The following is a 57,671-nucleotide window of genomic DNA, read 5'->3' as shown; positions in this document are numbered from 1 at the left end:
AAACAGTACGGTCCAATTTCCCGAACATTTTGAAAAAGATAAAAGGGAAGTTTACCTGCTCGGTGACGCATTTTTTGAAGTAGTGAAAAATCCTGATCAGCCATTTTTTGTCTATGCAAATGAGCTTGTTGCGAAAGTGCACGGGACCAGTTTCAGCATTCAGGCGGAGGAAAAAGGTGAACAGGTAGTCGTGGCAGTCAAGACAGGGAAGGTTTCTGTTTTTGCAAAAGACGATTCGAAAGCAAAAGATTACGAAACCGACAAAACATTAAGTGCCATGTTACTGACTTGCAATGAGCAGGTAACATTTGAAAGAAGCGGATCAAAGCTTGTACGATCGACGGCAAAAAGTCCGGTTCTGCTGCATATCCCGATTGAAAAACAGGTTTTTACCTATTCCGAAACGCCTGTCAGCGAGGTATTTGCGTCTCTTGCGAAAGCTTATGGCGTTGACATTCATTACGATAAAGCGGCGATGGCACATTGCAGCATTACGGCAACATTGGGCGATGAGCCGCTTGAAAATAAACTGAAATGGATTTGTGCGATCCTAGAAGCGGAGTATGATACCGACCAGGAAAAAATCAGCATTAAAGGAAATCCCTGCCAATAATTTTACTCACCTAAAACAGACATTATTTGGTTAAAAACAAAAAAGGTGAACGATGCGTCAACATCATTCACCCTATCTAAAATCCCCCTTTCTATGCTGGCGCTAAGAGCATCCCCGACAGGAAGTCGAACAGGGATGACGGGAATTATTTTGCCGATTTTTTATCACCTACAAAACAAACAAAAGTATGAAAAAAACCTTTTACCGGCAGAGATTACTGCTCAAAATCATGAGAATAAGCCTCTTACAAATGGTGCTGGTTGCGGGGTTATCGCAGCTCGCTTTTGCCTTCGAGGGATTCGGGCAGGAGGTGCTGAGCCGCAAGCTGACCATCAACATTAAGGAACAAAAAATCGGCGCAGCCCTGAATCAGATCGGCAAACTTTCGGGCGTAAATTTCATGTACAGCCCGGAGCTGATCCGCTCGGAACGCAAGGTGACTTTCAGTGCCAAAGAAGAAAAACTGGAAGCGATCCTCGACAATTTTCTCACGCCTTTGCAGGTAACCTACGAAGTTTCGGGCAAGCAAATCTTGCTGAAACGCGCCGCGTCGAAATCCGGACAAACATTGCAGGAAGGCGCAGGTACCTCCATCAAAACCATCCAAACAATTGATTTTTCCATCAAAGGAAAGGTAGTAGATGCTTCTGGCGCGACCATTCCTGGCGCCACAGTGGTTTTGAAAGGCAGCTCCTCCGTCGGTACCACGACTGACGCGGACGGTGCATTTTCGCTGACGGTACCTGACGGCAGCACGACATTGGTAGTATCGTCTATCGGCTTTCTGACGCTGGAAGTGGACATTGCGAACAAATCGCAGGTGGATATAACCTTGCAATCGGACGTAAAATCGCTGAGCGAGGTGGTAGTGACAGGTTATTCTTCTCAATCCAAAAGAGACATTACCGGCGCGGTTTCGACCGTGGACGCTACCGAACTGACCAAAGTGGCTGCACCCAATGTTGCGCAGCAGTTGCAGGGACGCGTGGCGGGGGTGACGGTTACTTCCAACAACAGTCCGGGCGGCGAGGCGACGGTACGTATCCGCGGTTTTGGTACGATCAACAACAATGATCCTTTGTATGTGATCGACGGCGTGCCGACCAAGGGTGGTTTGAACAGCATTAACCCGAACAACATTGAGTCGATGCAGGTTTTGAAAGATGCTTCTTCGGCTTCGATTTATGGTTCGAGAGCTGCAAACGGGGTGATTATTATCACTACGAAAAAAGGAAAAGCAGGTGCCGCAAGGTTTACATTCAACTCCCGCGCAGGTTTGCAAACTGGTAAAGTGGACCTGGACCTGATCAAAGATCCGCAGCAATTCGGCGACCTGCTTTGGACGCAGCGCAAGAATGCGGGCGTTTTAACCAATGGTAACCCCTCGCATCAGCAGTACGGAAACGGCCCGACGGCAGTGGTACCGGACTACATTCTGGCAGGTTCGAGCTACGGACTTTTTGAGGGCGACCCTAAGACTGATCCGGCGCTCTACAACTACAACCGCGCAGGTTTTTATCAAATCGTAAAAGCCAATAAGGAAGGAACCGACTGGCACAAGGAAATCCTGCGACCGGCTGCCATCCAGGAATACAATGTGGGTGCTACCGGCGGGACCGAAACAGGCCGCTACGCGATTGCACTCAACTATTTCAAGCAGGATGGGGTACTGATCCACACTTCGTTTAACCGATATTCTTTGCGCTCGAATACCGAGTTTTCTTTCAAAAAACGCATTCGTCTGGGCGAAAACCTGGAAGTGAGCTATACAGAAAACAAAGGGTACTATAACAACAATGGTACCGCCAGCTCGGCCAATAACCAGGATGGAAACCCAATCGGAAATGGTTACCGGATCCCCTCCATCATTCCGGTTTACGACATTATGGGCAACTTTGCGGCTACCCGCGCGGCTGGCCTCGGCCCCGCTACCAACCCGGTCGCGCAGCTTTGGCGGACACGCAAAAACCAGACGAATAACTTCCGCGCATTCGGTAATGCTTATCTGGAAGTGGATATTCTCAAAGATCTGACGGCGAAATCCAGCATTGGTATCGATTTAACTGCTGCCAATCGTGTGGGTTACACCTTGCTGGATTTGGAAGAGGCTGAAATTGAAGCGGCGAATGCCTTGACTAATGCGAATGCCTACGACATTAACTGGACGTGGTCGAATACATTGAATTACAACAAAACCTTCGGCAACATTCACAAACTGGGCGTGCTGCTGGGAACTGAAGCGATTAAAGGAACCGGCCGTGATTTCTCGGCGACACGGACCACATTCTTTTCGGAAGATCCTCAGTATATGTTCCTTAGCTCGGGAACTGCGGGTATTGCCAATGCTGGCGGTGGCTACGAGTGGGCGCTTTTCTCCCTCTTTGGAAAGGTTAACTATGCTTTGAAAGACCGCTACCTGCTCGAAGCAACCGTACGCCGCGATGGTTCTTCTCGTTTTGGTCAAAACAACCGCTACGGAACATTCCCGGCATTCAGTGCAGGTTGGAGGCTTTCGGAAGAAGCATTTCTGAAACCGGTAAACTGGATCGACGACTTGAAAATCCGTGCTGGCTGGGGACAAACTGGTAACCAGGAAATTGGTAACTACAACGGTTTCAGTACTTACCGCTCAAATCTGGGACTTTCTTCCTATGCGATCGGCGGTGGGAACAATGCAGTTGAGCCAGGTTTTGACACCGAAGCATTTGGTAACCCGGATGCGAAGTGGGAAACAACCACCCAAACCAACCTTGGTTTGGACGCGACTTTCCTGAAAGGGATGTTCGGGCTGAATCTGGATTTGTACAATCGTACTACCTCCGACATGTTGTACCAGGTAGCATTGCCTGCAACCCAGGGAGTTGCCACGATTCCTTTCGTGAATGTGGGTGAAATGAACAACAAGGGAATTGACCTCGCGATCGACTTCAATAATAAAGCTTTGAACGGCGACCTGACTTACTCGGTAGGGGTTAATTTTTCGACCTATAAAAATGAAGTGAAGAAGCTGAACAACAGTGCGACTGCTGTGCTCCTCGGCCCTGCAATCCGCAGCTATACCTGGACGCGCTCGGTGGCCGGAATGCCTTTGTATTCATTTTATGGTTTGCAGATCGATGGTATTTATCAAAACCAGGGCGAAGTGGACAATGGTCCGAAATATCCCGGTTACGCGGCAGTTGGAAAATACAAATACCATGATACCGACGGCAACGGCACCATTACCGACAATGATCGCGTCTTCCTCGGCAACCCGCACCCGGATTTTACTTATGGTATCAACCTGAATGTGGGCTACAAAAACTTCGACCTCTCGGCATTTTTCCAGGGTGTGAAAGGCAACCAGATCATCAACATGGTGAAACGCTGGGTGGATTTCAACAACCAGGCAGGTAACCGCAGCCTCCGGATGCTGAACGATTCGTGGACGCCCGAAAATCCGGATGCGGTACTCCCTATCCTGGACGCAAACGACAGCCGCAGCCAGCAGCCTTCCAGCTATTTCATCGAAGACGGCTCGTATTTCCGCATGAAAAACCTGACGCTGGGCTACACATTACCGACCGGTGTTTTGTCAAAAATCGGTTTTGAAAGTGCTCGCGTGTATTTGCAGGCACAAAATCTTTTCACGATCACCAAATACAGTGGGATTGATCCTGAGGTGACATCGGTGGGTTCTGCGCCGGGAAGCACGGTGCTGGGTGTGGATCAGGGGAACTATCCTAACTCCAAAATGTACCAGATCGGTATCAACTTCGGATTTTAAACCAGGCTATCTTATCATCTGACAATCATTCATTTATATATGAAAAAGACATTATTAACAGCAATAATCTGCGCGGCGATGATGGCTTCGTGCAGCGAAAGCTTTCTGGAAACGACACCGCTCGGGGTAGGAAACGAGCAGTCGCTTTCCAACAAAACAGGGGTGAATGCCGTCCTGATCGGCGCGTACAGCCTGCTCGACGGCGTAGGTTCCGGACCGGTGAATACCTCTTCCGTAAGTAACTGGATCTACGGCTCCATCGCTTCCGACGACGCCTACAAAGGCAGCGACGTAGGTGACCAGGCGCAGATCACGACCATCGAACGCTACATTCCACAGGCAGATATCGGGGCTTATAATGATAAATGGGTGGCGGTGTATGACGGTGTTTCACGCTCCAATAATGCGATCAAACTTACCGGTTTGGCCACGGACATGACTGCTGCCGAAAAAGCACAATCGCTGGGAGAAGCGCGGTTTCTGCGCGCCTGGTACCATTTCGAAGCCAAAAAGCTTTGGAACATGGTGCCTTACGTGGACGAAAATGTAACCGACTACATTAACCTGCCGAATGATCAGGATATCTGGCCGCTGATCGAGGCGGATTTCCAGTTCGCGATCGACAATGTATCTGCTACCAAGGCGCAGGTAGGTCGCGTGAGCAAGTGGACTGCGAAGGCGGCGCTGGCGAAAGTGCACATGTACCAGCGGGATTACACGGCTGCCAAGCCGCTGCTGGAAGACATTGTCACAAATGGACCATTTTCCCTGGTTGCCAATTTTCACGAAAATTTCCGGATCGCGACGGAGAACAATGCTGAGTCGATTTTTGAGGTACAAATGTCTGTGGGTGACGGCGGTGCCGGCCAAAACGGAAGCTGGGGCGATAACTACAACTTCCCCTACGGCTCTGCACCTGGCGGCTGCTGCGGGTTTTATCAACCGTCTCAAAATCTGGTCAATGCATTCAAAACGGATGCGGCAGGACTTCCTATGCTGGATACATTCAATGATGTGGATGTGACCAACGACGAAGGACTTTCTTCGACCGATCCCTTCACGCCATACGCCGGCACATTGGACCCGCGCCTCGACTGGACGGTCGGCAGAAGAGGGTTACCTTTCCTGAACTGGGGCACGCACCCAGGCAAAAACTGGATTCGCGACCAGAGCTTTGGCGGGCCTTATACTTTCAAAAAATTCTTCGCTTACAATGGTGAAAATGCAGGTGCGGAGTCGCCGCGTGCCAATGCGAATAACTATCGCGCGATCCGTTTTGCGGACATTTTGCTGATGCGCGCCGAAGTAGCGGTAGAAGAAAATGATCTGGCAACTGCCTTGAAAATCGTGAATCAGGTTCGTACCCGCGCCGCTAATGTGGTGGTGACGGATGCTGCCGGAAGGCCTGCCGCTAATTATTTGGTGAAGCCCTACCCTGCTTTTGCTTCGCAGGATTATGCCAGAAAAGCAGTGCGCTTCGAGCGCCGCCTGGAACTGGCGATGGAAGGTCACAGGCATTTTGACCTGGTGCGCTGGGGAAATGCGGATGTTGTTTTGAACGCCTATCTCGCGAAAGAAAGCAAGAAGCGGACTTATCTGTCGGGTGCAACATTCGTGAAAGGCAAGAGCGAATACTTCCCAATCCCTCAGGCTCAGATAGATATTATGGGTTCCAGTGTTTTGAAACAAAATCCCTGATCAGATTTGGACAAAGCAGGTTGTTTTTACTAAACTTGCTTTGTCCAAATTTTTCAAATTATATTGCAAAAAACTATTGCTAAAAAACTGCTCAATGCAACTACTCACTTCGGAAAACAACCTTGAAAACAACTCCCGCAGAAACTGGTTGAAAACGTCCGCGCTGGCGGGTGCGGCCATGTTGGCGGGTAAGTCGGCCGAGGCGGAGCCGGTGAGAAAAGCCCCGGCAAGGAGGATCCCGCTGGCGGTTTCAACCTACTCTTACTGGCATTTTGGCAAAGAGAAATTTCCTATTGAAAAGGTGATCGAGGATGCGGCGCGGATGGGTTTTGACGGCGTAGAAATTCTGCACCGCCAGATGGAAAACGAAACGATACCTTACATGAACAAGCTTAAAAGGCTGGCGTTCGATAATGGTTTATCACTCCCGCTGCTTTCCATCCATCAGAGCTTTGTGCAGCCGAAGGAAGAAGATCGTAAAAAAGACATTGAACATACCATCAAATGCATTAACCTGGCAACGCAAATGGGCATTCCCGCAATCCGGATGAATACCGGCAGCTGGCGCACCGTGAAGCGCGACGCCAATTATTACAAAGACGGAAAAGAGCCGCCGATTGAAGGCTATACCGACAAAGATGCAATCAAATGGTGTATTGATTCGATGGGCGAATGTCTGGTTGCGGCAGAAAAAGCGGGTATCGTGCTGGCGATTGAAAACCACTGGGGACTGTCGTCTAACATTGATTATTTGCTTGAAATTTATAAGCCGCTGGCTTCTTCGCCGGCGATGGGAATGAATGTGGATACGGGCAATTTTGTGGGAGATCCCTATCCGCAATTTGAACGCCTGGCGCCATACGCAACCATCGTGCAAGCCAAGACGTACTACGGCGGAGGCCACTATTACGACCTCAATCTGGATTACAAACGCATTGCAGAAATCCTGCGCAAGGCCAATTTTAAGGGTTATATATCGCTCGAAATGGAAGGAAAAGAGGACGCCGCCACGGCCGTTCCTAAAAGTTTAAAGTTATTCAGGGAGGTTTTCAGCTGATACCCCCGGCAAGGCAATCATAATTATATTCTGTTAGTTAATAAAGTGCGTTTCCGCTGGATTCGCACTTTTTTCTTTTGATGCAACGAATGCACCGCAGCGGCGGCCGCGAATTAACCACAAATATTATTCGTGTATTCGTGGCATTAAACCCTATCAAAATGATATTTACACTTGATAATAGTAATGAGATCCTTCTCAACTTTGTAGATAAGTCGATGTTCATCCGAAATCCTGCGTGACCAGTAACCAGATAAATTTGCCCGGAGCATTTCGGGTTTTCCTTTTCCTTCAAAAGGTGTCCTCAAACATTCCTTGATAAGTTCGTTTATCTTTTTTACAACATTTTTATCTTCTACCTGCCACTCTAAATATTGATTCCAGGCCAGGGTTTGCCAAGCTAGTGTCAAACTTCAATCAGGTCATGGTAAACAATATTTCTTCCTTCTTCAATATCGCGAATTGCTTCCATTAATTTTTTCCCGTTGATACCTCGCATTAAATACTCTGTGGTATCCTCTGGAATATCAAGCTTTCTCTGAGACTTGATGGTTCTCAACAGGTGTAGGATCGCTCGTTTTTCTCTTCCTGACGGCACTGCTTGTCGTAACATAAGATGATAGGTTTAATAATAAGTATGTGTCATGAATTGAGGAACCAGAACAAATATAACCAAATTTCAAAAAACTTTTTTTCGCGCCGAGGAGCCCCGGACGATCAGTTCTGTTTTCAAAATTTTCTTCTCCGGCAGTTCGGCATCGTCTGAATCGATCAGCTGCAAAATCCAGTCGGCGGTGGTGCGGCCCATTTCTAAGGTGGGCTGGCGCACGGTGGTGAGGCCTGGACCGATGTAGACCGATTCGGGGTTGTCGCTGAAACCTACTACGCCCAATTCGTCGGGAATACTGATCCCTTTTTCCTTTGCCATCAGCATGATTTCAATCGCCGAGGAATCATTAACTGCAAAAATGGCATCGGGGCGGTCGGCCAGATCGAGCAGGTATTGACCATAAATCCGTGCTTTTTGCTGGGTTAACATACCCTGGATAATCATATGGCTTTCAATAGTCTTGCCGTACTTTTCCATCGCAGCCTTGTATCCCCGCAACCTTTCCTGGCTAACCAGCAAATTCAGTGGGCCGCCGAGGTGCGCAATACGCTCATAACCATTGAGGATCAAATGTTCCACTGCCTGAAATGATGCCTCAAAATCATTCACAACCACTTTCGGCACATCTACCTGTTTGCAAACGCGGTTGAAAAGAATCAGCGGAATTCCCCGCTTCGCAAACACATTCAAATGCTCGAAATTGTTGGTTTCCTGCGTCAGCGAAATGATCAGGCCGTCGATGCGGTTAGCTAACATGGCTTTTGCATTTGATACTTCTACCTGATAGGATTCATTGCTCTGCATGATCGTCAGGTTGTACCCAGCCTGGGTCAGGATTTCATGTGCGCCGATGATCACATTCGGGAAAAACGGGTTTTGAAATTCCGGGGCGATGAGGCCGATGGTATTTGTGCGGCTTTTTACAAGGTTGTAAGCCAGCTGGTTAGGCTGGTAATCCAGCTGCGTTACCTTTTCCAAAACCGCCTGCCGGGTTTCCGGACTGATATCCGCATGGTCGTGCAAGGCGCGGGAGACTGTTGAATTGGAGACACCCAGTGAGCGGGCAATGTCAATGATCGTCGTTTGGTGACGCTTTCTCTTTTGGAGGGACAGGATCGAAGGGTCCTTTTCAGAATGTGTAAAATAGTAATTGCAGGATTTGCAAAGGTACCGCTGCCTGCCGCGCACATAGCCCGCTTTCATAATGCTGTCTACCTGCTCACACTTCACACATTTGATCATAGCTATTGTACTATTCTAATTCATTCAAAATTCAGACCGCTTCGATAAAGTTAAGTCCCTACCTGCCAACTCACTGGCAGTCCTCATCTCAATCATCCTCACAAATTTAAGAAAATACCATATTAAAAATATATAAAACCATATATCGGCAACGTATCCGCAAACGTTCCCGATAGTTTTTGATCTAATTCCTGATTTTTTTGTGGTATTAGCGCAGTACCAGCGATCTTACCTACCTATATATTTACTCAAAACAGCCACCAACGATTTGCAATTTTGAGTCGAGTATTCGGTGCTTCGGTTACAAAAGACAGCTGCTTGAAGTAATCTATTTTGCACTATTCCTATTTTATCATTTTCCGGATCAACCCTAAATTTTAGCTCAATGAAGAAAAAAATACCTTATCTGTTTATGCTCCTGATCTTTTGTCTGGGCATAACGCCATCATTGCTGGCACAGTCAGGCAAAGTCACCGGCAAAGTAGCCGACGAAAAAGGCGAGGCCATTCCCGGCGCGAGCGTCACCGTAAAAGGCACGCAGCAAGGAACACTGACCACGGCGGAAGGTACCTACGCCCTGGAAGCCGCGGGTAATGCTACTTTGGTGATCTCATTTGTCGGTTATCTCAAAGAAGAAGTTGAAATCAACAACCGTACGAACATCAACATTACCCTGAAACCTGATACCAAAGCTTTGGAGGAAGTGGTGGTAGTGGGTTACGGAACGCAGCGGAAGGTGGAAACCACAGGTTCCATCGCCTCTGTGAAAGCTGCTGACCTCGTGCAAACGCCGGTCGCGAACATTGCCCAGGGCTTGCAGGCGCGGGTTTCGGGTGTGCAGATCAACCAGAATTCGGGTGCGCCGGGCGGTAATATCAGCGTCCGGATCAGGGGTACCAACTCGATCAATGGTTCATCCGAGCCGCTTTACGTGATCGATGGGATACAGGTTTCAAATGGTGGCGGCATCACGGATGTAAGCCCGCTTTCGACCATCAACCCGAATGACATTGAGTCGGTAGAAGTTTTGAAAGATGCTTCTGCCTCAGCGATTTACGGGGCGCGTGCCGCAAACGGTGTAATTTTGATTACCACAAAAAGAGGTAAAAATGGCGCGACACGAGTCACTTTCGACAGTTATTATGGCACGCAGAAAGTAAACAAAACCCTCGACGTACTCAATGCGGCCCAATTTGCGCAGCTTGAAAATGAGGTATTTAAAAATAACTACTACCCCGATCCTGCCTCACTGGGCGAGGGTATCAACTGGCAGAGCTACATTTTCCGCAAGGCGCCAATCCAGAACCACCAGCTTTCGATTAATGGCGGTACCGAAAAAACGCAGCTGGCACTGTCGCTCAATTATTTTGACCAGGAAGGAACATTCATCGGCTCCGGTTTCAAGCGTTATTCTTACCGCCTGAACCTCGACCACCGGATCAGCAAAAAGATTAAAATCGGGACGAGTATCCTGGGAAGTTATTCGGTGAACGATGGTATTCAGACCGGTGGCGAGAACATTGGCGACGGCGGCGCGGTGCTATCCTCGGTACTCGGCGCGGCAATCGGCGCACCTCCGACATTGAAACCCTACCGGGAAGACGGATCGATATTTCCTTTCGGTGAGCAGGCTGGCGGTCAGTACCGCGAGGTGGTGAACCCGTTGAATTTTGCTGCGGCTTTGAACAAAAGGGATATTAAAAGAACATTGGCCAATTTGTACGGCGAAGTGAATCTGTTCGAGGGACTTACCTATCGTGCTTCCTTCAACATTGACCAGCGCGGCGAATTGTACGACGGCTACTCACCCCGCTCGATCGTCAACAAAAGCGATTTGAATGATAATTCAGGTTCCGGCTCCAAGGCCAATGCCAATTACCTGGCGCTGCTGCACGAAAGTATACTGACTTACAGCACCAATCTTGGCAAAAACCATACATTCAAAGCGACTGCCGTATTTGGTACCCAGCTGGAAAATTCGAATTCCAACACCATGAACGCCAGCGGTTTCCCTAATGACGCCACGAAGAACGAAGCGATGCAGCTGGCCCTGACGCGTACCGTGAGCAGCGGCCGCAGCAGTCAGCGTCTGGATTCATATCTGGCGCGCGTCAATTATGGTTTTAAGGACAAATTTTTCCTTGACCTAACGGCCCGCGTGGATGGTTCGAGCAAGTTTGGGGCCAATCATAAATACGGTCTTTTTCCCGCAGTATCAGCGGCTTATCGTCTGATCGAAGAGCCATTTTTGAAAAGTGTGACCTGGCTTTCGGACTTCAAACTGCGTGGCAGCTTCGGTATCACCGGAAATGCGGGCGGTATCAGCCCCTACCAGTCACTTTCTACGGCGGCGGCTACGGGCAGCGATTATATGATCAACCATACCTATACCACCGGTATCAACCCGACCGGCATCGCCAACCCGGATTTGCGCTGGGAGCGTTCGGTGCAGACCAACTTCGGGGTGGATATCAGCGTGTTGAACAACCGTGTGAGTTTTATCGCCGATGTTTATCAGAAGAAAACGAATGATTTGCTGTATGTAAAAACGTTGCCGCTCAGCTCAGGTTACGGCACATTGACTGGCAACTTTGCCGCGTTGCAGAACAAAGGTCTGGAACTGGCCGTGAATGCCAGGATCTTAAATGGTGCATTCAAATGGGATGTTTCGGCAAACACGACCATCAACCGGAACAAGGTCATTGACCTCGACGGCGGTGTAACCAACGAACGTTTTATAACCACTTACACCGTGCTGAAAGTGGGCCAGCCGCTGGGCATGTTTAAAACCTATGTTTTTGACGGCATTAACCAGACTGGCGAAACCATTTTGCCCGGCTACGACGGACGTGTTGGCGGACATAAAGTGAAAGACGTAACTGGCGACGGACAGATCACCGCAGCCGATCAGGTCATTGTGGGTAACCCTAATCCGAAATTCATTTACGGGTTTTCTACTAATATGGCTTACAAAGGATTCGACCTGGGCCTGTTCATCTCGGGCTCGCAAGGCAATGACATTTACAATGCAAGCCGCCTCTCGTTTGAGAACCCGCTGGGTCAGCGCAACTTGCTGGCGGGTGTCGTAAACCGCTGGTCGCCAACGAATCCGAATAACCAGTATGTAAGTCCGGCACAAGGCGGCAGGCTTCCGATTTCCAATTATGTGGTGGAAGACGGTTCTTATCTGCGATGCAAAAACCTGACGTTGGGATATACTTTCCCCAAGTTTAAAGGTGTGCAGGCAATCCGAATTTATGCCAGTGCAAACAATCTTTTCACCATCACGAATTACAGTGGATTTGACCCGGAAGTAAATACTTATGCTGGCTCAAACACCGTCATCGGGGTTGACAACTTTGTTTACCCACAATCCCGCTCATTCCTGGGAGGTCTTCAGATCACATTCTAAACCCGACATTATAATCTGAATATGAAACATTTAGCAAAAATATCCGCCAGTTTGGGTATCCTGGGAGTTTCCCTGCTGCTGCCCTCCTGCAACCTGGACGAGACGATTTACTCGTCGATTTATACCGAAGAATTTTACAAAACCGCTGCTGACGCCGAAAAAGGACTGGTAGCTGTTTACGGCGCATTTGGCGGACTCGGCGGCGCGCCCGCATTGACATTGATCGCGGATTTCAGCGACGACCAGACTTATCCCCGCGGGGTGGTGGGGCGTAACACATTGACCATGTTCACTTACGACGTCAATTATACCACCCAGAAAAGTAACAGCCGCGTGAATGAGTCGCCGCAGCAGATCTGGCAGTCGTGTTATGGCGGGATTGAAAAGGCAAACTGGGTAATCGCCAAAGTGCCCGATGCCACGATGGACGAAGTACGTAAGAAGCAGATTTTGGGCGAGGCGTATTTTCTGCGTGCTTTTTATTATTGGTTTTTAACTAAAAATTTCGGCGATGTTCCGGTAAAAATCACTCCGAGCTACACCGAGGAAGAAGCTTCTACCGCGAAAAATCCGAAAGCGGATGTTTACAAGCAGATTTACGCCGACCTCGATCAGGCGACTACGGCAGGACTGCCTTCCTTCCCGACGGTGATGAAAGGCCGGGTTTCCAATGAGGCGGCGCTGGCGCTTTATGCCAAAGCCGCTTTATATAATGAGGATTGGGCGAAGGCGCTGGAAAAAGCCAAAGCCGTGATCGCGAGCGGCAAACATGCTTTGCTGCCAAATGTCTGGGACTTGTACCGCTATGACAATGAAGACAATGCGCGTCTGGAAAACATTTTTGCGTACGAGGCTGATCCGGTGTCCCCTGGTCTCGGTCACCAGCTGGTCGGTCTTTGTGGTCCCGCGGGAAGCGCCGGTCCGGCTTATGCAAAAACTTCCTACGGGTCGATGTTTGCATATCAGTCATTCTTTAATTCTTTCGATCCAAAAGATGCACGCCGGGGCCTGCTCGACACCAATTACATTGATAAAACAGGCAAAGTAGTGCCGCAACGCAGCATTACACCAATCACGACGGAAGGTGTTTTGATCAAAAAATACCAGGACCCGATTTCGACAATCGGTTTGATCCCTAACATTCCGATCCTGCGCATGGCAGATGTATACCTCATCGCTGCCGAAGCGGAGGGACGCCTGAACGGGCCCACCGCGGATGCTTATGCTTTTGTAAATGCAATCAGAAAACGCGCAGGGCTGGCCGATCTCAAAACCGGATTGACCAAAGATGCTTTTATCGAGGCTGTTTTGCAGGAACGCGCCTGGGAATTCTTCGCAGAAGGCGACCGCTGGTATGACCTCACCCGCACGAACAAATTCCTGACGGTTATACCGAAAGCAGTGAACAGCGTATACCCGGTAAGGAATGTGAGCGCCAAAAACCGCTACTTCCCAATTCCGCAAGACGAAATCAACGCGAATCTCAAACTGGAACAAAACCCGGATTGGAAGTAATGCGAATGTTCCTTACCACGGTTTTCATGCTCCTCATCGGCTCTCCCTCGCGGGGGGCCGATAAGGTGCGTGAATTCCAGATCGTGGAAAATGACACATTGACCTACACATTAAAACTCGCGCTGGATGACTCGGGCAAGCCGCAATACTTTTTCCGGAACATTTTCACACCAGTCTGCTACACAGGCGAATGCAAGCCGGTGCATGTCAATTTTTACTGGGATTTGCTGGGAAATTATGTGCGGTATGATCTGCCAAAAGGAAAGATTTTAACCAAAATAGACCACGACGAATTCAAGCCGGAGGACTACGAAAAGTTGCAGGACATTCTGGCGCAGCCCAACTCGATTTTCGCTGACCTGCAAATGGAAGACTTGATTGTAAAAGGCACCGAAAATCTTTCCGATTCGGTGGATGCGAAATCAGGCGCCACATTGAAAACCATTAAAAACCAGGTGATCGACGGGGCGGTTTACACGTGTTTCACGTTGTGGAAAATCGCTTACGGGAAGGCCGTACCTGAGATGAAAAAGATCATTGAAAGCTACAACAGTCCAGCGCTGTTGCACAGCTTCCTTAGTAGTGGAAATTACAATTATCAATACTGGGCGATGGAAAAAGTGATGGATACCAAAGGGAATGTGCAGCGGGACTATGAAGCCGACATTGAAAAAGTAATTGGCGGAAAGAACATTTTCATCGCCAAAAACACCTTGCAGAGGCTTAGCAGCGACTTTTTATCAACATCAAAAAGACAGGCCTGGATGTGGGAAGTTTACCAAAAATCATCCTACGCACTACAAATTGCGATTTTAAAAAAGGCGCAAAGCATTCAAGTCACGGACTCATTGAAAGGCAACCTGAAGGCCAGTCTTGAAAAATCAAACGAAGAACAGGCATCACTTATCAAACAAATATTGACCAAGAACTAATGAAAAATATTTCTGAAAATTACCCAAAATTTCTTTCCCAAGCCTCCGGGCTAAAGCCCGAGTCAAAGGAGTTGAAAGTTCGGTTCTATTACCGTTGGCTTAAGCCAACGGTAAACGACGAGGTCGCCGGAGTAAACGGTCCAGCGGCAGTCGGCAGCCGCGCCAAGCCAATTTTAATTGCTATACTTTCGCTCCTTGCGCTTTGCGCCGGGGCCCAGAACCACGTCTTCGTCGAAACAGAATCCTTCACAGAAAAAGGTGGCTGGGTGATTGACCAGCAATCGTTTGTTGTGATGGGCTCGTCGTACATCATGGCACATGGCATGGGGCGGCCGGTGAAGGATGCGGCTACGACTGTGAAATTTCCCAAAACCGGCAAATACAAAATGTGGGTGCGGACGAAAGATTGGGCGCCGTTTCCGAAAGGTCCGGGAAAATTTGAGATCAGCATTGATGGACAGAAGGTTAACCAGGTTTTTGGGTCGAGCGGATCGGATGTGTGGAAGTGGTATGATGGCGGCGAGGTGAACATTAGAGGTACGCAGGCCAAACTTTCGATGAAGGATTTAACCGGTTTCAATGGTCGGTGTGATGCGATTTTGTTTACGGATGATTTGAAATTTACCCCGCCGAATGAGCTGGAAGCATTGGGTGCATTTCGTAGAAAATTGCTGAACCTGACCGAAAAACCAGTCGATGCCGGAAGATTTGATATGGTCGTAGTCGGTGGCGGCGTGGCAGGTACCTGCGCGGCGATTTCGGCTGCCAGACAAGGATTAAAAGTAGCGTTGATCCAGGACAGACCGGTTTTGGGTGGCAATAATAGCTCCGAAATCCGGGTGCATCTGATGGGCGATACTGACAAAAATTACTATCCAAAACTCGGCCGCATCGTGCGCGAAATGGATAATGGCGACCCCGGAAACGGAAATGCCGATGCCAAAGAATATGGCGACGCACGCAAAATCGCGGTCGTGAAAGCTGAACCGAACATTTCACTATTCCTGAACACCTTCGTTAATAAAGTTGAAAAAGAGAGTGATATCATCACTGCAGTAGTTGGTCGCGACATTGCGACCAACCAGGAAACCCGCTTTTCGGGCTCCTTCTTTTCGGATTGCACTGGCGACGGGACGCTTGGTTACCTCGCTGGCGCGGAGTTCAGAATGGGCCGCGAAAGCAAGGCTGAAACCGGCGAGTCGCTGGCGGCAGAAAAAGCCGATGATTTCACCTTGGGTACCTCTAATTTATGGGCTTCGCTTGACCGCGACACGGTTTCATCTTTCCCCGAAACGCCCTGGGCGATGCAATTTTCGGATGAATACCACATTGACGAAGCGAAGGCTGACTGGCAGTGGGAAACCGGTTTTGGTAATTTCAACACCATCACCGAAGCCGAGAAAATCCGCGACCATAACCTGCGGGCGATCTACGGAAATTGGTCGTACCTGAAAAAGAACAAACCGGCCAAATACGCCAAGAAAGAGCTGGCCTGGGTGGCCTACATCGGCGGAAAGCGTGAATCGCGCCGCATCATCGGCGACCACATTCTCAACCAGATGGATATTCAGGAAGGCAAGCTTTATCCCGACGGCTCGGTAACTGCCACGTGGACGATCGACCTGCATTTTCCCGATCCTAAAAACAGCAAATACTTTGAAGGCCAGGAGTTTTTCGCCGGCACGAAGCACATTAAAGTCGCGCCTTATACCATTCCCTACCGCTGTCTTTATTCCAAAAACATTCAAAATCTGTTTATGGCAGGTCGTAATATCAGTACGACGCACGTGGCTTTCGGGAGTACACGGGTAATGCGTACCTGCGGCATGATGGGCGAAGTCGTAGGATTTGCAGCGGCGCTGGCTAACAAATACAAAACCTCGCCGAGAGGGGTTTATACGGATCATCTACCTGAATTGACTGCTATTTTGAAAGGGGAAACGCTCGCTCCGCAACCGGAATGAAATATCTCGCTTTGATTTCTTTTTTTGTTTTACTGGTTGCTGGCTCACCAATCTCGGGTCAGTCCAATCTTGGTAAGCCCGATCAGAGTGGTCCCTTTCCGTCAACTAAAGTAGACGGGAAATTACCGAGTGCGGCGTGGCGAGGATACGAGCCCGGTCGTTTCCCGTCTGCTTTAGCGGACGGAAAGGCGACCACTTCACTTCAATCACCGCTCACTTTCATTACCGGATCCGCGCAGGGAACTACTTACAACGCCAAATATTATGATGAAAAAGGCAGGAATTTTAAAACAGAAATCGATTCAATTTTGGCTGATTTTGACAAGAGCTTATCACTTTACCGTAATGATTCGGAGTTGGTAAAATTCAACAGAAATAGCTCCCTGACATTCCAATCGCCCTATTTTTATCCGGTTTTAAAAAAATCACAGGAAGTATATCAGGCTACAAACGGGGCTTTTGATCCTACGATTATGCCGCTGGCGGAGGCTTATGGTTTTGGTGCGAAACGGATTTCTGACCCGCAGAATGTGAATGTTGATTCGCTACTAAACCTGGTTGGTTTTCAGCACATTCAGTTTGATTCTTTGTCGGTTCAAAAATTGAAAAACAATGTCAGACTGGATTTCAATGGGATTGCGCAAGGGTATTCGGTGGATGTGATCGGGGCGTTTTTGCAGAAACAACACATAGACCGCTTTATGGTCGAAATCGGCGGCGAAGTTTTGAGTCGGGGCATGAAAGAAGAAGGCAAATCCTGGATCGCCAGCATTGAAGATCCGCTGCATCGCGGGGCCATGTTTGCCACGGCGCGGCTCGAAAACCGGGCGATGACGACTGCCGGAAATTACCACAATCATTTCATCAGAAACGGTCAGGTTTTCAATCATTTAATCAATCCCAAGACCGGCTCGATGGAGCAAACTTCGCTACTGAGCGTGACGGTTTTTGCCAAAGATGCCATCACTGCCGACGGCTATGATACGGCATTTTTTGTGATGGGCTTGGAGGCAACAAAGGCTTTTATTAAAAAAAGAAACGACCTCGACGTGTATTTGATTTACACCAATGAAAAAGGCGGCACCGAGACTTTTGCCAGCGACGGAATCAGGGATTTTATCAGAGAAACGAACAGACAATGAAAGTATATTTTGCAGTTTTATTGGGTTTTTTCGCAGCATTTAATGTTTTTGGTCAGAAAAAATACGCCGCTAGCCTGGCTAATGAACACATTGCAGTTCATTTTAGTGAGGACAAAGGCAATTTCAGCATTGCAAAGATTTTGGTTAAAAAAGATAGGAAATGGGTCGAGGGACTGACTCCCTCAGGCGAGTATACTTTGCTTTTTTCCGAAACAAAACCCTCTACCGAACCCAAAGAAACGTTTGAAAAAATCACCGGAGGAAAGTTTCCCGAGGACAACTATCATTATCAGGAACAACAGTGGAAGGAGAGCACAACCGACGTTTCGCTGAACAAGGCTGGGACTGCTTTTCATTTTTTACCAAATGATTTAAAAATCAATAATAAGCAACTGACATTCAGCAAAGAGACAGAAGTTGCGACGTTCAAAGCGGAATGGAAACTCGACCCGAAATTCCCGGACGACATTCAGGTAACCCTGCACATTATCCCCAAAAAGAAAGGTTACTTTTCGCTGGCTACCCCTACCCTGGCGTCGGTTCCTGTCAATCAAATGTCCTGGACTTCGGTGCCGGGCTATTTTCAGGGGAATTATATGCAGCAAAATTTTGCGCTGGCTTATGCTTACGGTCACGGGATTCCCGACCGGCCTGTGGTGTACCGCGAGCGCTGCGCGACAACATTAAGTCCGCTTATTTCTACGAAAAGCGGCGTTACACTTTCCGTAATCCCCGAGCCCGGACTCGCCCGCGACCCCTGGGCGAAAGACAAAAACACGCAAATTGACTGGCACCTGGGCCTCTCTCACATGAACCGCAAGGCGCAGCTTTCGCCGACCTTATACTACCCGGTTTTGGGCGAATATCAATCCGAAATGAATGTGGGCACCGAGCTCAGTTACTCATTTCGATACAGCCTCATCGCAGGCGACTGGTTCCAGGCGATTAAACATGCGGCCAATGATATTTACACATTTCACGAAACATTAAGTCTGCGACAGAGCAAACAATCGCTGACCGACCGCATTGAAAAAATGCATCATTACCTCACCGATCCGAAAACTTCGCTTTGGAACATTGAGGAATATGAGGGCAAGCAAATCGGTGCGCAATCGTATCTCGGCGGGGTGGTTGGCTCGAATAAGGATGCGATGAAAAATGCCGATTATGGCGCGATGTGGATGCTGGCGAATGCTACGAATGATCCGGAACTGAAAGAAAAAGTGCTGCCGCCCGCATTAAATTTCAAGCTGGTGCAGCAGGAAACGAATCAAGGATTTTTTGAGGGGGCGATTGAGGGGCAGTATTACCTGGCGAAGAGCAAAAAGTTTGTCGAAGAATGGGGCGAGGTTGTGGAGCCTATCGCACTGACTTACTATATCACGCTGGATATCGGCAATATGCTGCTTTTCGAGCCGGAGAATACGGAATTGAAAGAGAGATTGAGACTTGGCGCTGATAAATTGCTGAAATGGCAGAATGCGGACGGTAGCTGGGCGGTGGCTTACGACCGCAAAACGGAGCAGGAATTATTTAAGGATATCAAAGATTTGCGGCCCACATTTTATGGGATGATCGTCGCTTACCGAATTTTAAAGGATGAAAAATACCTGAAAGCCGCGAAAAAAGGGGCGGAATGGTTTATCAAAAATGCCGTCGAAACAGGCGCCTTTTTAGGGGTTTGCGGTGACGCGAGATATGCGCCGGATTTTGCTACCGGGCAGTCAGCGCAAGCTTTGCTGGATTTATTTGATTTGACCAAAAACAAAAAATACCAGGACGCGGCGGTGATCTGCGCCAAAATTTACACTGCCTCTGTGTACACGCATCCCATCGCCAGCCACAAACCTAAAAATGTAAACGGCACAGCCCACGAAGATTGGGAGATCAGTCAAAGTGGCCTCAGCTTCGAGCATGGTGGCATTTTCGGCTCGGCCACACGTCAGGGACCGATCCAGCTTGCGAGTCATGCAGGATTATTTATCCGAATGTATCAACTGACCGGAGAGCAAATTTTTGCCGATATGGCGCGCTCGGCGGCGATCGGCCGGGATGCTTTTGTGGACAGCAAAACGAGCGTGGCTTCCTACTACTGGAACGCGATGAACCGCGGCGCCGGCCCCTACCCGCACCACGCCTGGTGGCAGATTGGCTGGATTACGGATTATCTGTTGTCGGAGGCAGCATTACGCTCGGGTGGGAAAATTGGGTTTCCGAGAGGCTTCGTCACGCCCAAAGTCGGGCCGCATCAGACTTACGGTTTCGCACCGGGCAATGTTTATGGGGATCAGGCGAAGTTGGTGATCCTGGAAGGGTTTGCGGTGCCGGATAAGGCGGCGGTAGATGTGGTTACTGCCAAGTCGGTTTCTAAGAATAGTGTTTATGTGGTGCTGATGAATAGTGGCGCGGCGGCTGTTGATTTTAGTTTGAAACTAGATGAGAGTAAGATGGGGGATGCGAAGAAGATAGTGGCTTTGAAGTGGCTGGAAAATATGCAGAATGCTAACATTGAGCGGATTAGCATTCCTGCATTTGGCATTAGGGCATTGGAAGTTAGTTTTTGATTTGGTCATGCTGAGCGGAGTCGAAGCACGCTACTGGCTCGGCACATCGCCCTTTTCATTGTGCCAAGGAGCAGCGTGCTTCGACTCCGCTCAGCATGACGACATTAAAAGGGAATGCGATAGACGACGGAACAAAAACCTAGAATGACTACATCAAAAAAGCATTAAAAAACAACAAATGAATAATACGATTGATACCATAGTAATCCTCGTCTTTTCCGCCTTCGTCCTCGGCATCGGCCTTCTTTTTGCTCGGACGGGAAGGAATTTAAAATCTTTTTTTGCCGGAGGAGAGGCGGTCCCCTGGTTTATCGGGGGGCTGTCGCTTTTTATGAGTTTTTTCTCCGCGGGGACTTTTGTGGCCTGGGGATCAATCGCTTATAAACATGGCTGGGTGGCAATCACCATTCAGTGGACGATGTGCATTGGCGCGCTGGTGACGGCACTTTATCTGGCGCCGCGCTGGAAAAGAACGGGTGCGCTCACGGCGGCGGAATTCATTCGCGAGCGGCTCGGGCTGAATGTTCAGAAGACTTACATTTTCATTTTTACATTGGTTTCGGTTTTTATCAAAGGCTCGGTGCTCTACCCGGTCGCGAAGCTGGTCAGTGCTTCGCTGGATTTGCCTCTGGTGCCTTGTACGATTGGTTTGGGGCTTTTTATGATTGCTTACACGGCGGTCGGCGGGTTGTGGGCAGTGATGGTGACGGACATTCTGCAATTTGTGGTTTTGTCGGCGGCGGTGTTCATTTTGCTGCCGCTATCATTTGATAAAGTCGGTGGTTTTGAAGGGTTTAGCAAAGCGGTGCCGGATGATTTTTTCAATCTTTTAAATGGCGAATATACCATCGGTTTTGTCGCTGCTTTCGTCATTTATCATATATGTTACATTGGCGGAAACTGGACGATGGTGCAGCGATACACCAGTGTTGACAGTGAAAAATCTGCCAAGAAAGTGGCATTTCTCTTCGCCGGACTATACCTGATCAGCCCGGTGATCTGGATGTTCCCGCCGATGATTTACAAGGCGATTAACCCTGCATTAACTGGTCTGGATACCGAAAACGCCTACCTCATGATCTGCAAACTGGTGCTGCCACCGGGCTTGCTCGGCTTAATGCTGACGGGAATGTACTTCTCCACTTCGGCGAGCGCGAATACGGCTTTGAATGTTGTTTCGGCAGTTTTTACCAATGATATCTATAAAGGGATGGTTAACCCCAAAGCCTCAGACAAGCAGTTGATCCGCGTGGCGCGGGGTTCTTCCTGGTTTTTTGGATTGGGAATGATCGGGATTGCATTGCTCGTACCGGCTGCGGGAGGGATTGTTGAGGTCGTTTTAAGTATTTCAGCCATTTCCGGCGGGCCGCTGCTGGCACCTCCGCTCTGGGCTTTGTTTTCTAAAAGATTAAATAGTAAAGTGACATTGTGGGTGACGGGTATCGGGCTGACTGTTAATCTGTTTTTCAAAATACTGGCTCCCCTCCTGCTGGATTTCAAACTGTCCCGCGGCATGGAAACCATCGTCGGCGTCGGGCTTCCGCTGCTGCTTTTACTTGCCTATGAGCTTTGGGCTAGATCCAAAGATATTGTCGCTGCTGAGTACCTGACTTATCTCGATACAAAAGAGCAAAAGCGGATCGACGCGCTGGAAATTAATGAAGAAGAGGCTGTTGAGATTAAACGGCAAAACCGCTTTGGCTTACAGGTCATAGCTGGTGCGCTGCTTTTCACGGCGGTGATGCTATATATATTGAGTGCAATGACTACGTCTGGCGCTGGAATTACGGCGGGAGTCGCTACGGTCGTGCTGCTGGCTTCGCTAATTCCGTTTTCAGCTGCGCGGAAAGTCCAGATCAACCCTACCATTTTAGAAAACCATCAGATTTAAAACCCTGTCATGCAAACCCACTTGAAACATTTGCTTCTGTTAGCCTTCATTTTTTTTGTTTTTAAAACCCACGCCCAATACCACATCAAAGACCCGGGTGCGATTTCACTTAACGGCGACTGGTGGTTTGTGCTTGATCCGGCCGAGCAGGGGATTGCGAATCAATGGTATATTCAGGATGCGGCGAAGACTTCGCGGCAGGATAAGGTGACGGTGCCGCATTGTTTTTCGGCGGACAAGCGATACGAATTTTTTACGGGTACTGCCTGGTACCGCAAGCCTTTTTCCTGGAAGCCTACGACCGGGAAGCGCGTGATCCTGCATTTTGATGCGGCTTATTATAAGACTTATGTATGGTTGAACGGGCAGAAAGTTGGGGAGCATGAAGGGGGGTATACGCCTTTCAGCTTTGATGTGACGGCGCAGTTGAAAGACGGGGCGAATGAGCTGGTGGTGGCGGTCAACAATGATACCTGGAAAACGACGACGATCCCGGCTGTGAAAGATAATGGCGATCCGGATAACTCGTTTGTGGGCTGGGTGAACTATGGCGGGCTGATTAGGCCAGTTTATCTGACGGTCGAGCCGGAGGTTTATGCTGAGAATGTTAAGATTGAGAGCGTGCCGGATCTGGCAAAAGGCAATGCGAATGTTACTGCCAAAATCAGGGTAAAAAACACTTCTGCAAATGCTGTCACGCCGAAAGTTGCGTTTTCAATTTCGCAGGATAAAAAGCCTTTAACATTAAAATGGAAAGTAAAATCGGGCAACATTCCTGCCGGGCAAATTGCCTTGCTGGAAGCCGAAGCAACATTGACCTCAGCGCAGGTAAAGTTGTGGGACCTTGACCAGCCGAATTTATATGAGTTGAAAGCGACTGTCGGCTCAGATACTGTTTCGGCGCGTTTCGGAATAAGAAAAATAGAAATCCGGGATGCGCAGATTTTGTTGAATGGAAAACCTTTGAAAGTGGGTGGCGGCAACCGGGTGCTGGATTATCCGGGGCTAGGTTCGCTGGAACCGGATTGGCTGGTTGAGAAGGATTTTCGCCTCATGAAAGAGGCCGGGATGGAATTTCAGCGGCTGACACATTACACACCAGGCGAATATTTTTACGATCTGGCCGACCAATATGGCATGCTCATCATTACCGAGGCTGGTAACTGGCAGCTTACGCAAAAGCAGATGGACAATGATTCCATGCGCACCAAATTCAAATCGCAGTTCCGGGAAATGGCCGAGCGTGATTGGAACCACCCGAGTGTGATCGCGTATTCTGTTGGGAATGAGTACCCTTCCGAGCAGCCAGCAGGGCAGCGCTGGACCAAGGATATGATCGCATTTGCGCGGGAAGTTGACCCTACCCGCCTTTATACATTTGCCAGTATGCGGCTTAATGCGCTGCCTGCCAAAGCCGAGGATGAAGCGAGCCAATATGTTGACTTTGTGTCAACTAACACTTACGGCGGCCATGCTAAATCGCTGGACCACATTCACAAATTATATCCCGACAAACCGGTTTTTATCAGCGAGTGGGGCACGCGTTCCGACGGTTCGCGCGGGGAAGCTTACCAGGCGCAGCATATCCGGGAAGTGATGGCCGAGGTCCGCAAAAGGCCTTTTGTGGCGGGTACTTCTTGGTGGACTTACAATGATTACCGCAGCAAATTGTTTGGTACCAATATCAATGGTTTCCGCCCCTGGGGCATCGTCGGGCCGGACAGGTCGCCGCGGGTCGCTTACAAGGTGCACCAGGAAGAATTATCTCCGCTGACCATTGAAAAAGTGAAGTACGAACCGGGCGCGCAAGGCATGAATACATTGATTATCAAAGTCACAGCCCGGCCTGATTTTCCCACACGAAAACTTAGCAACTATTACATCAAAGCGGCCGGAACCCAGGTTACGATCCCCGAGCTCAACCCCGGCGAGAGTAGAGAGGCAAGCATTCCGATCCGCGGGTTCGCTGGAAAAACACAGATATCTATTTATAAACCAACAGGCTTTTTGACGATGGAAGCCGAATTTGCACTGGAATAATAAGCACACTAGCCTGAAAACCAGGAAGATAAAAAACCTGACAATATGATACGAGAAGAAGCATCAGCAAAAAGAACACCAAAAACCATCGCGTCAGCAGCCGACCTTGTGATTGTGGGGGGAGGATTGACGGGCGCCTGCGCGGCGATTACGGCAGCGAGGGCGGGTATGCAAGTGACATTGATCCAGGACAGGCCGGTGCTGGGCGGAAATTGTTCGAGCGAGGTGCGGCTCTGGATTTTGGGCGCGACCTCCCACATGGGCAACAACAACCGCTGGGCACGCGAAGGTGGCGTGATCGACGAGATTATGCTCGAAAATATTTACCGGAACCCTGATGGTAACCCGCTGATTTTTGATACGGTTTTGCTGGAAAAAGTGGTCGAGGAAAAGAACATTACGCTGCTTTTGAACACGGCGGTGTATGATCTGGATAAAAATACGGAGACGGAATCCATCACGGCGGTACATGCATTTTGCAGTCAGAATAGTACCAAATACTCCGTTTCTGCGCCACTATTTTGTGATGCTTCCGGGGATGGCATTGTCGGTTTTCTGGCGGGTGCGGCTTTCAGGATGGGTGCGGAATCGGCGGATGAGTTTGGTGAAAAATTTGCGCCGGACAAGGCTTATGGTGAGCTGCTGGGACATTCTATGTATTTCTATTCCAAGGATATAGGTCGGCCTGTGAAATTTGTTCCGCCTTCTTATGCTTTGCAGGACATTAAGGAAATCCCGCGCTATAAAACATTTAACCCGAAGGACTTTGGCTGCCGGCTTTGGTGGCTGGAATATGGCGGGCGGCTGGATACGGTGCATGATACCGAGAAAATCAAGTGGGAATTATGGAAGGTCGTTTATGGCGCTTGGAATTACATTAAAAATTCAGGTGAATTTCCGGATTCTGAGAATTTAACATTGGAATGGGTAGGTACGATACCTGGCAAGCGGGAAAGCCGGCGTTTTGAGGGAGATTACCTTTTGAAGCAACAAGATATCGTCGAGCAAAAACCATTTGAAGACACCGTGGGTTTCGGTGGGTGGAGCCTGGATCTGCATCCCGCCGATGGCGTTTACAGCGATCAATCAGGTTGTAATCAGTGGCATAGCAAGGGGGTTTACAGCATTCCCTACCGCTGTTATTACAGCCGGAACATCAACAATCTTTTTATTGCCGGAAGAATTATTAGTGCTACCCACGTGGCATTTGCTTCAACAAGAGTGATGGCCACGAGCGCGGTGGGCGGCCAGGCGGTGGCGATGGCAGCTGCGATTGCGAAAAAATATAACTGCTCGCCACGGGGAGTTGGGCAGCAACACTTGAAAGAATTACAATTGGAACTCTGGCGTGCAGGGCAATATTTGCCGCAGACCCACATTTCTGATTCTAAAAATTTAGTTGAGAAAGCAGTTTCAATTGATGCCACTTCCAAATTGAAATTGAGAGAACTATCTGGCTCGGAACATTGGTCGGTAATCTCACATTCCGTGGCGCAAATGCTGCCGGTCAAAGGCAAAGTGCCTGCGATGACAGTTTTGGTGGAGGTTTTGGAAGATACCGAGCTGCACGTTGAGCTGCGGAAAAGCAGCAGACATTTCAACCATACGCCGGACGTAACATTTGAAAGCAAATCTTATCAACTGGCAAAAGGCAGGCACGAAATTCAGTTAGACTGGTCCGAAAGTTTCGCGGAAGAAGCTTATGCTTTTGTTTGTTTTATGAAAAATGAAAATATCAAAATTCAATATAGCGACACGCGCGTAACTGGTTTATTGACAGTATTTAATGCGACAAACCCGGCTGTTTCCAATTACGGAAAACAGGAACCGACGGAAGACCTAGGCGTAGATACCTTCGAATTCTGGTGCCCGCAGCGCAGGCCAGAGGGACGGAACATTGCATTTAAACTGAGCGAGCCAATCTCTCTTTTTGAACCTGAAAACATTCGAAATGGCTTTCACAGACCGGTTTCCTCGCCCAATGCCTGGGTCGCTGATCCGCAGGATAAAAACCCGCAGCTGAACATTAAGTGGAACGAGCCGGTGACGATCTCGAAGCTGGAACTGGTTTTTGATACCGATTCTGACCACCCGATGGAAAATGTCATTTATGTACATCCGGAAACCGTGATGCCCTTTTGCGCAAGTGAAATCGGGGTTTATAACTGTAATGATGAACTCGTAGGAAGCATTTCGGATAACCATCAGACTAGGCGGACGATCGTTTTCGATAAACCAGTTACCACACAACATTTGAAGATCAGGGTCAAAAACACGCATGCAAATGTTCCGGCGGCCCTTTTTGAAGTGCGGTGTTATTGAGGTTAACTTCCTTTTTTATTCTTTGAAAACTAACAATTTGATCTTAAATTTGCTGCCCTGAATTACTCTATAATTTTAGTATACTACATAGACTTTGAAGGAAGCGGCGGACTTTTTACCCTCATCTGAAACCAATTCTGCTAACTGGGAATCGCTGGACGTGGCGTACATTGCAAGCGGTGATCCTGAGGAAGATCGTCGTTTGGCAGCATTGGCGCGGGAAAAAGGTAAAGTAGTATATCTCAGGGACCTGCCCGAGGAATCGGATGTGGTTTTTAAGAATATTGCGCCAGCATCTGAACGTAGTGCTGCTGAACATTCGGTTTCCAGAAATAATACAAAAACGCCTCTTACCTGGGAAACGGTCCAGCAAAAGCTCTGGGCAGCCACCACCCGCAAAAGAACCCGCACCGAAGTAGCCGTGAATATTTTCTCCGCGATCGCCTTGATGGTTGTCGGGCACCTGATTTTCGCATTCTTCACTTACGATCGCCTGACGCTGCTCTGGAAAGATCTCGAACTGAACGAAAACTTCTTTTATTATGTGCTCGGCGGGTTTGTCGCGCAAATGATCGACGGGGCGCTGGGGATGGCTTACGGGGTTACGGCATCAACATTTCTACTGACATTGGGCGTTCCTCCTTCTGCGGTGAGTGCCAGTGTGCATACTTCGGAGATTTTTACGAGCGGGGTTTCAGGGTATATGCACCTGAAATTCGGGAATGTAAACAGCAAGCTTTTTAAGAAGATTTTGTTCCCCGGCGTGCTCGGCGCGATTGCCGGCGCTTACCTGCTCTCGTCCTTCGAGCAATATATTTACATCATTAAGCCCATGGTGGCGGTTTACACGCTGATCCTGGGAATTCTTATCATTCAGAAAGCGTTGAAGAAACGAGTCGAAAAACGGCCGATCAGGCAGATTGGCTGGCTTGCATTGGCCGGCGGAACGCTGGATTCGATTGGCGGCGGCGGCTGGGGACCGATTGTAACGTCTACATTGATCGCCCGCGGACGTCACCCGAAATACACGATCGGTTCGGTTAACCTGGCCGAATTTTTCGTCTCACTGGCAAGCTCGGTTACCTTCATCAGCATCATTGGATTTTCACACTGGCAGGTCGTATTAGGATTGATTTTGGGAGGCATGGTCTCCGCTCCTATCGCCGCCAATTTGTCAAGAAGGCTACCGATCAAAACCATGATGATCATGGTCGGCACCATCGTTATCATTGTGAGCTTGCGGATTATTTATATGATGCTGAGCAGTTTATAGCGATTCACTTTTCGCTTCATGGAACGGGAAGAGCAATATTCGATTTTGAGTTTAATAAAAAATAAAAGGCTTACAGCCAGCAGCTAAGAGCCAAGCTAGAAATGAAAAAACAAACCAGGGCGATTCGTACGCAGACACCGAAAACCAAGTATCGCGAGCATTCAACGCCGCTTTTTCTGACCAGCAGCTTCACTTTTGAAAGTGCCGAGCAGGGAAAAGCGCTTTTTGAAGAAACCGAGGAGGGCAACATTTACAGCCGTTTTTCCAACCCTTCCGTACAGGAATTTGTGGATAAGGTTTGTTACCTCGAAGATTGTGAGGACGGGGTTGCGACGGCGACTGGAATGGCGGCGGTGTTTGCAAGTATGGCTGCCTTGTTGAAATCCGGCGACCACATTATCGCGAGCCGCGCTTTGTTCGGCTCTGCGCATCAGGTGATTACGCAGATTTTGAGCAAGTGGGGTATCACTTATACATATCTCGACGCGGACGCCAGTGAAGCGGATTGGGAAGCGGCAGTACAGCCTAATTCTAAAATGGTTTATCTCGAAACACCTTCTAATCCAGGTTTGGACCTGGTGGATCTGGCGATGGTAGGCCGGCTTTGCAAGAAGCATAACCTGATTTTTAATGTCGATAACTGCTTTGCCTCTCCGGCTTTGCAAAATCCGGCTGAGTTCGGGGCTGACCTGGTTTTACATTCGGCTACCAAATTCATGGACGGACAAGGTCGCGTGCTCGGTGGTATTGTTGTTGGTAAAAAAGAGTATATCAAAGAGTTACGCTTTTTCTGCCGTCAGACTGGCCCGTCTATGTCGCCTTTTAATGCCTGGGTTTTGAGCAAGAGTCTTGAAACATTGGGATTAAGAATGGAGAAACATTGCGCGAATGCCTTGAAACTGGCCGAAACGCTGGAAAAACATCCGGACGTGAAGCAGGTAAAATATCCCTTCCTTACGTCACACCCGCAGCACGAGTTGGCCAAACAGCAAATGACAGCCGGTGGTGCAATTGTGACGATTGAGCTGGAAGGCGGTTTTGAAAGAGTGGCTGCATTTATGGATGCGCTGGAAATTGCTTCTTTATCCTCCAATTTAGGAGATACTAGAACAATCGTAACAAATCCAAATACAACAACCCACGCCAAACTAAAACCGGAAGAAAAGAAAGCATTGGGCATTACGCCCGGTTTGATCCGCATTTCAGTTGGTCTGGAAGACATTGACGATTTGATCGAAGACTTCACCCACGCGGTGGAGGTGTCGGTGAAAAGTGATATATTAGAGTAAGCATTGCGCAGGCAAAATCACCATGAACGAATCCATTATTTCCTCTTTAAATGCCGCTATCGAAGGCAAAAGCGAAGCTGAGTCGCTGGCTGTGCTGGCGGACCTGTTTCCGGGAGAAGTCGTTTTTTCAACCAGTCTTGGCTATGAAGACCAGGTGATCAGCGATCTGATCCTGAAAAACAATCTGAACATTTCGATTTTTACACTGGATACTGGGCGGCTTTTTGCGGAGACTTATATGACGCTGCAAAAGACCAATAACCGGTATGATACGAAGATCAAAGTTTATTACCCGCAAACCGCTGCCGCAGAGCAGCTGGTGAGCACCAAAGGTCCGCTGAGCTTTTACGAATCGGTGGAAAACCGTAAGGAATGCTGCTTTATCCGTAAAGTGGAGCCATTGAATCGCGCTTTGAAAGGTGCGAAGATATGGGTGACCGGTATCCGCGCCGAGCAGTCGGGCAACCGTCACGATATGCCGCAGCTGGAATGGGACGAGGCGCACCAGTTGGTGAAGTTTCATCCGATTTTGAAATGGAGATTTGAAGAAGTAAAACAATATGTGAAGTCGCAGGGAATTCCTTATAACCCCCTGCATGACAGGGGCTTTGTGAGCATTGGCTGCGCACCTTGTACCCGCGCGATCCAGGAAGGCGAGGATTTCCGCGCCGGTCGCTGGTGGTGGGAAGATGAATCTAAAAAAGAATGTGGCTTACACGCCAAGTAAGCACCCCAATATTTGCAAGAAAAACAATCCAATATGTCAATTTCAGTGAAAGAGGCCTCAGGCATAACCACCGATCGCAGCACGCCGGATTATCTGGACCAGCTCGAAGCGGAGGCCATTTACATTATGCGTGAAGTGGCTGGTCAGTTTGAGAGACCTGCGCTTTTGTTTTCGGGTGGGAAAGATTCCATCACCCTCGTGCATCTGGCTCAAAAGGCATTTGCACCTGGAAAAATCCCTTTTCCGCTAGTTCACGTAGATACTGGCCACAACTTTATTGAGGCGATCGAGTACCGCGACGAGCTGGCCGAAAAAATCGGTGCGAAGCTGGTGGTGCGATATGTGGAGGATACCATCAAAGCAAAAGGACTGAAAGAGCAAACCGGCAAGAATGCAAGCCGTAACTGGTTGCAAACCTTCACTTTGCTGGATACAATTGAAGAATTTGAGTTTGACGCCTGTATCGGCGGTGCCCGCAGGGACGAGGAAAAAGCACGTGCGAAAGAACGTATTTTCTCTTTCCGCGACGAGTTTGGTCAGTGGGACCCGAAACGTCAGCGTCCGGAACTGTGGAACCTGTTTAATGGTCGCATTCAAAAAGGTGAGAATGTTCGCGTTTTCCCGATTTCTAACTGGACTGAGCTGGATGTTTGGGCTTACCTGAAAAGAGAAGGTATTGCATTGCCTTCGATCTATTTTGCGCATGAAAGGGAGCTGATTTTGAGAGATGGAAAATTGCTGAATAATACGCCTGTGATCGCGCCGGATCCTGAGGATCAAATCGTTAGACGCCAGGTGCGTTTCCGTACCGTGGGTGATATGACCTGTACCGCTGCCGTAGAATCCCATGCAGCAACGCTCGACGAGGTAATCGCTGAAATCGCTATTTCAAGAATCAGCGAAAGAGGTGAAACCCGCATCGACGACCAGCAGACGGAAGCAGCGATGGAAGACAGGAAAAAAGGCGGTTATTTTTGATTGGGCGCTGGCCCTTCGACTGCGCTCAGGGTGACAAAAGCACATTCACTCATTCACTCATTCGCTCATTCAATAATTTAAAGTTGTTAAGGTGGATTTACTAAGATTTATAACAGCAGGCTCCGTAGATGACGGGAAAAGTACCCTGATCGGACGTTTGCTTTACGATACAAAAAATATCCTGGCCGATCAGATGGAAGCCATCGAGCGCGCCAGTAAAACCCGTAATGCGGGCGAAATTGACCTCGCATTATTGACCGACGGTCTTCGCTCGGAACGTGAGCAGGGCATTACGATTGATGTGGCTTACAAATATTTCCAGACGCCGAACCGCAAGTTTATCAGCATTGACGCTCCGGGCCACATTCAGTATACCCGGAATATGGTTACCGGCGCTTCAAACGCCGATCTGGCGATCATCCTGGTGGATGCACGTCATGGCGTGGTGGAACAAACCCGCAGACATTCGCTGATCGCTTCCATGCTGGGTATCCCGCATGTAATTATGGCGATCAATAAAATGGACCTGGTAGGAAATTCGGAAGACCGGTTTTTGGAAATAGCGAAAAACTACACGGAACTAGCTGAAAAACTGAACATTAAAGACCTGACCATCATCCCGGTAAGTGCTTTAAACGGAGATAACATTGTAGACAAATCGGAGAGTATGAGCTGGTACACCGGCGAAACATTGCTTTCGGTTTTAGAAACTGTTAATGTTTTAAAAGATCAAAATCAGGAAGACGGCCGCTTTGCAGTGCAATATGTGATCCGTCCTCAAACTGAGGAGCTGCATGACTATCGTGGCTACGCGGGTCGCGTCCAGAGCGGGACTTTCAAAAAAGGGGATCTGGTCAAAATTTTGCCATCGGAGCAGGAATCAAAGATCGCCAAAATCGAATTTGGCGGAAACGAAATAGAGGAAGCCTCTGTTCTTCAATCGGTAACGATATTGCTTGAAGACGATATCGATATCAGCCGGGGCGACAGCATTGTTTCGCTGAACAACTCCCCGATCGTAAGCCAGGATATCGAAGCTTTGGTGTGCTGGATGGACGATAGAAAGACTTTGAAACCCGGCAGCAAATATGTACTGCAGCATGGAACTGCCAGGTCACGCTGCTCGGTCCGTGACATTGAATACCAGATCGACATTAATTCTTACGAGAAGCTGGACGAGGTAGAGAGCCTGAAATTGAACGATGTTGCCCGGATTATTTTAAGAACGGCAAACCCGATTGCATACGATCCTTATCAGAAAAACCGTGCAAATGGCGCGGCAATCCTGATCGATGAGACCTCTAACGTCACAGTTGGGGCCTGCATGATTGAATAACCCTTCGACTGCGCTCAGGGTGACAAAGAGGGCGACAGATAGACTATTAGAATATAGAATACCATTATACCATGAGCGAGATAATCATTTCTGACAAAGTATCCGCTGTTGCGAAGCGTGATATCATTGATTTAAATAAAAAAATCAGTGCATTTAACTCGGGCGAAACACCGGAGGAAGCATTCCGCAAGTTTCGTCTGACACGCGGCGTGTACGGCCAGCGCCAGCCGGGTGTGCAAATGATCCGTATCAAGTTACCGTATGGACGCGTCACTGCCGACCAGCTTGTCCGCATTGCCGATACTTCGGACAAATTTGCGACCGGAAACCTGCACGCAACTACGCGCCAGGATATCCAGCTGCACTTTGTAAAACTGTCTGATTCTCCTCAGCTCTGGGCTGACCTGGAAGATGCCGGTATTACCTTGAAAGAGGCTTGCGGAAATACTATTCGTAACGTAACTGCTTCATCGGTAGCGGGTATAGACCCGGACGAACCTTTTGATGTAACTCCTCTTACACATTCCATCTTCCAATATTTCCTTCGTAACCCGATCAATCAGGATATGGGAAGGAAATTCAAAATCGCGGTTTCTTCTTCTGAAAAAGATTCGGCTCTGGCATTCATCCACGACGTGGGTTTGATCGCTAAAATGGGCGTGAATGAAGCTGGTGAAACTGTAAAAGGATATAAGGTGCTGATCGGTGGCGGCTTGGGCGCGCAGCCTTTTTCTGCTCAAACTGCTTTTGAATTCCTTGAAGAGAAAGATGTAATTCCCTTTATAGAAGCTTTGCTCCGCGTTTTTGACCGCTACGGAGAGCGCGTACGCCGTCATAAGGCGCGTATGAAATTTCTTTTGAATGACCTGGGTCTGGAAGAAATGCTGGCGCGGGTGGAAGAGCAGCGGGTTGCGGTGAAAAACAAAGTCTTCACGATTCCTGAGGATTTGTTTGGAACGAAAGAAGTTGAATCTATCAACTACGCTCCACGCCCTTCTATAAGTGAAGCGGAGATTTTGAAAATAGCGGCCGAAAGCATTGAAGCTGAAAAGCTGGATACTTTCACCAAATGGCTGCGTACCAATACATTTGAACAAAAACAAAAAGGCTGGCACGCGGTACAGCTTCGGGTTTTGCTGGGCGATATGCATTCGACCATTGCCCGCAGCCTGGCGGACATCGTGCGTAAATATGCGGCTGATGACATTCGCGTGACAGTCAACCAAGGTTATATCCTGCGTTTTGTAAAAGGCGAAGACCTGGTGGCGATCTATCACGAACTGGCTAAACTCGGCCTGGTTGCTCCTGGCTTTGACAGCACGATGGACATTACCACGTGCCCGGGAACAGATACCTGTAACCTGGCGATTTCCAGCAGCTACGGAATTACCCGCGTGCTGGAAGATGTAATGCGTGACGAGTATCCTGAAATGATTTATAATCAGGATATTAAAATAAAAATCAGCGGCTGCATGAATGGTTGCGGACAGCACAATGCCTGCAACATTGGTTTCCACGGCAGCTCGATCAAAAACGGCAAGATGGTATTGCCTGCATTGCAGGTATTGCTGGGCGGCGGATTTTCCGGTGACGGTATCGGCTTAATCGGCGATAAGGTGATCAAAGTGCCTACCAAACGCGGCCCTGAAACATTGCGCGTGCTTTTCGATGACTATGCAAACAATGCTTACGAAGGCGAATATTACAACCAGTATTATCTGCGTCAGACGAAAAATTACTTCTTCCAGCTGCTGAAACCGCTGGCCGATCTGTCGACATTGACCGACGACGATTACCGCGACTGGGACCACGATGAGCTTTTCAAAACTGAAATCGGGGTGGGAGAATGTGCGAGTGTGCTGGTGGATTTGGTTGCAACTACGATTACAGAAGGACAGGAAAAGCTGAATCTTGCCAAAGAAAACTACGAGTCGGGCATTTGGGCGGATGCGATTTATCACGCTTACAATGTGCTCATTACCGGTGCGAAGGGTTTGCTGATGACGAAAGACGTCAACACGAACACGCAGTACGGCATTGTAAATGATTTCGAAACGCATTTCGGCCAGGATTTCAAATACGAAACCCCTGCGGAATTTGCCTTACCTGAAAAAGCGGAGACACCATTTAAGTCACTGGCATTCAGTATCAATAAATTTGAACCAACCCAAGAATTTGCAACGTACTTTATCGGTACCGCCGGCAAATTCCTCGACTTTGTTCGTAACACCAGAGAAGCCCAGTTGATGGAAACCGGCGAGCCGGTTTTGCAGGAGCTTTCTTTCGGAAAAGACAGTTAGTTTTCAGCTGTCAGCGCTTAACTTTTAACCTTCTGGTTCATGAAAAAGGTAAGCGCTGACAGCTGAGGGCTAAAAGCTAAATATCATGAAACTTACATTAATAGGTGCCGGCCCGGGCGATCCCGACCTGATTACCCTCAAAGGAATCAAGGCCTTGCAAAAAGCACGGGTTGTACTATACGATTCCCTCGCGCACCCCTCCCTGCTGGATTACTGCCCGGCAGATTGCGAAAAAATCCTGGTTGGAAAACGATTCGGTAAGACAAGCTGCGGACAGGACGAAATCAATGACCTGATCGTAGAAAAGGCATATCAGTACGGTGAAGTAGTCCGGCTGAAAGGTGGCGACTCATTTATTTTTGGCCGCGGCTATGAAGAAATCCTGTTTGCTGCCGAGCACGGTATTGAGTCTGAGGTAATTCCTGGTATTTCGAGTAGCTATGCGGTCCCGGCTCTTGCTGGTATCCCGCTCACTTCCAGGGGTGTAAGTGAAAGTTTTTGGGTGATTACCGGCACAACGAAAGAACATTCCCTATCCAAAGACCTTTACCTGGCAGCTCAGTCTACGGCGACCGTCGTGATTTTGATGGGCCTGCATAAACTGGAAGAAATTGTTGCCATGTACTCGGGCCTCAACAAGCTCGACGAGCCTATTTCGATCATTCAAAACGGCAGCCTGGAAGAGCAGAAGCTCGTTACCGGCAAAATCAGCAACATTGTACCGCTTTCAAAAGTGAGTGAAATGGCCTCTCCGGCTATTATCGTCATCGGAAAAGTAGCCGCGCTGCCTGATCTCACGCACAGAAAAATCCTCGAAATGATGCAAAGGGAGAAAACGACAAGCGGCCTGGCAGATTAAAGCAGGGTCAGGAGCCAGTTGAGATCGATAATCCTGGCATTACCTTTGAATTCCAGAAAGTAAATGATGCAGGCGAGGATTGCGTAGCTGATAAAAAGCCACTTTTTCTTCATTTCAAACTGCTCGTGGTGGTGAACATAATCATACACCATAGAAGCACTGAACCCAAAAATCATCAGCACGAAAGACAGCAAACCGCAATCCTGGCGATAGTGGTGATACGCTTTCAAGGCAGGCGCTCCGAGCACCAGATACATCAGCCACATGCCAAATCCGACCCGGTACAGATACATACTCAGGCGGCGATCGTTTTTGATATCAAATATTCCTTCCAGCACAGGCGTATGGTTTAAGAGAGTGAATCTAACAAATATGAGCATAAATGCCAATATTTCAGGGCCATATAATAAGTAGGTAATATCTGCGTAATATTGTACCGGCACACTGACACCAATCATTTTGCGAAAAGCACTGTTCCTTCTTATTAATCAGGTTTCGTTACTTTCCTGGAAAAATGCCTTCCGCCTCTCGGATTTTCTCTGCTGGGCACTCTTCTATGTCGGTGGCTACCGGAAGAAAGTGATCCGGGAAAATCTCAAAAATAGCTTCCCCGAAAAGACCGACGAAGAGCTCAACTGCATCGCCAAAAGTTTCTATCTGCATTTCACGGATCTGATTATTGAGACGATTAAATTCCGCACGGCAAGCCCCGAATGTGTGCGTGAGCGGCTGCAGGGGGATATTAGTATCATGGACGAGCTTTACAGCAGCAAGACCAACATTATTTACCTGATGGGCCACCGCGGCAACTGGGAGCTGGCGAATCTTTTTTCGTCGCTCTGCTTTACCCATGAATGTATAGTTGTGTACCGGCCGCTTCAAAACGAAGCGTCGGACCGGTGGTTTCTGGACTTACGGACCCGCTTTGGCGCCGTGCTGGTGCCGATGGACAACATTTTTAAAGAACTACAAAAACCACGCGACAAACCTTACGTGGTCGTTCTGGCCAATGATCAGTCGCCCAATCCGAAAACAGCATTCTGGACAAACTTTCTGCACCAGGACACCGGTGTTTTCAGAGGCGTTGAAACCATCGCACGGCGGTATAATCTGACTGTTCTCTATGCGGATTTTTGTAAAATAGCCCATAAAAGAGGCTACTATCACGTGGATATTTTCCCGATTACCGACAGGCCAAAAGAAGTGAGGAACAACGAAATCCTGGAAAAGCAGATCCGGATCCTGGAAAAAAACATCATAGACCAGCCGCACAACTGGCTTTGGAGCCACCGCCGCTGGAAACACAAGCGGCCCACCTGCCTCAAACCGGAACAGACACTCTCCTGAAAGTGCCTCCGGATGCAGCAGATCAACTAAAAGTGACATTTGCCGGAACTATTTCTTTTCCATAATTGCTAATTAAAGGCAAAGAAATGGACGCAATGAAGACTTTTTTCACCCGCCTTTTACTGTTTTTTCTAACAGCGATATCCAGGCTTTCGTGGAAAATTCTTTATAAAATCTCTGACATTTTCCGCTTTCTAATATTTGACGTCGGGCATTATCGCCGGAAAGTGATCCTCGAAAACCTGCACAACAGCTTTCCTTATTATAGCGACGAAACCATCCAATCGATCGCGCAAAAGTACTACCAGAATTTCACCGACATTATTTTTGAAACGATCAAGCTGAGGTCGATTTCAAAAAAGGATTTGCTCAACCGTTTCGACCTGGAAATGGATTTGCTTGACCATTATTATCAGCAGCAAAAAAGCTTGGTGGTGGTTTCAGGGCATCTTGGAAATTGGGAAATGCTCAACTTGTTTGCTTCTGCCAAATTATCCTACCAAATTGTGGTCGTTTACCACGAGCTGGCGAATGATATTTTCGAGGATTGGTTCAGGAAAGTGCGTACGAAGTTTGGCACCGAAATGATCCCGATGAAAGATGCGATGGCCAAGGCCCTGGAACCCAGGGACAAACCTTTTCTTTTCGTGCTGATCAATGACCAGTCGCCGGTTCCGGAAAAGGCTTACTGGACCAGCTTCCTGAACCAGGATACCGGCGTTTTCAGGGGTGTGGAGCTGATCGCAAGAAGGCTGAATGCACCGGTCCTTTACATGGGGATCCTGCGAAATGAAATGCAGCGTGGGTTTTACAAGGCTTATTTTAAGCTGATTACGGAAAATCCAAAAAGGGAACCTGCCAACCAGATCCTGCAAAGCCAGATTGAATACCTGGAAGAAGATATTATTAAACAACCCGATAACTGGCTGTGGAGCCACAGGCGCTGGAAACATCTGCGCCCGCAAAACCTTTTACCTTACCAGCGACGCGAGGAACTAAAAAGTGAATAAACCGGTCAAATTCCTGATACTTCGGTTCTCCTCCATCGGGGACATTGTGCTCACAACACCGGTGGTCAGATGCCTCAAAAACCAGTTTCCTGACGCTGAAATCCATTATTTTACCAAAGCCAATAATGCGTTTTTACTGAAAGACAATCCTTACATCGATAAGGTGTGGCTTTTGGAAAAGGGCGACAAGAACATTATTCCCGCTTTAAAGGCCGAGAAGTTTGACTACGTCATCGATCTGCACCGAAACATCCGGACGCTGAAAATCAAGTTTCAGCTGGGTGCGCCGTCATTTAGTTTTCCCAAATTGAATGCGCAAAAATGGCTGCTGACGCAATTCAAGATTAACTATATGCCTGATCTGCACATTGTGGACCGGTATATGTCGACGCTGAAAACCTTGGATGTGGTGAATGATGAAAAAGGGCTGGATTATTTCATTCCTTATAAAGACAATGTGGAAAGCGACTGGCTGCCGGAAACACATCGAAAGGCATTTGTGGGGTATGCGATCGGTGGGCAGCATGGCACCAAGAAATTGCCGGTACCCCGCATGATCGAACTGTGCCGCAAGATTGATTACCCCATCATTTTACTCGGCGGCCCGGAAGATGCGGAAGCCGGAGAGGCGATACGGGCGGCAGTGGGCGATACATTCATCTATAACAGCTGCGGGAAATATAATTTTAACCAATCGGCCAGCCTGATTCAGAAATCGAAAATTGTATTCACGCACGACACCGGGCTGATGCACGTGGCGGCGGCATTTAAGAAAAAAGTGTATTCGATCTGGGGAAACACGGTTCCTGAATTTGGCATGTATCCTTATAAAACGTCTTTTGAAATACTTGAAAGAAAAGGACTTGACTGTCGGCCCTGCTCGAAGATCGGGTATCCCTCCTGCCCCAAAAAACATTTTAAATGTATGAACGAGATCCCTTTTGACTTCCCTATCAAAGAACTGCCGGGGGCAAAATAGTGTTACCATTTTTGATTTTTCAACATTCACAAGACCATTCATGACCAAAAAAGTAAATATAGGCCTGGTGCAAATGAGCTGCACAGACGATGTGGAGGCCAACTTTCAAAAAGCCGTGACCCAGATCCGGGAAGCAGCCGCAAAAGGTGCCAACATTGTCTGCCTACAGGAGCTTTTCAAATCCCTGTATTTCTGCGATGTGGAAGACCACGCGAATTTCAATCTCGCAGAGGCGATCCCTGGTCCTTCAACTGACTCTTTGGGCGTATTGGCCAAGGAACTGGGCGTCGTGATCATTGCTTCACTTTTTGAAAAACGCGCACACGGGCTTTACCATAATACCACCGCAGTACTCGACGCCGACGGCACTTATCTGGGCAAATACCGGAAAATGCACATTCCCGATGATCCGGGATATTATGAGAAATTTTATTTCACGCCGGGCGACGCTTCGCCGGGCGATGCTCCGGTTAGCCAGGAAGACAAAGATGGTTACCGGGTTTTCCAAACCAAATTTGCGAAGATCGGGGTGTTGATCTGCTGGGACCAGTGGTACCCGGAAGCGGCCCGCATCACCAGCTTAATGGGCGCGGAAATTCTTTTCTACCCTACCGCCATCGGCTGGGATACCAATGAAACAGACCCCGAAACGAATGAAGAACAATATGGTGCCTGGCAGACAATCCAGCGCGGACATGCGGTGGCGAATGGCGTGTATGTGGTTTCTGTAAACCGCGTCGGCCGGGAAGCTGACCAGCAATTCTGGGGCGGATCATTTGTATCTAACCCGCATGGCAGGCTCTTGTACCTGGCGCCGCATGAAGAAGAAGTGACGCACGTGCAGGAATTGGATTTGCAAAAACTGGATCATTATCGCACTACCTGGCCTTTTTTGAGAGACCGCCGGGTTGATTCATACAAGCCAATCCTGAAACGCTACATCGACTAGCCGATTTGGAGGAAATATAATTATTCTGCGTTATCAAAAAAGAGGACTGTCTACAAGCAGCCCTCTTTTTTGTATTTACCCGCCTCACTTCTCCAAATCAGCATTTTAACCTCCAAGTAACCTCCTGACCACAAATTTCCAGTTCATATTCGTATGTAAATACCTATTTAATAGTCATTTACAAATAAAAATCTGCCTATTTAATCTACCACCCAGCTAGGAAATTGAAAAACGAAGATTAGTAAAACTTTTTAACGATTTATTCCAATAATATTTTACATTAAGAGATATAGACCAATTTTTATTGCAAAAAACTTCAAGAATTAAATTTATTCTCTTGCATTATTTCACATTGTCAGTATATTTGAGAGGTCGTTAAACGAATGACCATACTTCTAAACCGAGGATATATTCGAGCCGCACATGAATATATCTGACAGTGCCGAGAGGAATTCTACAAGAATCCGCAGGAAAATTTCGAATCCTGCCGGTGTATACCGACTCGACACAATATAATTTTTTTAATACTGGTTTCTCAATTCCGTGGACAAGCAAAACTTGTTGACGTCGGGCATTTGGTTGCCTCTCTCAACATTCAACTCTTGTTTGTCCTCGATTAAAGAGGGTATTGCTTTCCGGAAAAGCAGTTTTGCAAGCTTATGGCTGTGTTGTTCTGTCCACGCGAAAGTGTGTGCGGCGCACGGCAGTGTGGACACCACACAGCCATAACTTTTTCACTCTCTTCTTCTTTGTTTACCGCTTACTATCTACTCACCTAACTTCAATTTAACCCTATTTCTCCATGCGTAAAGTTCTACTCTTATTAGTATGGGTGTGCCTTTACTCTCCGCTTGCGCTGGCCCAGGTCAGGCAGTTGAGCGGAAAGATCACGGCGGCCGAAGATGGTCTCGGACTTGCGGGCGCATCTGTCATTTACAAAGGCACCAATGTGGGTACCAACGCAGATGCAGACGGAAAATTCAGTTTTTCGGTGCCGGGCGACGGAATTCTCGTGGTTTCCTATGTGGGTTTTCTGATCAAAGAATTACCCATCGGCAACCAAACAAATTTTGACATTAAGCTGGAAGCCGATACACGGCAACTTTCCGAAGTGGTGGTAACCGCATTTGGTATCCAGCGGGAGAAAAAAGCACTGGGGTATACGGTACAGGAAGTGAAGGGAAGCGCCCTCACAGAATCGCGCTCGACGAATGTGGCGAATGCATTGTCCGGTAAAATTGCTGGGGTGAGGATACAGTCCAACGGTGGCCCGGGCAGCGGCTCTACCATTCAGATCCGTGGCTCTTCGTCGGTTTCGGGAAATAACCAGCCGCTGATCGTCATCGACGGTGTGCCGATGGAGCAAACCGCGAATAAGACTTACGGAGGCGGGATCTCAGAGGTTAACCCCGACAACATTAAAGAAATGTCGGTGCTGAAAGGGCCTAATGCAGCTGCATTATACGGTTCACGCGCCGCAAACGGAGTTATTTTGATCACAACAAAAAATGGACAGGGCACCAAAGGACTCGGGGTGGATATCAATTCAAATATCACTTTCGAGCGTCCGTGGATCAAGCCTAATTTCCAGAATACGTATGGCGGTGGAAACGGTTACCGCACCTGGTACAACGACGGATGGAGCGGCAGCATTACCGATCCTGCCGAAATTGCCCAGTACCGGGCCGTGTATGACGCAAGATATCCGCTGGCTGGTACAGAGGGAACCGACGAAAGCTGGGGAGCGCCCATGGATGGACGCATGGTGAGACAGTGGTGGACTGGTGACGATGTTGCACCACTGACTCCCCAGCCTAACAACTGGGACGAATACTGGCAAACCGGCCGCACCATCACCAACAGCGTAGCATTAAATGGTGGGAATGACAAAGGCTTTTTCCGCCTCGGACTAAGCCGCGTAGATCAGAAAGGGATTATGTATTACAATGATTTTCACCGCAATAACTTCCGTATCAACTCGGGATATAACCTGACGAAGAATCTCAGCGTAACATTATCCGGCGAGTACATTAAGTCGGGCTCGGACAACCGGAGCTATACCGGCGGGCAGGAATTTATCTGGTCGCACCGGCATGTTTCGTGGGACCAGCTGCGTGATTATGAAAGCTATACGGCGGTGCATAACCAGCGCGCAGGCGACACGGAGCCACCAAACTGGCAGCATACCTTCTTCACCAACCCGTATTTTTCTCAAAAAAACCTGCCTTCCGGGAATGAGAAAGACCGTCTGCTCGGCAACATTGCATTGACCTACAAAATTCTCCCATCGCTGACCTTGCTGGTACGCTCAGGAACCGATTTTTGGAGTGATACGCGGATTAATGTTTCCAACTTCCTGCGTGTCCGCAATGGTGTACGCACCCCGGGCCGCTACTCGGAAGAGGTACTGCGCAGCCAGGAAACCAACTCGGATTTCATGCTGACATTCAATAAGAACATTACACCTGATTTTGGTTTGAATGTGCAGTTTGGCGGAATCCAGCGGAAAAATTATTCGAAAAGAAACTACTTCTATGTAGGCGAGCTGGTGGTGGACGGACTGTATAACGCAGGAAACTCGGTACCAAGCGCCAATACCATCGAGAGTAACATTACCAAATCCGAAACGCAGAGCTTGTTCGGAACGGCCAATTTCTCGTGGAAAGATGCCTTGTTCCTGGACCTGACGGCGCGGAATGACTGGTCGAGCACATTGCCGGCAAATGCCCGCTCTTACTTCTACCCTTCGGCTTCGCTGAGTGCGGTGGTTACAGAACTGCTTGACATTAAAGGAAGTATATTCTCTTTTGGCAAAATCCGCGCAAGTTATGCGCAGGTTGGAAATGATGCTACGCCTTATCAATTACAGCAAACATTCCTGGCGAGTGGATCGTGGAATGGTGCGGTACCGAAGTTTTCCGAGAACATTCAAATCGCAAACAGCGGGCTGAAACCGGAGATTACGACTGGTCTTGAACTGGGTGCTGACCTGCGGTTCTTCAAAGGAAAAATCGGGGTGGACGTAACATACTACGACCAGACTACGAAAGACCAGATACTCGGGGTTGAAATCTCCAAAGCCAGCGGCTACAATACCCGGATTTTGAATGCTGGAAAAATCACCAACAAGGGGGTTGAGGTAACACTTTCGGGCACGCCGGTGAAACTGCCGGGCGGATTTAGCTGGGATGTTTCGGTCAATTATGCCCGCAACCGCAACAAAGTAGTAGAGCTGGCAGAAGGCCTGACTACCTATACACTTGCTACTCAGAGAGGTATGTCTTCGGAAGCACGCGTCGGCCAATCTTACGGAACATTCTACGGCGTAGGTTTCCAGAAGTCTCCGGACGGACAAGTTGTTTACGGCGCGAATGGTTTGCCGGTAACCGTGGCCGGCCAGAAGCTGGGTAATGTGCAGCCCGATTGGATCGGTGGTGTACTCAACACATTGAACTACAAAGGCATATCCCTGAGCTTCCTGGTAGATGCCCGCATCGGCGGTGACATTTACGACGAAGGTACCGGTACTGCCCGCTGGACTGGCCAGTACGCCGAAACTGCATTAGGCCGCGAAGAAGGCGTGATCGGAAAAGGGGTGCGCGAAGTGACTGGTGCAGACGGAAGCAAATCGTATGTTCCAAACGACATTATCGTGACGGCTAACCAGTTATACGGTTACAGCAACCCGCGTAACTACCATGAATCGGCGATTTTCGATGCAAGTTATGTGAAGCTGCGCGAGGTTTCGCTGGGTTACAGCTTTTCTCCGGGCATTTTGAAAAAGGTTAAAATCCAGTCGGCTAAACTTTCGGTAGTAGGACGCAATGTTTGGATGATCTTCAAAAACACGCCGCACATCGATCCTGAAATTGATGCCAAAGGCGGAAACGGACAAGGTTTTGGTTACGGCGAGCTGCCTAGCTCACGCAGTGTAGGTATGAACCTGTCGCTTTCATTCTGATCCAGTCAATCCAGTTACGGACTTTAAAGATTTTTGAAATGAAAAAAATATTGACCCATAAAACGATCTGGATGACGGCCCTCGCGGGAATACTTACTGCGAGCAGCTGCACCAAAGATTTCGACGACATGAACACGAGTCCGAACAGCCCTACGGCGATCGGGCCGCAATACCTCCTCCCAACCGGCATCGAGGCTTCGATAGACCGCTACTGGGGCCACAGGACGCGTTTTGAAAGAATCAACATTGACGCTGCGGAACTCTATGTGCAGCATTTAACCCGCAACATTTACAGCAACGAAGGCGACGATTACACGGTTTCCCCGGCGCTTTTGTCCAACAACTGGAAAGGGTTTTTCAATGATGGCCTGCTCAATTTCCAGCGGATCATCATGCAAACCAATGCAGAATCCGCCACGCCGAATGCGAATTATGAAGGTGTTGCGCTGGTCATGCGTACCTGGGTTTTTTCGCTGCTGACGGACATGTACGGCGCGATCCCTTACACGGAAGCCATCATGGGAACTGCCGAAGCGCCGATTTACACGCCGAAATATGACGCGATGGATGTGGTTTATGCCGGCATGTTGAATGACCTGAAAATGGCGAACGAAAAACTGACGGTCGGCGGACCGGCGGTGGCTGGGGATATCCTGTATGCCGGTGATATTTTGAAGTGGAAGAAATTTGCGAACTCACTGCGGCTACGTCTGGCAAACCGCCAGGCTGCCAAAAAACCGGCCGAGTCAAAAGCGATTATGGCTGAGATTTTGGCCGATGCAGCGAAGTTTCCAATTTTTACCAGCAATGCGGATAATGCTTCTTTGAAGTGCACGACGGTACTTCCGAGCAATAATGAGTGGAACCAAATTTTGCTCCAAGACGGACGTACCGACTGGAACATCAGCAGCACATTGGCTGACAAAATGAATGCGCTGGGCGACACCCGGATCACGGTTTATGCCAATCCAAACAAAGACGGCAAATACCAGGGCCACCCAAACGGACTGCCCGACGCGATCGCGACGAGCTACCTGGCTACCAGCTCAACCATCGGAAGCGCATTTACCAAAGCTGAGGCGCCGGAAGTAATCATGACATTCTCCGAACTGAATTTCATCCTGGCCGAAGCAGCCTTGGACGGAGAAATTACAGGCAGCGCCAAAACCTATTTTGAAACCGGGATCAATGCATCCTTTGCTCAGTACGGCCTCACGCCACCAGCTGATTTCCTGACCAAGGTGGGCGCGGTATCCCGTGAAAAAGTGCTTGAACAAAAGTGGGTTGCTTTGTTTGGACAAGGCATCGAGGCCTGGACAGAGTGGCGCCGCACCGGCTTCCCGGTTTTCCCTGCGCCTGATCCCCGCGCCGTGCTTAACAATGGTGGAATTTTACCGACGCGCTTCAACTACCCGGCTTCCGAGTACTCGCTGAATGCGGCTTCAGTAAATGCAGGCAAAGCATTGAACGGTGCCAATGATGACATGAAAACGAAATTGTGGTGGGCAGAGAAATAGCTTTTTGTTCAAAAACATTTAAGAAACTGAGATGATGAAAAATATCAAAACACTTTTTCCGATGGCCTGCCTGCTGCTGGCGGTAACATTGGGCATCACTTCCTGCAAAGAAGAAGATCCGTTCCTCGACCGCGACGTGGCGCCGGTGCTGGTGGATATTGTAGGTGCACCTTTCGGTGCGCCGATCGCGAGCGAGCCGACGGTTGCTTACTCGGCCACAGCTGCCAAGCTGACATTGTCGGCAAGACTCCTGGAACTCGACAAGACCAACATTCTTGATCATACCAAAGGCATTGATTCGATACCGGTACCGAATGTGGCTATCAAGATTACCCTACGCGCCGGCGGCACGCTGGGCGAAGTAACTTCCGATGCAAAAGGTTTGGTCACGATCGATAAAACCTGGGCGGAGCTGGGCATCGCCGCACCGAAAGCCGGGTCGATCACAAAGATTTCCTGGACAGGATCTTACAAAGGAATTGCCTTCACGAGATTCTCACAAGTACAAGCTAACTAGTTGAAAAACAAGCTGACCGTGCATACAGGTTGGCTTGTTTATTTGTAAATTGTCAATCACTTCTACTTACTATTTCAATCGTCACATCTTATTAAACTTCTGCAAAATGAATCAAAAAATGGACCGTCGCAACTTGCTAAAATCCGGTTTAATGGCAATCGGAGGAATGACTTTGGCCCCGCACCTGAGCATGGGCGCATTCGCGAACACACCGTTATCGCTTGATCCTGAGAACCGCATTTACCGCAGTCCGATGGTGAGAGAGCATTTTTTGCCGGCTGATTTCAAGGCACCAAAAATTCTGGCAAAACTGAATGCAAACGAAAATCCTTACGGCCCGCCGATGACGGCACAGAAAGCCGTGGCGGATTCTGTGAAAAACGGAAACCGTTATGCCTGGAAAGAAATGTCGGACCTGATAGATAAAATTGCCAAAAAAGAAGGCGTGACCCCTGACCACATTTTTATGGGACCGGGCTCTTCGGATCTTTTGGAAAAAGTGGCGCTGGTAACATTCATGAAAGGCCAGGGAAACATTGTTTCTGCCGACCCATGCTATATGTCGCTGGTGCAGGTGGCCAAATCCGTAGGCGCAACCTGGAAGCCGGTACCTTGTACAGCCGACTGGTCACACGACCTGAAAGCGATGGAAGCCGCTATCGATAAGGATACCAAGCTGGTGTACGTTTGTAACCCAAACAACCCGACCGGTTCGATCACCAAAGGTCAGGACCTGCTCGATTTCTGCTCACGTGTTTCCGAAAAAGTGCCTGTATTTGTAGATGAGGCATACATTGAACTTGCAGTAGGCGCTGATACGCAGAGCATGGTCTCGCTTTTGCAAGAAAAGAAAAACGTGATCGTGGCCCGCACATTCTCCAAAATCATGGGTATGGCCGGTATCCGCGTAGGTTACATGGTCGCACTGCCATCGTACCTCGAAAGCATCAATAAAATCACCCGCGGCGGTATGGGTATCTCTTATACTTCGATTTTTGCCGCATCTGCTGCCATGGACGACAAAGATTTCCAGGGCGATACCCGCAAGAAAAACCACGAAGCGAAACTGTATTTGTACGAAAACCTCGATAAAATGGGCTACAAGTACATTCCTTCATACACCAATTTCGTGATCTTCCCGGTGGCTATGCCGGCCAAAGAGCTACTTACCAAGCTGGCCGCCAAGGGTGTATCCATCCGTACCTTCGACATTCAAAACAAACCCTGGTGCCGCGTAAGCCTCGGGACGATGGACGAGATGAAAACGTTCGTCGGGGCGCTCGGGTCGTTGACGGCGTAACATTCCGGATGCCAAAAGTCATTAGTAGTCATTAGGTCATTGATAGTCAGTGTGGTCATTTTTGCCAGTTTTTGTTTGAATTAATTTTTAAACAATACATGACAATGAATGACTACAAATGACAATCAATGACCATAAATCGCCACTTCCGCCATGAGCGACGCACTTCAAAAAACCATAACACTCCTATTACTAATTGCTTTGGGGTTATTACTCAAAAGCAAATTCAAGAATAAAGACCAGACGAACGGGATTAAGGAAATTATTTTGTCGGTGGCGCTGCCGTCTACGATTTTTATTTCCCTGATGAAAATCGACATCGACTCGTCGATGATCATTATTCCGCTGGTGACGCTGGTTTTCAACTTTTTAATGTTCTTTTCGGCGCCCCTGGCTTTTGCTTTGTTTGGTATAGAAAAAAACAGCCCGACCGGACGTACCTTAATGATGCTGATCCCGTCGCTTGCTCCCGGCCTCTCCTGCTTTCCTTTTATTGCTGAGTTTTTGGGAGAAAAAAGCCTGGCGATTGCCGCGCTGGCGGATGTCGGAAACAAGTTTTTCGTGCTGATTTCGCTGTACATCCTGGCGATGAATATGTTTTTGAAAAACAGCGATGATAAGGAAACCAAAATGGGCGGTAAGCTGAAAAGCCTCTTTGCCAGCATGTTCCAGGAGCCTATTAATGTGCTGATCTTCCTGGCAATCATATTGTTGAGTCTTGGGATTAATTACAAATCACTTCCTTCCGTCGTAACCGACCTTTTCGACAAAACCAGCGCCATGATGACGCCGCTTGTGCTTTTGTTTATCGGTCTGGCCGTGCAACTCAAGGAAGGCAAGAAGCGTATTGTTGCTAGTATATTGTTCTTCCGGGCGGGCATTACCATGCTCATCAGCGCGGGCATGATTTACGTGCTGAACATTCAGGAGCATGCGATGGTACTGCTGGCGATTGTGATCCCGCTGAGTGCGGCGAGTTTCTGGCCGCTGGCGCACATTTCAGCTTTTAATTTAAAAGAAGATGCAAAAGGTTTGAGCAAAGAAAAGAGAACATTCGACCTGGAACTGGCGGTTTTGTTGCTGGCATTTTCCCTGCCGTTTTCCACGATCCTGATCCTGGCGATCCTTTCCTCAGGCGCATTTTTTGCACATACCTCCACATTGGTGACGGCCGGCCTGATCCTGATTTGCCTTGGCGCATTGCCAAACGCTTTGAGTAAAGTGTTTGTAAAAATGTCAAAAGCCTGATTTTCACTTAAAAAAGCATTTATGTATAAGATCGTCATCGCCACTTTTTTCTCCTTTATCAGCGTCGGCAGCTTTGCCCAAAATGACGATAAATCCGACAGCAACCTGCGCTCGGAAGTGACATTCAAAGTTTCGGAGAAGAAGAAGCGGTACACGTATTTCCCTGCAAATGCGCCGGTTACCATGGCCGACGGCACTACAAAATCCATCGCGGAGGTGAAAATTGGCGAGCATGTGCGGACTTGTAAAGACGGAAAAAGTACGGTCACGCAGGTGAAACAAATTGATGTTTACAACCAGCCGGCTTCCACATTAACCGCGCTATACCTTCGCCCGGCAGATGCCAAAAACGACCGCGAGAGTCAGCACGCCCCGGCGCTGCTTCTTGAAGCGACGCCCCATCATTTGGTACAGACCAAAAGAGGAAAAAAGCGGATGGATAAGCTGTCAAAAAGGGATATTCTTTATCATTATGAACCAGCTACCGGGCTGGTTTCCACCTGGAAAGTGGGCGCCGTGCAGGCCAATGCACGGAAAGTAAGTAAGGCCTATAACCTCGCAACGGTAGACGGCACTTACCTCGTTGACAATGTGATGGTGGCAAACAACTAGATTTTTTGCGACCTTTGCACCGCAAAAAATCAACAGACCGACCGTGGCCGATCACAATATCTCAGCAACTTCCAAAGATTTAGGTTTTACATTTCCAGCCGAGTGGCACCCTCACCGCGCCACCTGGCTAACTTTTCCGCACAATGATGCTTCCTGGCAGGGCGACAAGCTGGCGAAAATGCGTCCGCAATATTTTGAGTTTATCAAACAAATCAGCCAGGGCGAAAATGTTTGTTTTGTGACAAATGATGAGGCGCTGAAAAACTTCATTACGGAAGAGTTGTCAAAGATCAATGTTGATCTTTCTAAAATTGAATTCTTAATAAAACCCACCAACGACGCCTGGTGCCGCGACCACGGACCTTCTTTTGTGATCAATCCGGAAACCGGCCAGAAAATGATCGTGGACTGGGGGCATAATGCCTGGGGCGGCAAATATCCGCCTTACAATGACGACAACCGGACGCCCCGGGCCGTCGCCAGCTATCTTAACATTCCGATCATCAATCCGGGTATTATCATGGAGGGCGGCGCGGTGGAATTTAACGGTGCCGGCAGCCTGCTCACCAGTAAATCCTGCCTGCTGAACCTCAACCGCAACCCGCATTTAAACCAGGGCCAGATCGAAAAGACACTTTGTGATTTTTACGGCGTGGAACAAATCCTGTGGGTAGAAGGCGGCATCGTCGGCGACGATACCGACGGGCATATCGACGATACTACACGATTTGTTAGTGAAGATACGGTGGTGGCTTGCGTAGAAAGTGACGTGAATGACGAAAATCACGAGATCCTGCAAACCAACCTGCAAATGTTGAAAGAAATGCGGCTGGTAAATGGCAAGCAGCTCAACATTATCGAGCTACCGATGCCCAAAGCCGTCATCATCGACGATTTTCGCACGCCGGGTTCTTATGCTAATTTCTTGATCTGCAATGCTGGTGTGATCGTGCCAGTGTTTAATAATCCGAATGATCAGGTAGCGATTGATATTTTGGGTCAGGCATTCCCGGGGCGAAAGATTATTCCTTTGCTGGCTACTGAGATTATCTGGGGGCAGGGAAGCTTTCACTGCCTAAGTCAGCAGGAGCCGCTGGTTTAGTTGTGATGCTTGATTAACGTTGCGATACTTGATTAACATTGTCATGCTTAACTAACATGTCATGCTGAGCGGAGTCGAAGCACGCTACTGGTTAAGCAAAACGCCTTTTGCACTCTACCTAGCCAGTGACGTGCTTCGACTCCGCTCAGCATGACAACGTTAATGCACTCTGCCTAGCCAGTAGAGTGCTTCGACCGCCCGGTGGCCCGGTCCGCTCAGCATGACAAGTCTAAGGCAACTTGCCTGACAGTAAAGTGGTTTTAACGCTGTTTACTACTCTACTCGCCCAGCGCCGCCCAATCCCCCGTCTCGTGCAAAAACACATTGTAATCCACGAAACCCCGGATACCGTCGGCCCAGCCTTTTTCGCTGTGCTGCCAAAAGAGGACGTGGGCGTCGGAGGCGAGGTCTTTGAGGTCGGTGCGGGAGTAGCCGGCTAGCCAGAGCGGGTATTCGTCGAAATTTCCGGCGATGTATTTTTTATAAAAGTGCTCATTCACATAAATGATCGGCCGCACGCCGTAATGCGCCTCGATCTGTTCGAGCCAGTTGCGCACGCCTTTGATAATAATATCGTCCGGCTTGCCGGCGTGTGATTCCAGATCGAGTACCGGCGGCAGGTCGCCCGGCTCCATGCGCACCTGACCGATGAAATTCTGCACCTGACGGTCGGACATTACGCGCGGATTATAGAAATGATAAGCACCCCGCTTCATCCCTACCCTTTTCGCTTCCTGCCAGTTTCTTTTGAACTGTTTGTCGAGGTGCGTGGCGCCCTCGGTGGCTTTAATGTAGACAAAATCGATCCCTACCTTCTCTGAGCGCGTATTTTTGAGCTTGTCCCAGTTGATCTTTGCATTGTGATGGGAAACATCGATCCCGTGAATCGGATATTTAAGCGGCAGCCTGATCCCGAACTTGCTGACAAATTCCCACTGATTTTCATCCTTACTATCCCGCCACCAGATAATTCCGCATATAACCAGGAAAACGGCTGCAATAATCGCCCAGCCTTTCGGTGGCAATGGTTTTAAATACTTGGTTTTACCCGCTGAAACAGCTTTTTTTTTCTTTGCCATACCGCGCAAAAATACGAAAGATCAGCTATCGCGGCATCTTACCATTCATTTAACAAACTTACCACTCATGTACTATGCAATACATAGTACCTAGTATCACCGTATGTTTGTCATGTCCAAAGGGGATAAAAGAATTACCAAAAACAAAAGAATTACTCAAAACTTTAAAATATCTATTAGCCATGAAAACTTCATTCAGAACCTTCGCATTAGCAGCCGCTTTCACAACTGTATTCGCTTTCAATTCTTTCGCAGATGAAAAAGAAACCAAAAAAGCAGGATTTGCAACCGGTGTATTCGCTTCTCAAAGCGGCAAGATCCACATCAATGTTGACAAATATGTTCATGAAAACACTTTGATCACCGTGAGCGACGCAGCAGGCAAATTGATGTACCGCGAAGTGGTTGCCAAAGACGTCGAAAAATTCAGAACATCATTAAATGTGAATGACTTACCTGCCGGAACTTACCGTATCAACATCTCTTCAAAAAGCGGAAGCGAAACCAAATCTTTCGAATTGACCGAGAAAAAAGCAGAACGTGAGATCAGCGTAAAATAACATTAGCCAAAGCCATGAAACTATCTTAATTCAAAATCCAATCAACCTTTCAACTTCCGTTAGCCATGAAAACTTCATTCAAAACCTTCGCATTAGTAGTAGCCTTCTTTGCAGCATTCACTTTCAACGCTTTCGCAGACGAAAAAGATGGTAAAAAAGCCACCGGCTTCGGTACCGGGATCTTCGCTTCCAAAAGTGGTAAACTGCACATTAATGTTGATAAATACGCGGATGACAATACCGTGGTGTTGGTTTCTGACAAAAGCGGCAAGTTGATGTTCCACGAAGTGCTTGGTAAAAACGTAACCAAATACAGAAAAACTTTGGATGTAGCTGACCTTCCAGCCGGAACTTACCAGATCGAGATCACATCCAAAATCAGAAAAGAAGTAAAAAGCTTTGAGCTGACCGACGTAAAAGCAGAAAGAAGCCTGAGTGTCAAATAATTGCCTTACCATCCATAGCCATGAAAAGAAAAGACCCGCGCAAATGTTGCGCGGGTCTTTTCTTTATTTCAAACATTTTCTAGGTCACCACATTCACTATACGCTTTGGTACCACCACCACTTTTTTGAGCGGCTTGCCTTCCATCCACTTCTGAACGGTTTCGTTGGCCAGCACCTCCACCTCGATTTCAGCAGCAGGCGTATCGGTAGGGAAAGGGATCGAGATCCGCACCTTTCCGTTGATCTGGACCGGATATTCAAACATCGCGTCCAGCAGGAATGTCGGGTTCCATTTCGGGAAAGCCGCTTTTGAAACCGTCCCTTTTTCGTTACCCAAAGCAGCCCACAATTCTTCCGAAACGTGCGGCGCGTAAGAAGCGAGCAAGATCACCAGGTCCTGCAATATTTCCTTACTCTGACATTTGGCCGCACTTAACTCATTGACGCAGACCATAAATGCACTGACCGCGGTATTGAAAGAGAAATTTTCAATGTCCTCTTCGATTTTCTTGATCGTCTTGTGCAGGGTTTTCAGTTCCTCCGGTTTCGGGGCGACATCTTTCACCATCCACTGCCCAGCATCATTGTAAAACAGCCGCCACATTTTCCGGATAAAACGATAGGTGCCGTCAATACCATTCGTATTCCAGGGTTTTGCCTGATCCAGCGGCCCCAGAAACATTTCGTACAACCGCAAAGTATCCGCTCCGTAACGCTCCACAATGTCGTCGGGGTTGACCACATTGAATTTGGATTTAGACATTTTCTCCACCTCCACGCCGCAAACATATTTTCCGTCTTCCAGGATAAATGTTGCATTTTCACCAGCGATATCAGGGCGTGATGCTTTGAATTTCTCTACATCCAGCACATCATTTTCAACAATGTTGACATCGACGTGCAATGCTGATACTTCATATCCCTCTTTCAAACCAGCACTTACAAACACTGGCTTGCTAAAATCCTCACTTTTGACCCGGTACACAAAACTGCTGCGTCCCTGGATCATTCCCTGGTTGATCAATTTCTTGAAAGGTTCTTCCTCAGGCACGTAGCCGCGGTCTTTCATGAATTTGTTCCAAAACCGGCTGTACAATAAGTGGCCGGTTGCGTGTTCAGTACCGCCAATGTACAAATCCACATTCCGCCAGTAGTCGATCGCATCTTTGGACGCAAACTCCTCGGCATTTTTGGGATCCATGTAGCGATACCAGTACCAGCTGCTACCCGCCCAACCTGGCATCGTGCTCAATTCATAACCATTTCCTGAACCGTGTCCCCAGCCCTGCGCGCGGCCCAGCGGTGGCTCGCCCGATTCAGTTGGCAAGTATTTGTCAACTTCCGGCAGATTTAAGGGTAATTCATTCAAATCCAGCAAGTAAGGCAGCGCCTCTCCGGTACTATCATTTTTATAATAAACCGGTACAGGCTCACCCCAGTACCGCTGGCGACTGAAAACCGCGTCACGCAGACGGTAATTGATCTTGCCTTTTCCGATGCCCTTTTCTTCCAGAAAACCGATCAAAACCTTATTGGCTTCATGGAATGTCAAACCATTGATCATTCCTGAATTAATGTACTTACCCTCTTTCGTCGCGTCGGCCTGGGTTTCAAAATCTTTCTGCGCATCCAGGATCGGGATGATCGGCAGATCGAAATGTTTGGCAAAATTCCAGTCACGCTGATCGCCGGAAGGTACCGCCATCACTGCACCGGTACCGTAGCCCGCCAAAACGTAATCCGCAATGTAAACCGGGATTTTCGCGCCATCAAAAGGATTGATCGCATAAGCACCGGTAAATGCCCCGGACACGGTTTTCACATCGGACATTCGATCCCGCTCTGACTTTTTCTGGGTCATCGCAATGTACGAGTCGATATCGCCACGCTGCTCCGAAGTAGTTATGACATCTACCAGCTCGTGCTCCGGCGCCAAAACCATGAATGTTACACCATAAATCGTATCGACGCGGGTTGTGAAAACCTCAATATTTTCCTGATGTCCTTCTATTTTAAATTTCACCAGCGCCCCTACTGACCTTCCGATCCAGTTCCGCTGCTGCTCTTTCAGTGAATCCGTCCAGTCTACCGTATCCAGTCCGTCCAGTAATCTTTGCGAGTAAGCCGTGATCCGCATCATCCACTGACGCATCAGTTTTTGGATCACCGGAAATCCGCCGCGCTCGGAGACGCCATCTTTCACTTCATCATTGGACAAAACCGAACCTAAGCCCGGGCACCAGTTCACGGTAGCGTCGGCAACATAGGTCAGACGGTATTTTAATGTTAGTTTATATTGCTCCTCTTCGGTCCACGCATTCCACTCTTCGGCAGTAAATGAAGGGGTATCTTCGTCGTGAGGCGCATTCACACCCGCATTCCCATTTTGACGAAATTTTTCAGTCAATGTTTCAATACGCTCGGCCTTGTCGGTATCGTTGTTGTACCAGCTGTTAAAAAGCTCGCCGAAGATCCACTGCGTCCATTTATAATAAGCCGGGTCCGAAGTACGCACTTCGCGTTTCCAGTCATAGCTCAAACCCAGGTTTTTCAGCTGCTCGGTGTAGCGGGCAATGTTCTGCTCGGTGGTAACCGCCGGGTGCTGGCCGGTCTGGATCGCGTACTGCTCGGCAGGCAAGCCAAAGCTGTCGAAGCCCATCGGGTGCAGCACATTGAAACCTTTGAGCCTTTTATATCTTGAATAAATATCAGAAGCGATGTAGCCCAGCGGATGTCCTACGTGCAAACCTGCTCCCGATGGGTACGGAAACATATCCAATACGTAAAACTTCGGAAGCTCCGACTGGTTGGTGACGTGGAATGTGCCCTGCTCCTCCCAGAAATCCTGCCATTTCTTTTCTATTTCGCGGTGACTGTAATCGCTCATATTGTCTTATTATTTAAATATTCCCCGTGTGGTGTAGCGGAAAATCGCAAAAATAGCCTTTTTGTACTTATCCCGGACATCCCGCTTCACAATTCACTTTGCTTCCGGGCTTGAAAATCACCTTTGTAGAAATGCGTACCCATTTTTCGGCCGTTATCAGGTCCGTTCGAGTCGGCACAGGTTTTTAAATATTTTTAGTAATTCATCAATACAATTAAACATCGATTACTATGAAAAACATTATGATTGCGCTGTGTGCGATGATGATCGTGAGCTATTCGGCATCAGCTCAATACGATCCTAGTTTCCGTTTCGGTATCAAGGCAGGGGCAAATTTGTCCAATATCAATGGCAGCAATGATTTATCCCTGAATTCATCCAACGCATTTAATTTCAAAGACAACGATAATCGCTCGCTGGGCTTTGTAGGAGGTGTATTTTTCCGTTTTGGTAAAACATTTTATGTACAGCCTGAATTCTTGTTATCTCAAAAAGGCGGCAAATTCAATGTATACGAAGATGGTGTACAAAACTCTGATGGTAAGGTAGATGTACGTTTTTCTAACCTGGACGTACCGGTACTTTTCGGTATCCGCGTCGCACGTTTTTTCAGGATCAATGTAGGCCCGATGGCATCTTTGAGAATGACCAGCAATGGTAAAATCAACGATTCTTTCGATGCAATCACCGGTTCAAATTCAAATGCAGAATTCAAAAACCGTCTTGCTTATGGTTACCAGGCGGGTGTAGGGTTTGATTTCGGACGTTTGATGCTGGATGTGCGTTACGAAGGTAACTTCACGGACATTGCGAATGTGAAATTCAATAACGCTACTACGGCTTCGCAGTTTGGTAAAAAAGGAAATCTGTTTCAGGCAACACTGGGTTTTTCAATCCTGTAAAAGTTAACCTGAGAAATAAAAAACGGGACTTGTCAACGACGGGTTCCGTTTTTTGTTTTTCAGGATTCATGAGTGGATTCGATCCCGTGCCTACTTTTGTGTATCTTTAATCAAACTGCCTGCGAGCAAATCCAGCGACATTCAGGCGCTATAACCCGGCAAAGTGGCAATAAATACAGATAATGTAAGGTTGGTTTTCGGATTGAAACTAAAACAACTCCGGCTGGATAAAGGCATGTCGCTCAGCGAGCTTTCCCAAAAATCGGGGTTGTCTATTTCCTACATCAATGAAATTGAAAAGGGAAAAAAATATCCGAAATCCGACAAGATACTTGCCCTGGCCCAAGCTATTGAAGTAGATTACGACACGCTGGTTTCCCTGAAACTAAGCAAAAGGCTGGAACCGATCTCAGAGCTGCTAAGCTCGAATGTGCTCACCGAACTTCCGCTCGAACTTTTCGGTATCGACCCTGCCAATCTCCTCGAAATCCTGTCCGACGCGCCGATGAAGATCAGCGCATTTGTGGGAACATTGATTGAAATCGCGCGGAATTATAATATGTCGATCGAGAAATTTTATTTCTCGGCATTGCGCACCTACCAGGAAATGCACGACAATTATTTTGAGGACATTGAGCTGGAAGCCGAGCGATTTCTGGACGAAAATGGCGTCCCTGCGGAAAAGCTGCTGGACGAACATTACCTCGCCGAGGTGCTGACAAACCGGTATAACTACACAATCGAGCCGATCAACGAGCGCATTAATCCCGAATTTTCAAGCGTACGTTCGCTGACGATCACGAATGCGATCGGGAATAAATTGCTGATCAATGCGCATCTTTCTTCGGTGCAGCGGGCATTTATTTATGGGAGGGAAATCGGCTATATTTATTTGAACCTTAAAAACCGGCTCAATACTACGGCGCTGGTGGAGGCGGAGTCTTTTGAACAGTTGCTGAACAATTTCAAGGCTTCTTACTTTTCAAGTGCCATCATTATCAAGCGAAATCTGCTGGTAGCAGCGGTCTCCGATTTTTTTGCACAAAAAACCTGGCAACCCGAAAGGCTGATCCAGCTTATCCATGACTTCAATACCACACCGGAATCGTTCTGCTACCGGTTGAGCAATATTCTCCCCCGATATTTTGGCATTAACCAGATTTTCTTTTCGAGGTTCAACAACTTCGTCGGGCAAAATTTGTTCGATATGACGAAGGAAATGCATATTTCGAGGAAACATTATCCGCATACTGTCCGCGACGAACATTACTGCCGGCGCTGGGTAGCATTGACGGTGTTAAATGATCTGGCCGAAATTATCCAGAATAAAGAGCAGCCGCGCATTCTCTGCAAAGCCCAAAAATCGACTTATATCGATACAAATGACCAATATCTGGTGATCAGTTTTGCGCAGCCGTTGTCGCCGACGCCGAATTTGAATGTGAGTGTTTCGATGGGAATATACCTCGACGAGCAAACCAAAGAAAAGCTGGCGTTTCTGGACGATCCGCATCTGCACGCGCGGGACGTAAACCAAACCTGCGAGCGCTGCTCACTTTTTGACTGCCGGGAGCGGATTGCGGCGCCGATTATTTTACAGAAAAAGCATAAAAATGAGGAATTGAGAAAGGCTTTGCGGAGAATAAGCCATTAAATAGGGGTATCGGCTTGCTGGAATGTCTTTTTATCTAAAAAGGGTTACATTGTCTGATTAAAAAAATCTTA

The 57,671-nt window shown here is 48.3% G+C and carries 41 protein-coding genes (1 of these 41 only partly in view); 35 read left to right on the top strand and 6 right to left on the bottom strand.

Annotated elements, in window-relative coordinates:
* The 4 genes from FEN17_RS22470 to FEN17_RS22455 all read left to right on the top strand — a co-directional run.
* A protein-coding gene (locus FEN17_RS22470; RefSeq protein WP_138367620.1) for a FecR family protein crosses the window boundary here: on the top strand, nucleotides 1–613 show its 3' portion. It extends 494 nt beyond the left edge of the window; 613 of the gene's 1,107 nt are visible here — the last part of the coding sequence; its start codon lies beyond the left edge, outside the window; the stop codon is at nucleotides 611–613.
* 187 nt (nucleotides 614–800) lie between these two features.
* The gene (locus FEN17_RS22465) at nucleotides 801–4,379 is read left to right on the top strand and encodes a TonB-dependent receptor (RefSeq protein ID WP_138367619.1); all 3,579 of its coding nucleotides are present in this window, start codon (nucleotides 801–803) and stop codon (nucleotides 4,377–4,379) included.
* Between the two features lie 39 nt (nucleotides 4,380–4,418).
* Entirely contained in the window at nucleotides 4,419–6,077 is a 1,659-nt protein-coding gene (locus FEN17_RS22460; RefSeq protein WP_138367618.1) for a RagB/SusD family nutrient uptake outer membrane protein, read from the top strand.
* A gap of 94 nt (nucleotides 6,078–6,171) precedes the next feature.
* Nucleotides 6,172–7,134, top strand: a complete 963-nt coding sequence (locus tag FEN17_RS22455; protein ID WP_138367617.1) for a sugar phosphate isomerase/epimerase family protein — start codon at nucleotides 6,172–6,174, stop codon at nucleotides 7,132–7,134.
* A 146-nt stretch (nucleotides 7,135–7,280) separates the two neighbouring features.
* Here FEN17_RS22455 and FEN17_RS22450 read toward each other — a convergent pair whose 3' ends face one another.
* The 3 genes from FEN17_RS22450 to FEN17_RS22440 all read right to left on the bottom strand — a co-directional run bounded on the left by FEN17_RS22450 (nucleotide 7,281) and on the right by FEN17_RS22440 (nucleotide 8,986).
* Nucleotides 7,281–7,544, bottom strand: a complete 264-nt coding sequence (locus FEN17_RS22450) for a Txe/YoeB family addiction module toxin (protein WP_138367616.1) — start codon at nucleotides 7,542–7,544, stop codon at nucleotides 7,281–7,283.
* On the bottom strand, nucleotides 7,541–7,747 hold the full coding sequence (locus FEN17_RS22445) for a hypothetical protein (protein WP_138367615.1): 207 nt from the start codon (nucleotides 7,745–7,747) through the stop codon (nucleotides 7,541–7,543). The genes FEN17_RS22450 and FEN17_RS22445 overlap by 4 nt, the downstream gene beginning before the upstream one ends.
* A gap of 66 nt (nucleotides 7,748–7,813) precedes the next feature.
* Nucleotides 7,814–8,986 (bottom strand): substrate-binding domain-containing protein, encoded by a 1,173-nt coding sequence (locus FEN17_RS22440; protein ID WP_138367614.1) that lies wholly within the window; start codon nucleotides 8,984–8,986, stop codon nucleotides 7,814–7,816.
* A gap of 385 nt (nucleotides 8,987–9,371) precedes the next feature.
* Here FEN17_RS22440 and FEN17_RS22435 point away from each other — a divergent pair, with 385 nt between their 5' ends.
* From FEN17_RS22435 to cobA, 16 genes are all read left to right on the top strand, one after another.
* The gene (locus tag FEN17_RS22435; RefSeq protein WP_138367613.1) at nucleotides 9,372–12,398 is read left to right on the top strand and encodes a SusC/RagA family TonB-linked outer membrane protein; all 3,027 of its coding nucleotides are present in this window, start codon (nucleotides 9,372–9,374) and stop codon (nucleotides 12,396–12,398) included.
* 21 nt (nucleotides 12,399–12,419) lie between these two features.
* Complete coding sequence (locus FEN17_RS22430; protein WP_138367612.1) at nucleotides 12,420–13,913, top strand: RagB/SusD family nutrient uptake outer membrane protein; 1,494 nt, start codon at nucleotides 12,420–12,422, stop codon at nucleotides 13,911–13,913.
* A 5-nt stretch (nucleotides 13,914–13,918) separates the two neighbouring features.
* Entirely contained in the window at nucleotides 13,919–14,845 is a 927-nt protein-coding gene (locus tag FEN17_RS22425) for a hypothetical protein (protein ID WP_138367914.1), read from the top strand.
* Nucleotides 14,845–16,809: an FAD-dependent oxidoreductase gene (locus tag FEN17_RS22420; RefSeq protein ID WP_229208953.1), complete on the top strand. Its 1,965-nt coding sequence runs from the start codon at nucleotides 14,845–14,847 to the stop codon at nucleotides 16,807–16,809. Before FEN17_RS22425 ends, FEN17_RS22420 begins: the two co-directional genes overlap by 1 nt.
* Nucleotides 16,806–17,951 carry an FAD:protein FMN transferase gene (locus FEN17_RS22415; protein ID WP_138367611.1) on the top strand — a complete coding sequence of 382 codons (1,146 nt, stop codon included), beginning with the start codon at nucleotides 16,806–16,808 and terminating at the stop codon, nucleotides 17,949–17,951. Before FEN17_RS22420 ends, FEN17_RS22415 begins: the two co-directional genes overlap by 4 nt.
* Nucleotides 17,948–20,515: a glycoside hydrolase family protein gene (locus FEN17_RS22410; protein ID WP_229208952.1), complete on the top strand. Its 2,568-nt coding sequence runs from the start codon at nucleotides 17,948–17,950 to the stop codon at nucleotides 20,513–20,515. Before FEN17_RS22415 ends, FEN17_RS22410 begins: the two co-directional genes overlap by 4 nt.
* 178 nt (nucleotides 20,516–20,693) lie before the next feature.
* Nucleotides 20,694–22,406 carry a sodium:solute symporter family protein gene (locus FEN17_RS22405; RefSeq protein ID WP_138367610.1) on the top strand — a complete coding sequence of 571 codons (1,713 nt, stop codon included), beginning with the start codon at nucleotides 20,694–20,696 and terminating at the stop codon, nucleotides 22,404–22,406.
* 9 nt (nucleotides 22,407–22,415) lie between these two features.
* Complete coding sequence (locus FEN17_RS22400; protein WP_138367609.1) at nucleotides 22,416–24,446, top strand: glycoside hydrolase family 2 protein; 2,031 nt, start codon at nucleotides 22,416–22,418, stop codon at nucleotides 24,444–24,446.
* 45 nt (nucleotides 24,447–24,491) lie between these two features.
* The gene (locus tag FEN17_RS22395; protein ID WP_138367608.1) at nucleotides 24,492–26,768 is read left to right on the top strand and encodes an FAD-dependent oxidoreductase; all 2,277 of its coding nucleotides are present in this window, start codon (nucleotides 24,492–24,494) and stop codon (nucleotides 26,766–26,768) included.
* A gap of 94 nt (nucleotides 26,769–26,862) precedes the next feature.
* Nucleotides 26,863–28,041, top strand: a complete 1,179-nt coding sequence (locus FEN17_RS22390) for a TSUP family transporter (protein WP_138367607.1) — start codon at nucleotides 26,863–26,865, stop codon at nucleotides 28,039–28,041.
* A gap of 101 nt (nucleotides 28,042–28,142) precedes the next feature.
* Nucleotides 28,143–29,330, top strand: a complete 1,188-nt coding sequence (locus FEN17_RS22385) for a trans-sulfuration enzyme family protein (protein WP_138367606.1) — start codon at nucleotides 28,143–28,145, stop codon at nucleotides 29,328–29,330.
* Between the two features lie 22 nt (nucleotides 29,331–29,352).
* Nucleotides 29,353–30,057, top strand: coding sequence for a phosphoadenylyl-sulfate reductase (locus FEN17_RS22380; protein ID WP_138367605.1), 705 nt, complete (start codon nucleotides 29,353–29,355; stop codon nucleotides 30,055–30,057).
* Nucleotides 30,058–30,090: 33 nt separating this feature from the next.
* Complete coding sequence (cysD, locus tag FEN17_RS22375; protein ID WP_138367604.1) at nucleotides 30,091–31,035, top strand: sulfate adenylyltransferase subunit CysD; 945 nt, start codon at nucleotides 30,091–30,093, stop codon at nucleotides 31,033–31,035.
* Between the two features lie 91 nt (nucleotides 31,036–31,126).
* Nucleotides 31,127–32,371: a sulfate adenylyltransferase subunit 1 gene (locus tag FEN17_RS22370; RefSeq protein WP_138367603.1), complete on the top strand. Its 1,245-nt coding sequence runs from the start codon at nucleotides 31,127–31,129 to the stop codon at nucleotides 32,369–32,371.
* 71 nt (nucleotides 32,372–32,442) lie between these two features.
* Entirely contained in the window at nucleotides 32,443–34,671 is a 2,229-nt protein-coding gene (locus tag FEN17_RS22365) for a ferredoxin-like domain-containing protein (protein ID WP_138367602.1), read from the top strand.
* Between the two features lie 85 nt (nucleotides 34,672–34,756).
* Complete coding sequence (gene cobA / locus FEN17_RS22360) at nucleotides 34,757–35,530, top strand: uroporphyrinogen-III C-methyltransferase (RefSeq protein WP_138367601.1); 774 nt, start codon at nucleotides 34,757–34,759, stop codon at nucleotides 35,528–35,530.
* On the opposite strand, the gene FEN17_RS22355 is transcribed toward cobA, so the two are convergent.
* Entirely contained in the window at nucleotides 35,527–35,868 is a 342-nt protein-coding gene (locus tag FEN17_RS22355) for a hypothetical protein (protein WP_138367600.1), read from the bottom strand. The genes cobA and FEN17_RS22355 overlap by 4 nt on opposite strands.
* 121 nt (nucleotides 35,869–35,989) lie before the next feature.
* On the opposite strand from FEN17_RS22355, the gene FEN17_RS22350 reads away from it, so the two are divergent.
* The 11 genes from FEN17_RS22350 to FEN17_RS22300 all read left to right on the top strand — a co-directional run bounded on the left by FEN17_RS22350 (nucleotide 35,990) and on the right by FEN17_RS22300 (nucleotide 50,072).
* Nucleotides 35,990–36,877 (top strand): lysophospholipid acyltransferase family protein, encoded by an 888-nt coding sequence (locus FEN17_RS22350; protein ID WP_229208951.1) that lies wholly within the window; start codon nucleotides 35,990–35,992, stop codon nucleotides 36,875–36,877.
* Between the two features lie 86 nt (nucleotides 36,878–36,963).
* Nucleotides 36,964–37,887, top strand: a complete 924-nt coding sequence (locus FEN17_RS22345) for a lysophospholipid acyltransferase family protein (protein WP_262711590.1) — start codon at nucleotides 36,964–36,966, stop codon at nucleotides 37,885–37,887.
* Entirely contained in the window at nucleotides 37,880–38,866 is a 987-nt protein-coding gene (locus FEN17_RS22340) for a glycosyltransferase family 9 protein (protein ID WP_138367597.1), read from the top strand. The genes FEN17_RS22345 and FEN17_RS22340 overlap by 8 nt, the downstream gene beginning before the upstream one ends.
* Before the next feature lie 40 nt (nucleotides 38,867–38,906).
* The gene (locus tag FEN17_RS22335; RefSeq protein WP_138367596.1) at nucleotides 38,907–39,815 is read left to right on the top strand and encodes a carbon-nitrogen hydrolase; all 909 of its coding nucleotides are present in this window, start codon (nucleotides 38,907–38,909) and stop codon (nucleotides 39,813–39,815) included.
* Nucleotides 39,816–40,617: 802 nt separating this feature from the next.
* Nucleotides 40,618–43,776, top strand: coding sequence for a SusC/RagA family TonB-linked outer membrane protein (locus FEN17_RS22330; protein WP_138367595.1), 3,159 nt, complete (start codon nucleotides 40,618–40,620; stop codon nucleotides 43,774–43,776).
* A gap of 38 nt (nucleotides 43,777–43,814) precedes the next feature.
* Entirely contained in the window at nucleotides 43,815–45,293 is a 1,479-nt protein-coding gene (locus FEN17_RS22325) for a SusD/RagB family nutrient-binding outer membrane lipoprotein (RefSeq protein ID WP_138367594.1), read from the top strand.
* 31 nt (nucleotides 45,294–45,324) lie between these two features.
* The gene (locus tag FEN17_RS22320; protein ID WP_138367593.1) at nucleotides 45,325–45,810 is read left to right on the top strand and encodes a hypothetical protein; all 486 of its coding nucleotides are present in this window, start codon (nucleotides 45,325–45,327) and stop codon (nucleotides 45,808–45,810) included.
* A 106-nt stretch (nucleotides 45,811–45,916) separates the two neighbouring features.
* Complete coding sequence (locus FEN17_RS22315) at nucleotides 45,917–47,110, top strand: pyridoxal phosphate-dependent aminotransferase (protein WP_138367592.1); 1,194 nt, start codon at nucleotides 45,917–45,919, stop codon at nucleotides 47,108–47,110.
* Nucleotides 47,111–47,263: 153 nt separating this feature from the next.
* Nucleotides 47,264–48,358: an AEC family transporter gene (locus FEN17_RS22310; protein WP_138367591.1), complete on the top strand. Its 1,095-nt coding sequence runs from the start codon at nucleotides 47,264–47,266 to the stop codon at nucleotides 48,356–48,358.
* A 21-nt stretch (nucleotides 48,359–48,379) separates the two neighbouring features.
* Complete coding sequence (locus FEN17_RS22305; protein WP_138367590.1) at nucleotides 48,380–48,970, top strand: Hint domain-containing protein; 591 nt, start codon at nucleotides 48,380–48,382, stop codon at nucleotides 48,968–48,970.
* 43 nt (nucleotides 48,971–49,013) lie between these two features.
* Complete coding sequence (locus tag FEN17_RS22300; RefSeq protein ID WP_138367589.1) at nucleotides 49,014–50,072, top strand: agmatine deiminase family protein; 1,059 nt, start codon at nucleotides 49,014–49,016, stop codon at nucleotides 50,070–50,072.
* A gap of 278 nt (nucleotides 50,073–50,350) precedes the next feature.
* Here FEN17_RS22300 and FEN17_RS22295 read toward each other — a convergent pair whose 3' ends face one another.
* Nucleotides 50,351–51,151, bottom strand: a complete 801-nt coding sequence (locus FEN17_RS22295) for a glycoside hydrolase family 25 protein (protein WP_138367588.1) — start codon at nucleotides 51,149–51,151, stop codon at nucleotides 50,351–50,353.
* A gap of 182 nt (nucleotides 51,152–51,333) precedes the next feature.
* Here FEN17_RS22295 and FEN17_RS22290 point away from each other — a divergent pair, with 182 nt between their 5' ends.
* Nucleotides 51,334–51,711: a T9SS type A sorting domain-containing protein gene (locus tag FEN17_RS22290; protein WP_138367587.1), complete on the top strand. Its 378-nt coding sequence runs from the start codon at nucleotides 51,334–51,336 to the stop codon at nucleotides 51,709–51,711.
* Between the two features lie 65 nt (nucleotides 51,712–51,776).
* Nucleotides 51,777–52,157: a T9SS type A sorting domain-containing protein gene (locus FEN17_RS22285; RefSeq protein ID WP_138367586.1), complete on the top strand. Its 381-nt coding sequence runs from the start codon at nucleotides 51,777–51,779 to the stop codon at nucleotides 52,155–52,157.
* A 79-nt stretch (nucleotides 52,158–52,236) separates the two neighbouring features.
* Here the strand turns inward: FEN17_RS22285 and leuS are convergent, their stop codons facing one another.
* Nucleotides 52,237–55,044, bottom strand: coding sequence for a leucine--tRNA ligase (gene leuS, locus FEN17_RS22280; protein WP_138367585.1), 2,808 nt, complete (start codon nucleotides 55,042–55,044; stop codon nucleotides 52,237–52,239).
* Nucleotides 55,045–55,274: 230 nt separating this feature from the next.
* Between leuS and FEN17_RS22275 the strand changes: the two genes are divergently transcribed.
* Together FEN17_RS22275 and FEN17_RS22270 are read left to right on the top strand one after the other, a co-directional pair.
* Nucleotides 55,275–55,946, top strand: coding sequence for a porin family protein (locus FEN17_RS22275; protein WP_138367584.1), 672 nt, complete (start codon nucleotides 55,275–55,277; stop codon nucleotides 55,944–55,946).
* Nucleotides 55,947–56,109: 163 nt separating this feature from the next.
* Nucleotides 56,110–57,600 carry a helix-turn-helix domain-containing protein gene (locus FEN17_RS22270; protein WP_138367583.1) on the top strand — a complete coding sequence of 497 codons (1,491 nt, stop codon included), beginning with the start codon at nucleotides 56,110–56,112 and terminating at the stop codon, nucleotides 57,598–57,600.
* The last annotated feature ends 71 nt before the right edge of the window (nucleotides 57,601–57,671 follow it).

This window comes from Dyadobacter luticola, assembly GCF_005860805.1.
Classification (GTDB): Bacteria; Bacteroidota; Bacteroidia; order Cytophagales; family Spirosomataceae; genus Dyadobacter; species Dyadobacter luticola.
Note: the sequence above shows the minus strand (reverse complement) of the source record. Positions and strands in the feature narration are given on the sequence as shown.

Coding starts and splice junctions, on each gene's coding strand:
- cysD (WP_138367604.1), top strand. CDS start 30,091: ATGTCAATTTCAGTGAAAGAGGCCTCAGGCATAACCACCGATCGCAGC.
- FEN17_RS22320 (WP_138367593.1), top strand. CDS start 45,325: ATGATGAAAAATATCAAAACACTTTTTCCGATGGCCTGCCTGCTGCTG.
- FEN17_RS22365 (WP_138367602.1), top strand. CDS start 32,443: ATGAGCGAGATAATCATTTCTGACAAAGTATCCGCTGTTGCGAAGCGT.
- FEN17_RS22285 (WP_138367586.1), top strand. CDS start 51,777: ATGAAAACTTCATTCAAAACCTTCGCATTAGTAGTAGCCTTCTTTGCA.
- FEN17_RS22295 (WP_138367588.1), bottom strand. CDS start 51,151: ATGGCAAAGAAAAAAAAAGCTGTTTCAGCGGGTAAAACCAAGTATTTA.
- FEN17_RS22385 (WP_138367606.1), top strand. CDS start 28,143: ATGAAAAAACAAACCAGGGCGATTCGTACGCAGACACCGAAAACCAAG.
- FEN17_RS22345 (WP_262711590.1), top strand. CDS start 36,964: ATGGACGCAATGAAGACTTTTTTCACCCGCCTTTTACTGTTTTTTCTA.
- FEN17_RS22430 (WP_138367612.1), top strand. CDS start 12,420: ATGAAACATTTAGCAAAAATATCCGCCAGTTTGGGTATCCTGGGAGTT.
- FEN17_RS22420 (WP_229208953.1), top strand. CDS start 14,845: ATGAAAAATATTTCTGAAAATTACCCAAAATTTCTTTCCCAAGCCTCC.
- FEN17_RS22315 (WP_138367592.1), top strand. CDS start 45,917: ATGAATCAAAAAATGGACCGTCGCAACTTGCTAAAATCCGGTTTAATG.
- FEN17_RS22330 (WP_138367595.1), top strand. CDS start 40,618: ATGCGTAAAGTTCTACTCTTATTAGTATGGGTGTGCCTTTACTCTCCG.
- FEN17_RS22310 (WP_138367591.1), top strand. CDS start 47,264: ATGAGCGACGCACTTCAAAAAACCATAACACTCCTATTACTAATTGCT.
- FEN17_RS22305 (WP_138367590.1), top strand. CDS start 48,380: ATGTATAAGATCGTCATCGCCACTTTTTTCTCCTTTATCAGCGTCGGC.
- FEN17_RS22455 (WP_138367617.1), top strand. CDS start 6,172: ATGCAACTACTCACTTCGGAAAACAACCTTGAAAACAACTCCCGCAGA.
- FEN17_RS22460 (WP_138367618.1), top strand. CDS start 4,419: ATGAAAAAGACATTATTAACAGCAATAATCTGCGCGGCGATGATGGCT.
- cobA (WP_138367601.1), top strand. CDS start 34,757: ATGAAACTTACATTAATAGGTGCCGGCCCGGGCGATCCCGACCTGATT.
- FEN17_RS22425 (WP_138367914.1), top strand. CDS start 13,919: ATGTTCCTTACCACGGTTTTCATGCTCCTCATCGGCTCTCCCTCGCGG.
- FEN17_RS22415 (WP_138367611.1), top strand. CDS start 16,806: ATGAAATATCTCGCTTTGATTTCTTTTTTTGTTTTACTGGTTGCTGGC.
- FEN17_RS22405 (WP_138367610.1), top strand. CDS start 20,694: ATGAATAATACGATTGATACCATAGTAATCCTCGTCTTTTCCGCCTTC.
- FEN17_RS22435 (WP_138367613.1), top strand. CDS start 9,372: ATGAAGAAAAAAATACCTTATCTGTTTATGCTCCTGATCTTTTGTCTG.
- FEN17_RS22335 (WP_138367596.1), top strand. CDS start 38,907: ATGACCAAAAAAGTAAATATAGGCCTGGTGCAAATGAGCTGCACAGAC.
- leuS (WP_138367585.1), bottom strand. CDS start 55,044: ATGAGCGATTACAGTCACCGCGAAATAGAAAAGAAATGGCAGGATTTC.
- FEN17_RS22465 (WP_138367619.1), top strand. CDS start 801: ATGAAAAAAACCTTTTACCGGCAGAGATTACTGCTCAAAATCATGAGA.
- FEN17_RS22445 (WP_138367615.1), bottom strand. CDS start 7,747: ATGTTACGACAAGCAGTGCCGTCAGGAAGAGAAAAACGAGCGATCCTA.
- FEN17_RS22395 (WP_138367608.1), top strand. CDS start 24,492: ATGATACGAGAAGAAGCATCAGCAAAAAGAACACCAAAAACCATCGCG.
- FEN17_RS22410 (WP_229208952.1), top strand. CDS start 17,948: ATGAAAGTATATTTTGCAGTTTTATTGGGTTTTTTCGCAGCATTTAAT.
- FEN17_RS22400 (WP_138367609.1), top strand. CDS start 22,416: ATGCAAACCCACTTGAAACATTTGCTTCTGTTAGCCTTCATTTTTTTT.
- FEN17_RS22275 (WP_138367584.1), top strand. CDS start 55,275: ATGAAAAACATTATGATTGCGCTGTGTGCGATGATGATCGTGAGCTAT.
- FEN17_RS22290 (WP_138367587.1), top strand. CDS start 51,334: ATGAAAACTTCATTCAGAACCTTCGCATTAGCAGCCGCTTTCACAACT.
- FEN17_RS22380 (WP_138367605.1), top strand. CDS start 29,353: ATGAACGAATCCATTATTTCCTCTTTAAATGCCGCTATCGAAGGCAAA.
- FEN17_RS22325 (WP_138367594.1), top strand. CDS start 43,815: ATGAAAAAAATATTGACCCATAAAACGATCTGGATGACGGCCCTCGCG.
- FEN17_RS22440 (WP_138367614.1), bottom strand. CDS start 8,986: ATGATCAAATGTGTGAAGTGTGAGCAGGTAGACAGCATTATGAAAGCG.